Source organism: Alysiella filiformis (genome assembly GCF_014054525.1).
In the GTDB taxonomy this organism is placed as follows: domain Bacteria; phylum Pseudomonadota; class Gammaproteobacteria; order Burkholderiales; family Neisseriaceae; genus Simonsiella; species Simonsiella filiformis.
The window spans coordinates 1,672,477-1,728,618 of sequence record NZ_CP059564.1 but is presented as its reverse complement, the minus strand read 5'-3'; the positions used below and the strand labels follow the sequence as shown (position 1 = coordinate 1,728,618).

63 protein-coding genes (2 of these 63 cut by a window edge) are annotated in these 56,142 nt (G+C 46.6%); 25 read left to right on the top strand and 38 right to left on the bottom strand.

What is annotated here, in order from left to right; genetic code table 11:
* Positions 1-354 carry the 5' end (the start) of a PilT/PilU family type 4a pilus ATPase gene (locus H3L97_RS08590; protein ID WP_097113156.1) on the bottom strand. The gene continues 828 nt to the left of window position 1, outside the view, so 354 of the gene's 1,182 nt are visible here — the first part of the coding sequence; the start codon lies at positions 352-354; its stop codon lies beyond the left edge, outside the window.
* A 146-nt stretch (positions 355-500) separates the two neighbouring features.
* Positions 501-2,021 carry a succinyl-CoA:acetate CoA-transferase ScpC gene (locus H3L97_RS08585; protein ID WP_097113155.1) on the bottom strand — a complete coding sequence of 507 codons (1,521 nt, stop codon included), beginning with the start codon at positions 2,019-2,021 and terminating at the stop codon, positions 501-503.
* A gap of 70 nt (positions 2,022-2,091) precedes the next feature.
* Here H3L97_RS08585 and H3L97_RS08580 point away from each other — a divergent pair, with 70 nt between their 5' ends.
* The gene (locus H3L97_RS08580) at positions 2,092-2,265 is read left to right on the top strand and encodes a hypothetical protein (protein ID WP_179655751.1); all 174 of its coding nucleotides are present in this window, start codon (positions 2,092-2,094) and stop codon (positions 2,263-2,265) included.
* Positions 2,266-2,283: 18 nt separating this feature from the next.
* Positions 2,284-3,468, top strand: a complete 1,185-nt coding sequence (locus H3L97_RS08575; RefSeq protein WP_097113154.1) for an acetylornithine/succinyldiaminopimelate transaminase — start codon at positions 2,284-2,286, stop codon at positions 3,466-3,468.
* A gap of 59 nt (positions 3,469-3,527) precedes the next feature.
* Here the strand turns inward: H3L97_RS08575 and yczE are convergent, their stop codons facing one another.
* From yczE to ubiB, 6 genes are all read right to left on the bottom strand, one after another.
* The gene (gene yczE / locus H3L97_RS08570) at positions 3,528-4,178 is read right to left on the bottom strand and encodes a membrane protein YczE (protein ID WP_097113153.1); all 651 of its coding nucleotides are present in this window, start codon (positions 4,176-4,178) and stop codon (positions 3,528-3,530) included.
* A gap of 198 nt (positions 4,179-4,376) precedes the next feature.
* Positions 4,377-4,619 (bottom strand): hypothetical protein, encoded by a 243-nt coding sequence (locus H3L97_RS08565; RefSeq protein ID WP_034290658.1) that lies wholly within the window; start codon positions 4,617-4,619, stop codon positions 4,377-4,379.
* Positions 4,620-4,686: 67 nt separating this feature from the next.
* A complete protein-coding gene (locus H3L97_RS08560; protein ID WP_143269078.1) occupies positions 4,687-4,959 on the bottom strand; it encodes a hypothetical protein in 273 nt (90 codons plus the stop codon).
* A 185-nt stretch (positions 4,960-5,144) separates the two neighbouring features.
* Complete coding sequence (locus tag H3L97_RS08555) at positions 5,145-5,567, bottom strand: hypothetical protein (RefSeq protein ID WP_097113152.1); 423 nt, start codon at positions 5,565-5,567, stop codon at positions 5,145-5,147.
* 72 nt (positions 5,568-5,639) lie between these two features.
* Entirely contained in the window at positions 5,640-7,115 is a 1,476-nt protein-coding gene (trpE, locus tag H3L97_RS08550) for an anthranilate synthase component I (RefSeq protein ID WP_097113151.1), read from the bottom strand.
* A gap of 32 nt (positions 7,116-7,147) precedes the next feature.
* Positions 7,148-8,659: a ubiquinone biosynthesis regulatory protein kinase UbiB gene (gene ubiB / locus H3L97_RS08545; RefSeq protein WP_097113150.1), complete on the bottom strand. Its 1,512-nt coding sequence runs from the start codon at positions 8,657-8,659 to the stop codon at positions 7,148-7,150.
* Between the two features lie 170 nt (positions 8,660-8,829).
* Between ubiB and H3L97_RS08540 the strand changes: the two genes are divergently transcribed.
* From H3L97_RS08540 to H3L97_RS08530, 3 genes are all read left to right on the top strand, one after another.
* Positions 8,830-9,348: a GbsR/MarR family transcriptional regulator gene (locus H3L97_RS08540; protein WP_097113149.1), complete on the top strand. Its 519-nt coding sequence runs from the start codon at positions 8,830-8,832 to the stop codon at positions 9,346-9,348.
* A 137-nt stretch (positions 9,349-9,485) separates the two neighbouring features.
* On the top strand, positions 9,486-9,857 hold the full coding sequence (locus H3L97_RS08535; RefSeq protein ID WP_097113148.1) for a DoxX-like family protein: 372 nt from the start codon (positions 9,486-9,488) through the stop codon (positions 9,855-9,857).
* Entirely contained in the window at positions 9,854-10,336 is a 483-nt protein-coding gene (locus tag H3L97_RS08530) for a DUF2269 family protein (protein ID WP_097113147.1), read from the top strand. The genes H3L97_RS08535 and H3L97_RS08530 overlap by 4 nt, the downstream gene beginning before the upstream one ends.
* 52 nt (positions 10,337-10,388) lie before the next feature.
* Here the strand turns inward: H3L97_RS08530 and H3L97_RS08525 are convergent, their stop codons facing one another.
* Entirely contained in the window at positions 10,389-11,168 is a 780-nt protein-coding gene (locus tag H3L97_RS08525) for a substrate-binding periplasmic protein (protein ID WP_097113146.1), read from the bottom strand.
* Between the two features lie 146 nt (positions 11,169-11,314).
* On the opposite strand from H3L97_RS08525, the gene H3L97_RS08520 reads away from it, so the two are divergent.
* From H3L97_RS08520 to H3L97_RS08500, 5 genes are all read left to right on the top strand, one after another.
* Entirely contained in the window at positions 11,315-11,701 is a 387-nt protein-coding gene (locus H3L97_RS08520; RefSeq protein WP_224446367.1) for a thiol-disulfide oxidoreductase DCC family protein, read from the top strand.
* Between the two features lie 78 nt (positions 11,702-11,779).
* Complete coding sequence (locus H3L97_RS08515; RefSeq protein ID WP_097113144.1) at positions 11,780-12,187, top strand: thiol-disulfide oxidoreductase DCC family protein; 408 nt, start codon at positions 11,780-11,782, stop codon at positions 12,185-12,187.
* A 21-nt stretch (positions 12,188-12,208) separates the two neighbouring features.
* Entirely contained in the window at positions 12,209-12,799 is a 591-nt protein-coding gene (locus H3L97_RS08510; RefSeq protein ID WP_097113143.1) for a hypothetical protein, read from the top strand.
* Between the two features lie 27 nt (positions 12,800-12,826).
* Positions 12,827-13,243 (top strand): hypothetical protein, encoded by a 417-nt coding sequence (locus H3L97_RS08505; protein WP_097113142.1) that lies wholly within the window; start codon positions 12,827-12,829, stop codon positions 13,241-13,243.
* Positions 13,240-14,076: an NAD-dependent epimerase/dehydratase family protein gene (locus H3L97_RS08500; protein WP_097113141.1), complete on the top strand. Its 837-nt coding sequence runs from the start codon at positions 13,240-13,242 to the stop codon at positions 14,074-14,076. Before H3L97_RS08505 ends, H3L97_RS08500 begins: the two co-directional genes overlap by 4 nt.
* A gap of 68 nt (positions 14,077-14,144) precedes the next feature.
* Here H3L97_RS08500 and rlmB read toward each other — a convergent pair whose 3' ends face one another.
* From rlmB to H3L97_RS08475, 5 genes are all read right to left on the bottom strand, one after another.
* Positions 14,145-14,888 carry a 23S rRNA (guanosine(2251)-2'-O)-methyltransferase RlmB gene (rlmB, locus tag H3L97_RS08495; protein WP_097113278.1) on the bottom strand — a complete coding sequence of 248 codons (744 nt, stop codon included), beginning with the start codon at positions 14,886-14,888 and terminating at the stop codon, positions 14,145-14,147.
* 49 nt (positions 14,889-14,937) lie between these two features.
* Complete coding sequence (locus H3L97_RS08490) at positions 14,938-15,288, bottom strand: tetratricopeptide repeat protein (protein WP_179655750.1); 351 nt, start codon at positions 15,286-15,288, stop codon at positions 14,938-14,940.
* Positions 15,254-15,664, bottom strand: coding sequence for a hypothetical protein (locus tag H3L97_RS08485; RefSeq protein WP_143269076.1), 411 nt, complete (start codon positions 15,662-15,664; stop codon positions 15,254-15,256). Before H3L97_RS08485 ends, H3L97_RS08490 begins: the two co-directional genes overlap by 35 nt.
* Positions 15,582-16,685 (bottom strand): chorismate synthase, encoded by a 1,104-nt coding sequence (gene aroC, locus H3L97_RS08480; protein WP_097113138.1) that lies wholly within the window; start codon positions 16,683-16,685, stop codon positions 15,582-15,584. The genes H3L97_RS08485 and aroC overlap by 83 nt, the downstream gene beginning before the upstream one ends.
* A 70-nt stretch (positions 16,686-16,755) precedes the next feature.
* The gene (locus H3L97_RS08475; RefSeq protein ID WP_143269075.1) at positions 16,756-17,745 is read right to left on the bottom strand and encodes a hypothetical protein; all 990 of its coding nucleotides are present in this window, start codon (positions 17,743-17,745) and stop codon (positions 16,756-16,758) included.
* 88 nt (positions 17,746-17,833) lie between these two features.
* On the opposite strand from H3L97_RS08475, the gene H3L97_RS08470 reads away from it, so the two are divergent.
* The 3 genes from H3L97_RS08470 (at position 17,834) to H3L97_RS08460 (ending at position 19,594) form a co-directional block, all read left to right on the top strand.
* Complete coding sequence (locus tag H3L97_RS08470) at positions 17,834-18,085, top strand: NGO1151 family protein (protein ID WP_097113136.1); 252 nt, start codon at positions 17,834-17,836, stop codon at positions 18,083-18,085.
* 122 nt (positions 18,086-18,207) lie between these two features.
* Positions 18,208-18,651 (top strand): ribonuclease HI, encoded by a 444-nt coding sequence (gene rnhA / locus H3L97_RS08465; protein WP_097113135.1) that lies wholly within the window; start codon positions 18,208-18,210, stop codon positions 18,649-18,651.
* A complete protein-coding gene (locus H3L97_RS08460) occupies positions 18,605-19,594 on the top strand; it encodes a J domain-containing protein (RefSeq protein WP_220457430.1) in 990 nt (329 codons plus the stop codon). The genes rnhA and H3L97_RS08460 overlap by 47 nt, the downstream gene beginning before the upstream one ends.
* 22 nt (positions 19,595-19,616) lie before the next feature.
* Here the strand turns inward: H3L97_RS08460 and H3L97_RS08455 are convergent, their stop codons facing one another.
* The 10 genes from H3L97_RS08455 to H3L97_RS08410 form a co-directional block, all read right to left on the bottom strand.
* Positions 19,617-19,958, bottom strand: coding sequence for an L-rhamnose mutarotase (locus tag H3L97_RS08455; RefSeq protein ID WP_097113134.1), 342 nt, complete (start codon positions 19,956-19,958; stop codon positions 19,617-19,619).
* An 81-nt stretch (positions 19,959-20,039) separates the two neighbouring features.
* A complete protein-coding gene (locus H3L97_RS08450) occupies positions 20,040-21,008 on the bottom strand; it encodes an alpha/beta hydrolase family protein (protein WP_097113133.1) in 969 nt (322 codons plus the stop codon).
* A 180-nt stretch (positions 21,009-21,188) separates the two neighbouring features.
* Entirely contained in the window at positions 21,189-22,205 is a 1,017-nt protein-coding gene (locus tag H3L97_RS08445; RefSeq protein ID WP_051968600.1) for an ABC transporter permease, read from the bottom strand.
* 52 nt (positions 22,206-22,257) lie between these two features.
* Complete coding sequence (locus tag H3L97_RS08440; protein WP_097113132.1) at positions 22,258-23,766, bottom strand: sugar ABC transporter ATP-binding protein; 1,509 nt, start codon at positions 23,764-23,766, stop codon at positions 22,258-22,260.
* A gap of 245 nt (positions 23,767-24,011) precedes the next feature.
* The gene (locus H3L97_RS08435; RefSeq protein WP_034295017.1) at positions 24,012-25,124 is read right to left on the bottom strand and encodes a sugar ABC transporter substrate-binding protein; all 1,113 of its coding nucleotides are present in this window, start codon (positions 25,122-25,124) and stop codon (positions 24,012-24,014) included.
* A 116-nt stretch (positions 25,125-25,240) separates the two neighbouring features.
* Positions 25,241-26,017 carry an L-fucose dehydrogenase gene (locus H3L97_RS08430; protein WP_097113276.1) on the bottom strand — a complete coding sequence of 259 codons (777 nt, stop codon included), beginning with the start codon at positions 26,015-26,017 and terminating at the stop codon, positions 25,241-25,243.
* A 5-nt stretch (positions 26,018-26,022) separates the two neighbouring features.
* Complete coding sequence (locus tag H3L97_RS08425) at positions 26,023-26,856, bottom strand: amidohydrolase family protein (RefSeq protein ID WP_097113131.1); 834 nt, start codon at positions 26,854-26,856, stop codon at positions 26,023-26,025.
* Between the two features lie 89 nt (positions 26,857-26,945).
* Entirely contained in the window at positions 26,946-28,226 is a 1,281-nt protein-coding gene (locus tag H3L97_RS08420; RefSeq protein ID WP_097113130.1) for an L-fuconate dehydratase, read from the bottom strand.
* A gap of 117 nt (positions 28,227-28,343) precedes the next feature.
* Positions 28,344-29,183: a fumarylacetoacetate hydrolase family protein gene (locus tag H3L97_RS08415; protein ID WP_097113129.1), complete on the bottom strand. Its 840-nt coding sequence runs from the start codon at positions 29,181-29,183 to the stop codon at positions 28,344-28,346.
* 54 nt (positions 29,184-29,237) lie between these two features.
* The gene (locus H3L97_RS08410) at positions 29,238-29,990 is read right to left on the bottom strand and encodes an SDR family oxidoreductase (protein WP_097113128.1); all 753 of its coding nucleotides are present in this window, start codon (positions 29,988-29,990) and stop codon (positions 29,238-29,240) included.
* Between the two features lie 209 nt (positions 29,991-30,199).
* On the opposite strand from H3L97_RS08410, the gene H3L97_RS08405 reads away from it, so the two are divergent.
* Positions 30,200-30,907 (top strand): FadR/GntR family transcriptional regulator, encoded by a 708-nt coding sequence (locus H3L97_RS08405; RefSeq protein WP_097113127.1) that lies wholly within the window; start codon positions 30,200-30,202, stop codon positions 30,905-30,907.
* 205 nt (positions 30,908-31,112) lie between these two features.
* Positions 31,113-32,582, top strand: a complete 1,470-nt coding sequence (gene der, locus H3L97_RS08400; protein WP_097113126.1) for a ribosome biogenesis GTPase Der — start codon at positions 31,113-31,115, stop codon at positions 32,580-32,582.
* A 73-nt stretch (positions 32,583-32,655) separates the two neighbouring features.
* On the opposite strand, the gene H3L97_RS08395 is transcribed toward der, so the two are convergent.
* Together H3L97_RS08395 and H3L97_RS08390 are read right to left on the bottom strand one after the other, a co-directional pair.
* A complete protein-coding gene (locus tag H3L97_RS08395; RefSeq protein WP_182073068.1) occupies positions 32,656-33,135 on the bottom strand; it encodes a hypothetical protein in 480 nt (159 codons plus the stop codon).
* Positions 33,083-33,319 carry a hypothetical protein gene (locus H3L97_RS08390; RefSeq protein ID WP_097113124.1) on the bottom strand — a complete coding sequence of 79 codons (237 nt, stop codon included), beginning with the start codon at positions 33,317-33,319 and terminating at the stop codon, positions 33,083-33,085. The genes H3L97_RS08395 and H3L97_RS08390 overlap by 53 nt, the downstream gene beginning before the upstream one ends.
* Positions 33,320-33,466: 147 nt before the next feature.
* Between H3L97_RS08390 and H3L97_RS08385 the strand changes: the two genes are divergently transcribed.
* From H3L97_RS08385 to H3L97_RS08370, 4 genes are all read left to right on the top strand, one after another.
* On the top strand, positions 33,467-33,856 hold the full coding sequence (locus H3L97_RS08385; RefSeq protein WP_097113123.1) for a helix-turn-helix domain-containing protein: 390 nt from the start codon (positions 33,467-33,469) through the stop codon (positions 33,854-33,856).
* 431 nt (positions 33,857-34,287) lie between these two features.
* The gene (locus H3L97_RS08380; protein ID WP_097113122.1) at positions 34,288-34,671 is read left to right on the top strand and encodes an MAPEG family protein; all 384 of its coding nucleotides are present in this window, start codon (positions 34,288-34,290) and stop codon (positions 34,669-34,671) included.
* Positions 34,672-34,713: 42 nt separating this feature from the next.
* Complete coding sequence (locus H3L97_RS08375) at positions 34,714-35,193, top strand: S-ribosylhomocysteine lyase (protein ID WP_097113121.1); 480 nt, start codon at positions 34,714-34,716, stop codon at positions 35,191-35,193.
* 93 nt (positions 35,194-35,286) lie between these two features.
* Complete coding sequence (locus H3L97_RS08370; RefSeq protein WP_097113120.1) at positions 35,287-36,006, top strand: 5'-methylthioadenosine/adenosylhomocysteine nucleosidase; 720 nt, start codon at positions 35,287-35,289, stop codon at positions 36,004-36,006.
* A 55-nt stretch (positions 36,007-36,061) separates the two neighbouring features.
* Here the strand turns inward: H3L97_RS08370 and H3L97_RS08365 are convergent, their stop codons facing one another.
* The 6 genes from H3L97_RS08365 to H3L97_RS08340 form a co-directional block, all read right to left on the bottom strand.
* The gene (locus H3L97_RS08365; RefSeq protein WP_097113119.1) at positions 36,062-37,309 is read right to left on the bottom strand and encodes a hypothetical protein; all 1,248 of its coding nucleotides are present in this window, start codon (positions 37,307-37,309) and stop codon (positions 36,062-36,064) included.
* A gap of 189 nt (positions 37,310-37,498) precedes the next feature.
* Positions 37,499-38,962, bottom strand: a complete 1,464-nt coding sequence (locus H3L97_RS08360) for a S41 family peptidase (protein ID WP_097113275.1) — start codon at positions 38,960-38,962, stop codon at positions 37,499-37,501.
* Between the two features lie 145 nt (positions 38,963-39,107).
* A complete protein-coding gene (locus H3L97_RS08355; RefSeq protein WP_097113118.1) occupies positions 39,108-39,944 on the bottom strand; it encodes a YwqG family protein in 837 nt (278 codons plus the stop codon).
* Between the two features lie 177 nt (positions 39,945-40,121).
* Positions 40,122-40,634: a hypothetical protein gene (locus tag H3L97_RS08350; RefSeq protein ID WP_143269074.1), complete on the bottom strand. Its 513-nt coding sequence runs from the start codon at positions 40,632-40,634 to the stop codon at positions 40,122-40,124.
* 108 nt (positions 40,635-40,742) lie between these two features.
* On the bottom strand, positions 40,743-42,959 hold the full coding sequence (locus tag H3L97_RS08345) for an NADP-dependent isocitrate dehydrogenase (protein WP_097113116.1): 2,217 nt from the start codon (positions 42,957-42,959) through the stop codon (positions 40,743-40,745).
* Positions 42,960-43,136: 177 nt separating this feature from the next.
* A complete protein-coding gene (locus H3L97_RS08340) occupies positions 43,137-43,946 on the bottom strand; it encodes a substrate-binding periplasmic protein (protein ID WP_097113115.1) in 810 nt (269 codons plus the stop codon).
* Between the two features lie 313 nt (positions 43,947-44,259).
* On the opposite strand from H3L97_RS08340, the gene H3L97_RS08335 reads away from it, so the two are divergent.
* The 3 genes from H3L97_RS08335 to recO all read left to right on the top strand — a co-directional run bounded on the left by H3L97_RS08335 (position 44,260) and on the right by recO (position 46,849).
* Positions 44,260-44,457 (top strand): DUF5363 family protein, encoded by a 198-nt coding sequence (locus H3L97_RS08335; protein WP_097113114.1) that lies wholly within the window; start codon positions 44,260-44,262, stop codon positions 44,455-44,457.
* Positions 44,458-44,469: 12 nt separating this feature from the next.
* A complete protein-coding gene (locus tag H3L97_RS08330; RefSeq protein WP_097113113.1) occupies positions 44,470-45,972 on the top strand; it encodes a carbon starvation CstA family protein in 1,503 nt (500 codons plus the stop codon).
* A 148-nt stretch (positions 45,973-46,120) separates the two neighbouring features.
* Positions 46,121-46,849, top strand: a complete 729-nt coding sequence (gene recO, locus H3L97_RS08325; RefSeq protein WP_097113112.1) for a DNA repair protein RecO — start codon at positions 46,121-46,123, stop codon at positions 46,847-46,849.
* Here recO and H3L97_RS08320 read toward each other — a convergent pair.
* Positions 46,834-47,034, bottom strand: coding sequence for a hypothetical protein (locus H3L97_RS08320; protein ID WP_143269073.1), 201 nt, complete (start codon positions 47,032-47,034; stop codon positions 46,834-46,836). The two genes, recO and H3L97_RS08320, sit on opposite strands and share 16 nt — an antisense overlap.
* On the opposite strand from H3L97_RS08320, the gene recB reads away from it, so the two are divergent.
* On the top strand, positions 47,026-50,634 hold the full coding sequence (gene recB / locus H3L97_RS08315) for an exodeoxyribonuclease V subunit beta (RefSeq protein ID WP_097113111.1): 3,609 nt from the start codon (positions 47,026-47,028) through the stop codon (positions 50,632-50,634). The two genes, H3L97_RS08320 and recB, sit on opposite strands and share 9 nt — an antisense overlap.
* 295 nt (positions 50,635-50,929) lie before the next feature.
* Here recB and secF read toward each other — a convergent pair whose 3' ends face one another.
* From secF to mscL, 4 genes are all read right to left on the bottom strand, one after another.
* Complete coding sequence (gene secF, locus H3L97_RS08310) at positions 50,930-51,868, bottom strand: protein translocase subunit SecF (protein WP_097113110.1); 939 nt, start codon at positions 51,866-51,868, stop codon at positions 50,930-50,932.
* A 4-nt stretch (positions 51,869-51,872) separates the two neighbouring features.
* Entirely contained in the window at positions 51,873-53,741 is a 1,869-nt protein-coding gene (gene secD / locus H3L97_RS08305; protein ID WP_097113109.1) for a protein translocase subunit SecD, read from the bottom strand.
* A 72-nt stretch (positions 53,742-53,813) separates the two neighbouring features.
* Complete coding sequence (gene yajC / locus H3L97_RS08300) at positions 53,814-54,143, bottom strand: preprotein translocase subunit YajC (protein ID WP_097113108.1); 330 nt, start codon at positions 54,141-54,143, stop codon at positions 53,814-53,816.
* Between the two features lie 115 nt (positions 54,144-54,258).
* Positions 54,259-54,729 (bottom strand): large conductance mechanosensitive channel protein MscL, encoded by a 471-nt coding sequence (mscL, locus tag H3L97_RS08295; protein ID WP_097113107.1) that lies wholly within the window; start codon positions 54,727-54,729, stop codon positions 54,259-54,261.
* A gap of 325 nt (positions 54,730-55,054) precedes the next feature.
* On the opposite strand from mscL, the gene H3L97_RS08290 reads away from it, so the two are divergent.
* Positions 55,055-55,603, top strand: a complete 549-nt coding sequence (locus H3L97_RS08290) for a carboxymuconolactone decarboxylase family protein (protein WP_097113106.1) — start codon at positions 55,055-55,057, stop codon at positions 55,601-55,603.
* On the opposite strand, the gene H3L97_RS08285 is transcribed toward H3L97_RS08290, so the two are convergent.
* Positions 55,575-55,763 (bottom strand): hypothetical protein, encoded by a 189-nt coding sequence (locus tag H3L97_RS08285; RefSeq protein WP_143269072.1) that lies wholly within the window; start codon positions 55,761-55,763, stop codon positions 55,575-55,577. The two genes, H3L97_RS08290 and H3L97_RS08285, sit on opposite strands and share 29 nt — an antisense overlap.
* 78 nt (positions 55,764-55,841) lie before the next feature.
* Between H3L97_RS08285 and H3L97_RS08280 the strand changes: the two genes are divergently transcribed.
* Positions 55,842-56,142, top strand: the start of a protein-coding gene (locus H3L97_RS08280) for an acyl-CoA dehydrogenase family protein (RefSeq protein ID WP_097113105.1). Its footprint extends 803 nt past the window's final position; only the first 301 of its 1,104 coding nucleotides appear in the window; its start codon is at positions 55,842-55,844; its stop codon lies off the right edge, out of view.

Below are 56,142 nucleotides of genomic sequence, written 5' to 3'. Positions count from 1 at the left end.
GGGAATGTCGCTGGTAATCACGCGGCAAACGAGTGCGGTTGCGCCACGCTGTACCATCGCATTAATGCGGAAACGCGATACGCCTGCCAAACTAATCGCAAAATTGCATTCATTGGTGCTGAAAAATTCTTCCGCTTGTTTGTCGTCCATAATGGAACGGGCGATTTGCTGGGTGTGTTCGGCGGTAAGCGGTTTGTCGGTAATTTTGGTCAGTTTGCCGTCCAATTTCATGGCGGGCGGATAGCCTGCGGTAATGAACAAGTCCGAACCCTTGTTTTTCACCATGTGCGTGAGCAAGCCATGAATGAATTTTTTCATTTCTTCGTTAATCGGTGGAATGTTTACTGCGGACATGTGGCTTCCCTGCTGTTTTGCAAATTAAAGTCAAAATGCGATTGTAGCGTGTTGTGGTGGATTTGTCTTTATTGTCTTGACACAAAATCAGGCTGCCTGAAAGCCATTTTGCGACTTTCAGGCAGCCTGAACATTTTTCACATCAATTATTTAATGCGCATATCGCCTGTTTCCACAAAGCGTTGGTGCCAAGACAAGGCTTCCATCAACAAATGTGGCGTGTGCAAACCGCCTGCTTTTTCCGCGCGGTCGTAGTAATCGCGCAACATATCGCGGTAGTCGGGGTGGGCGCAGTTGTTGATAATCAACTGGGCGCGTTGGCGTGGCGATTTGCCGCGCAAGTCTGCCATACCCTGTTCGGTAACGATGAACATCACATCGTGTTCGGTGTGGTCGTGGTGCGAAACCATAGGCACAATGCAAGAAATCGCGCCGTCTTTTGCCACCGATGGCGACACAAAGAACGAGAAGAAGGCATTGCGCGTAAAGTCGCCCGAACCGCCAATGCCGTTCATCATTTTCGTACCCATGATGTGTGTGGAGTTCACATTGCCGTAAATATCGGCTTCAATCATGGCATTCATGCCAATCACACCCAAGCGGCGAATCACTTCGGGGCTGTTGGTGTATTCCATGGGGCGCAAAATCAATTTGTCGCGCAAGAAGTCAATGTTTTCATTGAAACGTTGCAAAGCGTCTGGGCTGAACGACAAGGCGGTGGCAGAAGCGTGTTTCATTTTGCCTGCCAAAATCAAATCCAACATACCGTCTTGCAACACTTCGGTGTAGCCTGTCAAATCGTCAAATGGCGCGTCCAGCAAACCTGCCATAACCGCATTTGCCACATTGCCCACGCCTGATTGCAAAGGCAACAGGTTTTTCGGCAAGCGACCTGCTTTCACTTCATGGTTAAAGAAATCAATGATTTGTGCGGCAATGGCTTTGGAATTGTCGTCTGGGTCGGCAAATTTGCTGTTGCGGTCGCCTGCGTCTGTCAGCACGATTGCCACGATTTTGTCCAAATCGCATTCCAAATAGGGTGCGCCCACGCGGTCAAACGGTGCGGTAATGGCAATGGGTTTGCGGTGTGGTGGCACGCCAATGTCAAACACCGCATCGTGCATGCCTTCCAATTTGATGTTTTGACCTGAATTGACTTCAATAATCACTTTTTTGGCGGCTTTCAGGGCTTCGTTGGCATGACCAATGCCCATGGCTGGAATGAGTTTGCCTTCGGCATTGATGCTGGATACTTCAATAATCGCCAAATCAAATTCGCCATAAAAACCTTGACGCATTTGTTGTTCAACGTGCGATAAGTGCATGTCTTGATAGGCGATGTTGCCTGCGTTGATGTTGTTGCGTAAGGTGGGGTCGGATTGGAATGGATTGCGGAAATGAATGGCGTTTGCGGCTGCCAATACGCCATCACATTCAGGCGCGGTGGAAGCACCTGTTACCATGCCAATGGAAAATGGGCGACCTGCTGCGTGTTCGGCTTTGGCTTTTTCGGCAATGGCGGTGGGCAAGGCTTTGGGATAACCTGCACCTGTAAAGCCCGTAACGGCAACGTTCATGCCGTTTTGCACAAATTCGGCGGCTTGTTCTGCCGTCATGATTTTGCTGCGTAAACCTTCGTGTTTGATGCGTTCTGCGACTTGTGTCATAACTTCATGCTCCTGATGTTTTGGGTTGCAAACGTGTAAACATGGTGTAATATAGCGTAAAGAAACATCATTGTACACGATTTTTGTTTCAAGCGATTACATTTCAGGCTGCCTGAAAAGTGCTTTGCCAGCAAGCGATTGTGGAATATTTTTTAAAAATCAAAATCCTGTTACATCATCATCTTTTTTGATTGATGTGATTATTTTTGGTATTTTGGGCAGCCCTTATGCCACTTTGTTTTAATCAAAAGGAAAAGCAAGCATGAATCATTATCTTACCCCCAATTTTGCCTTTGCACCGATTTTGCCAGTACACGGCTCAGGCAGCCGCGTTTGGGACGAAAACAACAAAGAATACATTGACTTGGCTGGTGGTATTGCGGTCAATGCTTTGGGGCATTGCCACCCCGATTTGGTGCAAGCCCTTACCGAACAGGCGCAAAAATTGTGGCACATTTCCAATCTCTACACCACCGAGCCAGCACAAACATTGGCGCGCAAATTGACCGAAAACAGTTTTTCCGACAAGGTTTTTTACGCCAATTCGGGCGCGGAAGCCAACGAAGCTGCCTTAAAATTGGCACGCAAACACGCGCGAGACCATTTTGGCGAACACAAAACCGAAATCATTGCGTGTGTGAATGCCTTTCATGGGCGCACTTTGTTTACCGTATCGGTGGGCGGTCAGCCCAAATACAGCGCGGATTTTGCGCCTTTGCCAGCCGACATCACGCACATTCCTTTCAACGATGTGGACGCGCTCCAAGCCGCCATTTCCGACAAAACTTGCGCGGTCATCATTGAGCCGATTCAGGGCGAAAGTGGCGTGTTGCCTGCCACACGCGCATTTTTGCAAACCGCACGCGAATTGTGTACACGCTTTCAGGCTGCCTTGATTTTGGACGAGGTGCAAACGGGCATGGGGCGCACAGGCAAATTGTTTGCCCATCAGCATTTTGATGTGCAGCCTGATATTGTGAGTTGCGCCAAAGCCTTGGGTGGCGGTTTTCCGATTGGGGCAATGCTGACCACCGATGAATTTGCGCCCAGTTTGTCGCTGGGTTCGCACGGCAGCACCTTTGGCGGCAACCCTTTGGCTTGCGCGGTGGCAAGCAAAGCCTTTGATTTGATTCACAATGAAAGCACCTACGCCAACATCGCCAACCAAAGCCAAAATTTACAGGCAGCCTTAAAACACATCGCCACTGAAACAGGCATTTTCAGCGAAATTCGCGGCATGGGTTTGCTGATTGGGGCGGTGCTGTCGCCACAATATGAAAACAAGGCGGGCGATTTGGTCAAATTGGCTTTGCAATATGGCGTGATGATTTTGCAAGCAGGAGGCAATGTGATTCGTTTTGCACCGTCTTTGTTGCTCAACGATGGGGATTTGCGCGAAGGCATGGCGCGTTTTCAGGCAGCTTGCACTGAATTTGTTAAGCAATAAAATCGCATCGTCAAAAACATTTCAGGCAGCCTGACAATCCATTCAGGCTGCCTGAAACATCATTTTGCGAACCAGCGTTCTAAAAATAACAAACAAAATTGCACCACCCAACCCACGCCAAACGCAAACAACAAAGTACCCAAGCCCACTGTACCACCAAACAACCAGCCCACACCGCAAACCGTGCTTTCCAACAAAGTCCGCACCACGCCCACGCGCCAACCTGTTTTGTGGCACAAACCGACCATCAAGCCGTCTCGAGGGCCCGCTCCCATGTGGCAAGTTAAATACAAAGTCGCCGCTACGCCAATCACAACGACGCCACCCACGCACAAAATCCCACGCAAAAACCAACTTTCCGCGCTCGGTGCAGGCACAAATTTCACCACCAAACCAAATACCAGCGCAATCACCACCATATTCGCCAGCGTCCCCAAACCCACGCGCAAATGTAAAGGCATCCACAGCAACATGACGCCCACACTAATCAAAAACGTGGTAACACCAATATTCACATCAAACTGTTGTGCTAAACCTTGCGCGAACACCGCCCAAGGCGTTGCGCCCAAATTTGCCAGCACCAACATCGCTTCGCCCACCCAAAACCACGCTAAACCAAACAACAACATAATCAAAGATTTGCGTTCTAGCGACCACACAGATTGTGCTTTCCATGGTGTGTCGGGCAAAATCCGATTGGTTTTACTCATTGTTTATTCCTTTCAGATTGAAACCTTTGCAAAACCTACTTTTAAACTGACGTAGGGGCGGATTTCATATCCGCCCTTTTTTCAATTTATTGATAAGAATGAAAATTTCTTCGAACCTAAACGGGGCAGATATGAAATCTGCCCCTACAAACCGAGTTTTGCAAAGGTTTCAGACTGCCTGAAAAAATATTTCGCAAACTAATCAAACAATTTAATCAAAAAATTCCACAAACCATTCAGCCACCAAAACACCAATCCCACCCAAAAAATCGCTTGCACCAACACCGTCAGCGCGAATTTTAGCGGTTGATTTTGGCGTGAATATTGGGCGATGGGTGTGCGTGCCACACCCGTTTTGAACGCGCCCGCCAACGCCAAAGTCAGCCCATACACCCACCAAAACCACAAAATAGACAACAGTAAAAACAGGATAATTCGCATGGTTTAATCCTTTTCAGGCTGCCTGAAATGTAGGTGCGCTGTGCGCACCGATTTTTACATAAAACGCTTACATCTGACGGACGGCAATATGACTTTTCGGCAAAATCCAGCGCAACACCACCGCCGCATAAATTGCCGCGACCAAGCCGCTACCTATCGCCATACTGAACGGCACTTCATGCCAAATGGTTATATCTCGCCAAGCCATCAAAACCAAAGCGTAAACAAACACAATCCCAAACATGATTGCCGCCATTTTTTGCCAAACCATAGGCGTGTCGCGCCAAAAATTCGCCAAACAACACACCATTGCCAGTAAAAAAGTGGGTACGGTTGCCAAGATTGCTGCGTAAACATTGATAAAAAAATGATATGAATATCATTGAGTTGCTGGCGAGACACACCTGCAAAAAAGATGAATAAGCTCAATGCCCCCAATAATTGCGTTAGCAAAGGAAACCCAATTAAAACGCGCCAATAAGGGTATTTTTCCATGATTTTAACCTTTCAGACTGCCTGAAAGTCCTAGCGGACGGCAATATGACTTGTCGGCAAAATCCAACGCAACACCACCGCTGCATAAATTGCCGCCACCATACCACAGAACATTGCCGCGCTCACAGGCATGGGGTGCAAAATCGTTGTGCCACGCAAACCCACCAAAATCAAAGCGTAAACAAACACAATCCCAAACATGATTGCTGCCATTTTTTGCCAAACTTTGGGCGTATCACACCGAAAATCCGCCCAACAACACACCATTGCCAATAAAAAAGTGGGTACGGTTGCCAAGATTGCTGCGTAAACATTGATGAAAAAAATGATATGAATATCATTGATTTGCTGGCGAGACAAATCTGTAAAAAAGATGAACAATAATAATGCCACCAACAATTGCGTTAAAAAAGGAAAACCAATCAAAACACGCCAATAAGGATATTTTTCCATGATTTTTTAAGCTTTCAGGCTGCCTGAAAGTCCTAGCGGACGGCAATGCCATTCACAAATATCACAAAAACATTAACTGTCCAAACCTTCCTGCACCATTTGCGCGGCGCGTAAAACGGCTCGGGCTTTGTTTTGTGTTTCCTGCCACTCGCTTTCTTCCACGCTATCCGCAACAATGCCAGCACCGCTTTTCACATACAAAACATCATCTTGAATGATTGCCGTGCGAATCGCAATCGCCAAATCCATGTCCTGATTAAAGCCCCACACGCCCACCGCGCCACCGAAAATATTGCGTTTTTCCGTTTCCAGCTCTTCAATAATTTCCAAAGCGCGCACTTTGGGCGCACCCGACAGCGTGCCAGCAGGAAAAGTTGCCGCCAAAATGTCCATATTGCTCACACCCTGTTTCAGGCTGCCTTCCACATTGGACACGATGTGCATGACATGCGAATATTTCTCAATGACCATTTTGTCGGTAACCACCACCGAGCCAATCTCACTAATGCGCCCCACATCGTTGCGCCCCAAATCAATCAACATGGTGTGTTCGGCAATTTCTTTGGGGTCATTGAGCAAATCGCGTGCATTTTCAGCATCTTGTTCGGGCGTTGCGCCGCGCAAACGTGTGCCAGCAATTGGGCGCACCACCACCTTATCGCGTTCACGGCGCACCAAAATTTCAGGCGATGAACCCACAATGTGAAAATCGCCAAAATCATAATAAAACAAATATGGAGACGGATTGAGCGTTCGCAACGCACGATACAAATGCAATGGATTGTCTTTAAAAGGCAATTTCATGCCCTGCGCTGGCACAACCTGCATGCAATCGCCATTCAAAATGTATTCACGAATTTGGCGAACGTACGACTTGAATGCGGTTTCGCCTGTGCTGTGTTCAGGCTGCGTGGTTTCGCTGCCCAAACTCAATGGAATTTCAACGCTTTGACGCAATTTGTCGCGCAAGTTTGCCAATTTTTCTTGTGCCAATTCATAGCCTTGCGGATTGGCAGGGTCGGCATAAACAATCAAATAAATTTTGCCCGACAAATTGTCAATCACCGCCAGTTCTTGCGACAACATCAGCAAAATATCAGGCGTATTCAAAGGGTTATTTTTGGGTGGATTTTTCAGGCGATGTTTGATGTGTTCAAAATAATAAATCGTTTCATAGCCAAAATAGCCCACCAAACCGCCTGTGAAACGCGGCAATTTGGGGATTTCAGGCGTGTTGAATTGCGCGTGAAATTGCTCAATAAAGGGGAGCGGATTGCCTGTGTGCGTTTGGGTAAGCTGATGATTTTGATACACTTCGGTGGCTTCGCCCGACACTTTCAAATAAGTGTGGCACGGCAAACCGATAAATGAATAGCGACCAAAACGCTCGCCACCCACCACCGATTCCAGCAAATAGCTAAATGGTTGATTTGCCAGTTTTAAATAAATGGAAAGTGGCGTATCCAAATCCGCCAGCACTTCTTGCACAAGGGGAATGCGGTTGTAGCCCGCGTGGGCGAGTTCTAAATATTCTTTTTTGGAAATCATGATGTTGTCTTTCTTTCAGGCTGCCTGAAAAATCATTTAAACAAAAAAATCAACAATAAAACCACCGCAATCGCCGACAGCCAAAAATTTTGCTTGCGTTGGCTTTCAATCAAATGAATGTAGGCATCGCGCATTTCTTGCTGTTTGTTTTCATCTACCAAAGCGTTGATTTTTCGTGGTAAGCTGGGCAAAATGTCTGCCCAATCTGGGGCTTCATCTTTCAGATTATTGAGCAAGGCGCGTAAACCGATTTGCGTGTCCATCCACTTAACCAAAAATGGGCGTGCCGTTACCCACAAATCCAAATCGGGGTCAAGTTGTCGCCCCAGTCCTTCAATATTCAGTAACGTTTTTTGCAACAAAACCAACTGCGGTTGAATTTCCACATTAAAACGGCGGCTGGTTTCAAACAGGCGCATCAGCACCAAACCAAAGGAAATTTCCGCCAAAGGTTTGTTGAAAATCGGTTCACACACGGCGCGAACCGCCGCCTCCAAATCTTCGGCGCGGGTATCGGGTGGCACCCAGCCGCTTTCAATGTGGGCGGTGGCAACGCGATGGTAGTCGCGGTTGAAAAACGCCAAAAAGTTAATCGCCAAATAGCGTTTGTCGTAATCGGTCAGGCTGCCAACAATGCCAAAATCCAGCGCGATGTAGCGTCCGTCTGGCGCAACCAAAATGTTACCAGGGTGCATATCGGCGTGAAAAAAACCGTTTTTAAACACTTGGGTAAAGAAAATTTCCACGCCATAACGCGCCAACTGTTTCAGGTCTATGCCGCTTGCTTTCAGCCTGCCTGTATCGGAAATGGGTATGCCGTTCATCCATTGAATGGTCAGCACTTCGCGACTGCAATAGTCAAAATAAACCTGCGGCACAATCAGCATTTTGTGATTGGCAAACTGGCGACCCAACTGGCTGGCATTGGCGGCTTCGCGCATCAAATCCAATTCATCGTGCAAATATTTGTCAAATTCGGCAACCACTTCGCGCGGTTTCAGGCGTTTGCCGTCTGCAAACAGGCGTTCAAGCCATATTGCGCCAAATTTCATCAATGCCAAATCTTGCTCAATCACTTTATCCAAATTGGGGCGCAACACTTTGACCGCCACTTCCTCGCCCGAAAACAGCCGCGCCTTATGCACTTGGGCAATGGACGCGCTGGCAATCGGCTGCGTTTCAAATTCGGCATAAAGCTCATGAATGGGCTTGCCCAAAGCGCGTTCAATTTGCTGGCGCGACAAATCCGCGTCAAAAGGCGGCACTTTGTCTTGCAAATTCGCCAATTCACGCGCGTATTCGGGCGGCAACAAATCGGGGCGCGTGGAAAGCACCTGCCCCAATTTCACAAAAATTGGACCCAAACTTTCCAAAGCCAAACGCAAACGCACAGGCAAAGGTTGCGTCAGCGCGATTTGCGATTTGGGCAATGCCTGCAACACGCGGCGCAACCAAGCAAAATGCACATACGGCACGATGATGTCTGCCAAACCATAGCGGTAAAACGTTTTGCTTATGGTGGTAAAGCGCGAAAACCATTTCATTTTTTTTCAACTCAAATTTGTGGGCGTGCTGCCATTATAAAGGATTTTGCTGCCTGAAATTTCGCTTTCTCAAATTTCAGTCTTGACAGAAATAAAGAAAATGACGTAAACTGCATTCATCAACCGTTTCAGGCTGCCTGAAACGCAATCATCATAATTAAGGACACACCGTGAAACTCAATCCCACTACCGAAAAATTCGTGCTGCATTGGGGCGAAATGGGCACAAAATGGGGCGTAAACCGCACCGTTTCCCAAATTCACGCACTGCTCTACATTTTGGGCAAACCCATGAATGCCGATGAAATTTGCGAAACTTTGGGCGTGGCACGTTCCAATGTTTCCACCAGCCTGAAAGAATTGCAAAATTTGCAACTGGTTCAAATCACACACATTTTGGGCGACAGGCGCGATTATTTTACCACTTATGACGATGTGTGGACAATGTTCCGCATTATCGTGGAACACCGCCAACGCCGTGAAATTGAACCCACTTTGCAATTTCTGCACCAGCTTATGCAAGAACCCGAATTTGCCAACGAAAACGATGCCGTGAAAAAACGCATTTCCCAAACCCATGAATTTATTGCCACTTTAACCAGTTGGACAAACGAAATGCTGAAACTTTCCACCGCAACCATGGCAAAAGTATTGAAATTGGGCGCGAGTATTCAGAAGTTGTTGCGTTGATGATGTGGGGTGCAATTTATTATCTTTCAAAATAAAACAGTAATTTAGGCATACGGTGCAACAAGTTGCACCCCACATCATCGGAAAATTTTTTTGACTTTTAATTTCTGTTTTGACAGAAATTTTGGTAATTTAAAATGAAAACGTATTTGACTTATTCATTGGCTTTTTTGTGGTTGTGGAGCGGCATTCAACCCATTCTTTTTGCACCTGAATGGTCATTGCATTTATTGGCACAAGTGGGCATTCCACCTGATTGGCAAAAAAGCGTGTTTTATTTTTCATCGTGTTTGGACGTGGCTTTGGCAATCGCTTATTTGACCCAATTAAAAAACAAACCTGTGTTTTACTTGTTTCAATTTGCAACCGTGTTGGCGTACAGCGTGATTATTGCGTTCAGGCTGCCTGAAATGTGGTTGCACCCATTTGCACCTTTAATCAAAAATATGCCGATTTTGGCAATTTTATTCTTTCTGTTTCAACAGAAAAAACAGGAGTTAAAAAAATGAATACTTACTTAATCGTCAAAACCTTGCACATCATTTCATCGGTTTTGATGGTGGGAACGGGCTTTGGCACGGCATTTTACCTGTTTTGGGCAAACCGAAGTGGCTCGGTGGCGGCGCAAGCGGTGGTTGCCAAATGGGTGATGAAAGCGGATTGGTGGTTTACCACGCCTGCGGTGATTTTTCAGCCTTTGTCGGGATTGTGGCTTTTAAATCAGTTGGGTATGCCCTTTACTTGGGACGGCGCGTGGCTGTGGGTTAAATGGACTTTGGCTTTGTATGCGCTGGCTGGTGTGTGTTGGTTGCCTGTGGTTTGGCTGCAAATCAAAATGGCGAAAATGGCACAAGCTGCTTATGCGAAAGGGGAAAATGCGCTACCGCCTGAATACAAGCGTTATCAAATGGCTTGGGAATGGCTGGGTTATCCTGCATTTTGTGCGATGTTTGCGGTGTTTTTTCTGATGGTTCTGAAACCCATGTAAACGTTTTCAGGCAGCCTGAAAACGGGCTGCCTGAATCGGAAAATCAGCTTAATTATTGTTTACCAAACCATTTTTGCTGAATTTTATCGTAAGTGCCATCGGCTTTGATTTTCGCCAAACCCTGATTGAGCTGCTCTTTCAATGCCTGATTGCCTTTTTTCAGCGCAAACGCCAAAGGCTCTTTGGCAATGCTTTTATCGGCAACCACGATGAGATTTTCATTGGGATATTGTTTCACATAATATTGCGCCACAGCAGAATCCAACATGGCGGCATCGGTTTCGTTTTTCATCACTTCGTTCACAATCAGCCACGCGGTGTCGCGTTTGATGATGTTGCCATTGCCTTTTTGGAATTGTTCTACCAATTGCTGGTGTGTGGTACCGCTTTGAATGGAAACTTTTTTCCCTGCTATATCAGCAAATGATTGAATTTGTTTGTTTTTGGTTAAAATAACAGGGCTGCTTTCCAAATGTGGGTCGGTAAAATCCATGTCTTTTTTCCGCTCTTCGGTAACGGTCAAACCTGCGCTGATGATGTCCGAATCGTTGCGATTGAGCGAGGCGAACAAATCTTCCCAAACGTGGGCGGTGTATGTGAATTTCACGCCCTGTTTTGCGCCAATGGCTTGCAACAAGTCGTATTCAAAGCCACTGGGTTCTTGTCCCATGGCGTGCATGATGAAGGGAACGTAATTTTGTTCACTGTACACGCGATAAACGGGCTTGTTGTCGCTGGGACTGGACGCGGCGGCGGTGCTTTGCTGCGGTGCGGATTCGCCACAAGCCATTAAAAAACAAGCTGTTAAAATCGCAAACCATGACTTTTTCATGAAACCCTACTCCATTTGTTTGATTGGTTAAAATGCTGATTTTAGAATAATTAACCTTGCCTTCCAAGCCAATTTTTTGATTCAAATCAAAAGATTTCACAATGATGTCTTCAGGCTGCCTGAAAATGCAATTTAAGGATAAACCCATGAAACCCCACCAATTTTTTTACGATGCCGAATGTCCGCTTTGTGTGCGTGCCGTGAATTTGCGTATGCAAGGTGCGAATGCCGACCACGTTCAGCCATTGAGCGTGCAAGGCAATGAAAATTGGCTTTTGCAACATGGCATTACACCACAACAAGCCATGCGCGATTTGTACGCGATTCGCAACGATGGCACGGTATTGAACGGTATGCCAGCTTTGCGTTTGATTTACAGCGAAACTTTGGCGTGGGTACGCTGGTCAAGATTGCCGATTTTGCGTCCATTGTGCGATTGGGCTTATCCCAAGATTGCGCGAAATCGTTACAAAATCCCACGTTGGCTGTTACGCAAACCCCATTGCGAAAGCGGAACGTGTTACAAAAAATGATTTTTTTCAGGCTGCCTGAAGTCCTAGCGGACGGCAATAAAAAATCAAATTTATCATCATAAAACAAGGAATTGAAATATGAAACACCAAATTTTCTACGATGCCCAATGCCCCCTGTGTGCGCGTGAAATGGCGTTGCTCAACGAAAGCCGCCGCGCCCACGAATATTTGACCATTCCCATTCAAGGCAATGAAGATGTGTTGGCAAAACACGGTATTTCTGTTGAAGATTCATTGACTTATTTGCACGCCATTGATGCCGATGGGCAAATTTTGCGCGGTATGCCAGCCGTGCGTTTGGTGCATCGCGGTTTGGACGACTGGACAATCGTCAAAATCACGCATTTGCCGATTGCCAAACAGCTAGCCGATTGGTTTTACCCGATTTTTGCGCGCAACCGCAACCGTTTTCCCACTTGGTTGATTGGCAAACCGAAATGCGAAAATGGCATGTGCAATGTGCCGTATCATCAGCGCAAAAAATAAATCCAATTTTGAAAGCCAATTATGGTGTTTATTTTTTGTATTATTTTGATGTATTTTGGGATTTTTGCTTATAAAACCGCCACACATCGTCTTATTAGCATGAATAAACTGTTGTTACCGATTTTGCTACTGTATTTGGCATCTTTATTTCTGCCCAGCGCAGCATTAGGTAACAGCGAACCCAAAATCGGCATGGAATTTGTTTCTTCAGGGCTGCTGTTCTTTTTTCTGTTGCCATACAGTTTGCCATTTTATGCAAATATTTTCCTATTTATCACATGTTCTGCATTGCATTCTGGGAGAACTGTGCGATTTTATTTCTCGGAAATCACGATTATTTTGATATTGAGCAGTTTGATGTTTTTGGAAATATTTTCTTGGGGTTATTTGGCTTGGCTATTTTCAGGCTGCTTTGCTTGGGCAAATTATCATGTTGTACAAAAAGAAAAAAATCCCAGTTTATTTATCAAAACCAGTTTGTTTTGCGTCTTGCTCACGTTGTCTGCATGGCAGCTTGGTGAATATCAGCGCAGGCAGCCTGAAATGCAAAAAGCTGATTATTTTCAACATCAATCAGCGGTTTTTGTTTCACCTTTATTTTTTAAATTTTAATTTTTTTAAATAGTTAGGAGTTTAATCATGGAAGTTTTTGAATTATTTGTGATGATGACCATTGCTTTGACAATCAGCTTGGTCTGCTGGGGATTATTGAGCGTGCCTTTGAAAAAAACGCTGGGTTTCCTGTGCGATGACGAGCGCGATGGCGTGAAAGAAGTCGCGGCGATGTTCTGGCAACGGCTGTATTTGGGGCTGACGCTGTTTTTGCCTTTGCTGTGCGTGCTGTTGTTTGTGCCAAGTTTTGCGGAGGATTTGGGGCAAACGGTTTTGTATTCCTTGCGTTGGGCGATTTTTGGTGGAGTGAGTCTGCTGTTGGTGCTGGCGTATTTGGTACGCAAACAAATTCATGCCTTGCAAAAAGAAAAAATGACTTTCAGGCAGCCTGAAACGAAAAAAGACCGCCTTTCTGAACAAACTGAACGGAGTGTAACACCATGAATATTTTGATTTTTGGCGGACGCGGTTTCATCGGAAAACAAATCGCACGCATTTTGCGCGAACGCGGTCATCAAGTTCACATTGCCACGCGGCAGGAAGTGGATTTTGTGAATCTGAATGAAACGTCAGCGAAAAAAGTCTTGCAAAATCAAGATGTGATTGTGAATGCGGTGGGCGTGATGTCGCGCCACGCTGATGTTTTGGAAACCGTTCATCATCACACGCCTGTGAAATTGGCGGCTTGGGCGCGTGAAGTGGGCGTGAAACATTGGGTGCAGCTTTCCGCTTTGGGCGCGGACGCGGCGCATGAAGTGCCGTTTGTGGGCAGCAAAGGGCGTGGCGATGTGGCTTTATTATCAAGCGGTTTGACTGTGAATGTGGGGCGTCCGTCCATTGTGTTTGGGCGTGGTGGCGAAAGTTGCGAGGCTTTTTTGAAAATGGCGAATATGCCGATTTGGGCATTGCCCAATGGCGGTCAATTTGATTTTCAGCCTGTGCATGTGTTTGATGTGGCGGAAGGTTTGGCAAATATGGCTGAACACCCTCTTCCACACGGCACCATTGTGAACATGACGGGGGCAACACAACACACTTTGGCGGATTATTTGCAAATTCTGCGCCAAGTGGTTCATGGTAAACCCAATCATTTGAAAATCATCCCCATTCCCATGGCTTTGATTGCGCCCACTTTGCCGATGATGAATGTGTTGAGCAATGGTTTTGTGAGTGCAGGCAGCATGAAATTGTTGCAACAGGGTTCGTGTGCGGATTGTGGCGATTTTGCTGCTTTGCTGGGACGCGAACCGCTTGGGGTACGGGATTTTGTCTATTGAATGCCAATGTGGTGCGCCACCCACCCAAAGCGTGGGTGTGGCGGCGCAACGCCACGTTTGGCAACGTTTCAGGCAGCTTGAATGCGTTGGCGGCGCGTTTCTGCCAACACCATGCCTGCCGACACGGATATGTTCATGCTTTCCACCGTGCCAAACATGGGAATGGACACCAGCGCATCGCAATGTTCGCGCGTGAGACGGCGCATGCCTTCGCCCTCGTTGCCCATGACCCATGCCACCGATTGGGGAATGGTATAGTGGAACAAATCGGCATCGCCACCCATGTCGGTGCCGACCACCCAAATGCCGTATTCTTTTAATTCGCGCAAAGTCCGCGCCAAGTTGGTTACGGTAATGTATGGGACGGTTTCGGCTGCGCCACATGCCACTTTGCTGACGGTCGCGTTCAAACCCGCGCTTTTGTCTTTCGGCGCAATCACAGCATGCACGCCCATGGCATCTGCTGTCCGCAAACATGCGCCCAAATTGTGGGGGTCGGTAATGCCGTCCAACACCAGCAAAAATGGGGGTTCTTGTAGGTTTTCAAGCACATCTTCTAAATGAACGTGGTTTTTGGACGCATCGATGAATCCGACCACGCCTTGATGTCGTGCGCCTTTTGCCATGGCGTTCAGGCGGTCGGTGTCGGCAAAATGCACGCGTACGTTTTCGTTGGCGGCTTTTTCCAGCACTTCTCGGGTACGCGCATCGTTTTTGTTTTCCAAAACATACAGTTCGGTAATGGATTGGGGATTTTGCCACAAGCGGGCATTGATGGCGTGAAAGCCGTAAATCAATCTTTGGTTGGACATTTTGTTTTCCATTTCAATTTAAGAAATTTTCAGGCTGCCTGAAATGAATTTACTGTTTTGTCAATTTTTTTTGTTCCGCCATATCTTTTAGCATGGATTGGTGGGCATTTTTCGCGTTTTCATGATTTTGTAAAATGGCTTTTCGATACCAAAAATCTGCCAATTCAAAATCTTGTTCCACATATTCGCCATGATGATACATGTACGCCAAATTATGTTGCGCTGCTGCCAAACCTTTTTGTGCCGCTTGGCTCAATAAAGTGAATTTTTTGGCTTGATTTTTTGGCAAAATGCCCTCTAAACCCACACCATACCACAACGCCAAATCGTTTTGTGCAATCGGATGACCATTGGCTGCGGCTTTTTCATACCAAATAAACGGCTTTGGCGAGATAAACATTTTTATCGGTATTTTTATCTTGCGGATGAACACCGTAATACCAATCATCGTAAATTGTCGCCAAGCGAAATTGCGCCTCTGCAAACCCCTTTTCCGATAAAGTGGTGTAAATCGGCAAGACTTCGGGCAATTTTTGGTGCTGGCGCAAAAATATGTTGTCTGCTTTATTAAACAAAATCACATCATCGCGTAAGGGATACTGTGCTGCCACACAAGCGGTTAAAAACATCATCATCAACCAAATGATTTTTCTCATGGTTTTATTCTCCACATCAATCAGGCAGCCTGAAATTTTATTTTCCACCCAAACGCGCAATATCGGGCGTTGCCACACGCACATCGGCATTTTGGGCGCGGTGGCGCAAAGCGTGGTCAATCAGCACCAAAGCCAACATCGCTTCGGCAATCGGTGCGGCGCGCAAACCCACGCAAGGGTCGTGGCGACCGTGGGTGGCAATTTCCACCGAATTGCCGTAAATGTCTATGCTTTCGCGTGGCGTGGCGATGGAGCTGGTTGGCTTAATCGCGAAATTGGCGGTAATCGTTTGCCCCGTGGAAATGCCGCCCAAAATGCCACCTGCACGGTTGGATTTAAACCCTGTGGGCGTGAGTTCATCGCCATGAAAACTGCCGCGTTGCGCCACCACATCAAAACCATCGCCAATTTCCACCGCTTTCACGGCATTGATGGACATCAGCGCGTGGGCAATGTCTGCGTCCAAACGGTCAAAAACGGGTTCGCCCAAGCCCACTGGCACGTTTCGCGCTTCAATGTGCAATTTTGCGCCCACGCTGTCCAACGATTTGCGGACGCTGTCCATGTAGTCTTCCAATTCGGTAATTTGCGATTGGTTGGCGGCAAAAAAGGGATTTTGCGAAATCAAATCTTCATGTTCAAACGCAATGGCTTTTTCGCCCACTTGCGTTACCCAGCAAATGATTTCTGTGCCAAACTGTTCGCGCAACCATTTTTTTGCCACCGCACCAGCCGCCACACGCGCTGCGGTTTCTCGCGCGGAACTTCTGCCGCCACCGCGATAATCGCGTGTACCGAATTTGTGCCAATAGGTGTAATCGGCATGGGCTGGGCGGAATTGTTCGGCAATTTTGCCGTAATCTTTGCTGCGCTGGTCGGTGTTGCGAATGAGCAAGGCGATGGGCGTGCCTGTGGTTTTGCCTTCAAACACGCCCGATAAAATTTCCACTTGGTCTGGCTCGCGGCGTTGGGTAACGTGGCGGCTGGTGCCAGGTTTGCGGCGGTCTAGGTCGGCTTGAATGTCGGCTTCGGTAAGCGGTAAATTGGGCGGGCAACCGTCAATGATGCAGCCCAAGCCTGCGCCATGGCTTTCGCCAAAAGTGGTTACGGTGAAAATTTGTCCGAAGGTGTTGCCAGCCATGATGTTTTTCCTTGTGAATGCGTTTTCAGGCAGCCAAATTGTGTTTCAGGCTGCCTGAAAAGGTGTTTTTTTAAGACAATTTATTTTTGATTTCGCGCATGATGTGGGTCAGATTGTGTTCCAACACATCTTCTACCATTTGTGGCGTTTCTTCGTTGAGCATGGTTTGCAAATCGTAAGACAACATCGCCATTTTCTTTTGCAAAACTTGGCGCACCATGCCCGACACCGCATTGGTTAAATGCGGACGCAAACGCGCCTGAATTTCAGCCAGCAATTCTTTTTCTGAAAACACTTTGATTTTGCGCGTGGAAGGCAGTTGCGGCAAATCGTAAACGTGAACTGTGATTTCAGGCACATTGGGTACGCTGCGTTGTTCTTGCACCACAAATTCGCCATTGTCGTCCACTTCGCCGATGATTTCATCGGTGCTGGGTGCGTTTTCGTTCAATTTTTCAGTGCGAATGGGCATTTGGTGTTTGCGATTGCGTTCGCTTTGCAAAGCCTGTTGCGCGGTAAGCCAATCTTCTTGAATCAACACGCCAATATCGTCATCGGGGGCTGCCTGAATGTGGGCGTTGTGGTCTTGTTCGCGTTTTTTCAAATATTCGCGATAGGCATAATCCAGCTCTTCATCGCCAAAACTTTTCGTGGGCGTGATGGGTGCGGTGGAAGTGTGTTTGGGCTTGGGCAAGTCAATCAAACGCGACCAATCGCCCGCTTTTTCGGCAGATTCGCCATCGGTGTCTTTTTCAAAAGGGGTGGGTGGCGGCAGGTGGTGTTTTTTGTTCATGCGCAAATCGGCAAAGGCGTTCAATTCTTCCGCATAAGGGTTTTTTTGTGCCGACAAGCGTGGAATTTCCGCCCGATTGGATTTGCCACTGGCAATGAAATCGCTCAATTCATGAGCTGGGCTGCTGGCTTGACGATTGCGACTGTTGCGCATTTCATTGAGGGTTTGTTCCCAACTGTTGGATTTGCTGTCATACACGGGGGCGGAAGCGTTGTCGTCTTCCAAAGTAAAAATCATTGATGATGTGGATTTGTCCGTTTGATTCATGTTGCGCGTCCGTTGGGGGGATTGAAAGGTTAAGCAATACGGTTTTAAAATACACATTTTAACATAATTTTCCAAAGGATTAAGCATTATGGATATGGACACCGAAGAACGTTTAACGGATTTGGAATACCACAACGACCATTTGCGTATGCAAAACCGTGTGTTGGCGGTGGCGTTTAAAGCCCTGTTGCAAAGTTTGCCGCACGACATTCGCACCGATGCCATTGACAACATCAACGCTGCTTGGCAAGAAGAAGGCGAAATTTTGGAATACGAACAAGCCCATGCCGCCGATTTGTTTCACGATACGGTTAATGCGTTTTTTCAAGATAAACGTTGATGTTGCCATGTTTCAAGCTGCCTGAAAAAACGCACCAATGTGGTGTTTAAGATGATTTTTCAGGCAGCCTGCTGGTCAAATTGTGTTATGATACGCCACTCTAAAATCAAGAAGGAAACGTCTTGAAAACCGTTTATCTTTACACAGACGGCGCGTGCAAAGGCAACCCTGGTGCTGGTGGCTGGGGCGCATTGTTGCGCTACAAACAACACGAAAAAGAGCTGTTTGGCGGCGAAGCCCAAACCACCAACAACCGCATGGAACTTACCGCCGTGGTACAAGGCTTACAAGCCCTGCATGAGCCTTGCGAAGTGGTCATACACACCGATTCACAATACGTCAAAAACGGCATGGAAAGCTGGATACACAACTGGAAAAAAAACGGCTGGCGCACCGCCGCCAAACAAGCCGTTAAAAATGCCGACTTGTGGCAAAGCCTAGACCACGAAGTTCAACGCCACCAAGTACGCTGGACTTGGGTCAAAGGACACGCAGGACACACCGAAAACGAACGCGCCGATGAACTTGCCAATCGCGGCGCAGCACCTTATTTATCGTCAAACTGAATTTTCAGGCTGCCTGAAAAATTATTTTTTGCTGAAAATATCTGAAATGCACATTCATACCCATTACGATAATTTGCAAGTTCCCTACACCGCCACCGATGCGGAAATTCGCCAAGCCTATCGCCGCTTGTCGCGCAAATACCACCCCGATTTAAACCCCGACCCAGACGCACATCGCATTATGCAGCTCATCAATCGCGCCTACGATGTGCTGTCCGACCCACGCAAACGTGCCGAACACGATTTTTGGATTGAAGCCCAACGCCGCCGCCGTATGCAAGAAGAATTGGGCATTCCCACCACCCTGCCCCACGCCAAACGCCGCAATCCACCAGCCCATTATTCATCATCACAACATTATGCTGCCGATGGTTCAGCCAGCAATCCGCAAAAATTGGTGTTGATTGGCTTAATCATCATTTCATTGATTTTGCTGGGATTGGTGGCGTGGCAAGGCACAAGCTGGTTCACCAAAAGCAAAGAACCCCAACTGGTTAGCACCCAAGTCATCATCAACCCTGACGACAAACAGCCTGTTGATGTGCACGCCATGAATGCGGAAACCGCCAACACCCCACCAGCCACCAGCTATGTGCGCCCCACTCATGCGCCCAACGGTTCGCCTTTGCCCACCGAATCGGGCTATGTGAGCAATTACGCGCAAATCACAGGTTCAGGCAACAGCGCCATCAACGTGGAAAACATTCGCAACACATCAGACGTGTTCGCCCAATTATATGAAAAACAAAGCGGACAATTAATGCGCACCTTTTTCATTGAAGAACGCAACGAATTTTTGTTGAAAGATTTGGATTCGGGCGAATATTTTGTGCGCTATCATCAGTTGGATACGGGCGAATATTTTGACAGCGAAAGCGTTACCGTTTCCCCCACCCACACCGCCACGATTTATTTGCAACGCAGCAATGCACCGCAGCCTTAAAAAAAGCTTTCAGACAGCCTTTTCAGGCAGCCTGAAAGCGATAAATCTCGTCCATCAGCACCCATTTTTCGCCTGCTGGGGTAAAGGGCGTGGCTTGTTGATAATCCCACATCCATTTTTCCCAGCGTTGCACGGTTTCATTTTGGGCGGAGAGTTGCGCCATGCGTTCAAAACTGAACGTGTCATCGGTGTCCATCAACATCACCAAGCGCGTTCCCAAACGGTAAATCGCCATTTGGGTAATGCCACAATCAGCAATGTGCTGTTCCACTTCCGCCCACACGGCGCGGTGGTGTTGTTCGTATTCGGCGATTTTGTCGGGATTGTCTTGCAAATCCAGCATTAAAACATAAGTATTTTTCATAAAAATGTCCTTTCAGGCTGCCTGAAAACAAAAAATACCATTCTAAATAAAATTAAAATGGTATTTTTGCATCAAATCAAATTAGCCCATGTATTTCGCCAAGAAATCCAAAACCATTTTCGGTTCACGTCCAAACCAGTTGTAACCATCGCGGAAACGCTTGGTGCTGTCCAACCAGAAAATTTCTTTTTCAGGCGCGTTCACGAGTGCGTTAAAGGTTTTCATGCCGTCATCGGGTTGGCGTGTCCATTCGTCATTTTTCACTTGCATGATGAAAGTCGGCACTTTCACGGCATGCGCCCAATTTGCGGCTTGGCATTCTTCGGCGGTAAAGCCACCCAATTTAATCAGTTCCAAATCAATCAGTTCCTGATATTGATTGATGCCGTACAATTCCGAAAACGCGTCAAAAATAAACGGCATATTTACCACAAGCGGATTGACCATACATTGCACATTTTCAAACAATTCAGGGCGTTCCAACATCGCACGATATTGGCTGTCCGCGCCCAAACATTGGCTGTACAACGCCACTTTCATTTTGGACAACTCGGGGTGCGCGTCCACCCATTTTTTCACGCCCACGCAATCGCGCCATTCAAAATTGCCAATGCCCGCAATGCCGCCGTTTGCCGAAGCACTGTTGCCGTGATTGCGGAAATCGTAAGTCAAAACATTGTAGCCAGCGTCTGTTAAATGTTTGTATTGAATGATGAAATCAATTTCTACCGCGTCAAAACCCGCCCATGGCATACCAAAATGACCGGGGAAACCCGCACGACACATCGGCAAAGCGTGGTTAAAAATCACGAGTTTATCGCTTTTTTCTTTGGCGGGAATGTACCACGCTTCCAAAGCCGTGCCGTCATCGGACTGGATAGATAGGCTTTCGTAAGTCATGCCTTCTTCGTCAGGCGTTTTGAAAATAAAGCTGCGAATGGGTTTTGCCATGCTTTCGGCTAAACCTTTCACTTTTGCCAAATCTTCGGCGGAAATGGTTTTTTCTTGTTCGCGGGCTTTTGCCAAGCGTTCTGCGGTCATGCGAGCCATGATATTGCTTCCTTTAAAATTTAATTAAAAATAAATGTGTGTGTCAAAAAAAGATTATAAAGTAGTTTTACTTAAAAGAAAATTCCGAATTTTGGAAAATATTATTCGTGTTTTCGGAATAATGTTTTTCAGGCAGCCTGAAAATGGATTTTACCCCACTTTTTCAGGCTGCCTGAAAACTCAATCCTGCGGTTTACCAGACGCAATGCGCGAAATAATCAACGCCACCAAAATAAACGTCCCCGTAATCAACTCAATCACCGTGCCAGACACTTGCATGGAACGCAATAATTGGTCAATGAATTTCAACAGCAAAATCCCCGTCAGCGCACCAAACACCGAACCGCGTCCGCCATTCAAAGAAATCCCCCCAATCACACACGCCGCAAACACCGTGAAAATGTAGCCTGAACCCTGTGTTTGTCCCACCGAAGCGTATTGCACCGTGTACAAAATCCCTGCAATCGCCGCCAACACGCTGGCGAAAATCAGCGTTCCCATCACGATTCTGTCCACGCGAATGCCTGCTGCGCGTGCTGCGTCCGCATTGCCGCCAATCGCGTACAAACTGCGCCCCAAACGCGTGTATTTCATCACAAACATCAATACACCAGCCGTTACCACAAACACCCAAAAACTCAATGACATACCCAAAAATCCCATACCTGCAAGGGCTTGAAATTGTTTGGGTAATTGATACAAACTCGCGCCACCTGTCAAAAAAGTTTGCAAGCCACGCAATGCCGTTAGCATACCCAGCGTTACGATAAAGCCGTTGAGACGGAATTTCACAATCATTAAAGCATTGGTAATCCCAATCAATACGCCCAAACCCACGCCTGCCAACAGCGCAAATTGCCCATTCAAGAAACCGCCCGTTCCCGTCATGCTCGCACCCACCACCGCCCACACCGCCACCGCAGGCGCAAGCCCAAACGTGGATTCCAGCGACAAATCCATGCGCCCAATAATCAAAATCAAGGCTTGCGCCAAAACCAACAAACCAATTTGCGTGGATTGCTCAATCGGAATTTTCAAAATGTCCCAACTTAAAAAATTGCCCGTTGCCATATGCCCAATAATCAAAATCAAAATAATGGGTGGAATCAAAACCCAATCCCGAAAATTTGCCCATTGAATTTTGGGGCGATGATTTGGCGCAACAACATTTTGAATTTCTTGCGTATTCGTGGTCATGATGTTTGTCCCTCTTGATTGATGAATGAGAAAATAAATTGAATGGCTATTTTCAGGCAGCCTGAAATGGATTTTGCGGTTCGCTCAAACCTTCCATTGCCGCAATTAACTCTTGGTCTTGCCAACCAATTGGAAATTCATGGGTTAATTTGCCGTGATACATCACCAGCACACGGTCGCAAGCACGCAAATCGTCCAATTCGTCCGACACAATCAGCACAGATGTGCCTTTTTCGCTGCTTTTGGCGACATAATCCAGCAAAGTTTCCTTACTTTTGATGTCCACGCCTGCGGTGGGCGACATCATGACCAACAAATCAGGGTTATTCGCCATTGCGCGTGCTTGCACCACTTTTTGCTGATTGCCACCCGACAAACCGCTTACAGGCTGCTCAATGCCATAGGCTTTGATGTCCAATTCTTTAAACCATTGTTGTGCCAACGTATTTTGTTTACTTCGCTTGATTAAACCCCATTTGCCCAATTTTTCCATAATGCTTAAAGTCGCATTTTCGGCAATGCTCAAATCGGGGATAAATCCTTCATGATGACGGTCTTGTGGCACAAAACCAATGCCTGCATTCAAAGCCGCTTTCACATTACCAGCAGGATAAGTCTTGTTTTTTAACAAAATTTCGCCACTTTCACATTCACGCAAACCCACCAAAGTTTCCGCCAATTCGGTTTTGCCACAACCGCCACCACCCGCCAAACCAACCATTTCGCCTTTTTTGATGTGAAAACTGATGTTTTCGTAAGCATTGGCTTGATTTAATTGATGAATATTTAAGGTGATTTCGGGACTTAATTCGCGTGATGAATAATGTTTTTCGGTGTATTTTTCGCCCGTCATGGCTTCAATCAATTGATTTTTGGGGAGTTCTGCCACAGAAGTGGTTAAAATGTGTTTCGCGTCTCGATACACGGTAACATCTTGACAAATATCGTAAACTTCCGACAAATGATGTGAAATGAATAAAAACGTAACCCCTTGATTGTGCAGTTTTTCCATACGCGCAAACAGGCGTTTGATGGCGCGACCGTCCAACATGGCAGTGGGTTCGTCCAAAATAATGAACCGTGCGCCATAACTCAAAGACCGCGCAATTTCCATCAACTGACGGTTTTCCACGTTCAGGCTGCCTGCTTCGGCGCGAACATCCACAGGAATATCCCATTCGTCCAAAATATTTTGTGCGTTTTGGTAAACATTTTTCCAAGAAATCAGTTTTTTATCCAAATTTTGCCGATTGATGAGCAGGTTTTCCGCCACACTCAAATGCGGAATGATGGTGGATTTTTGATACACGCAAGCAACGTGTTTGCGCCATTCGTGCAAATCGCCTGCGGCTGGCGCGTCCACGCCATTGAACTGGATTGTGCCAGAATCGGCTTTGTTCAAGCCCGTAATCAGCGACACCAGCGTGGATTTGCCTGCACCATTGCGCCCCACCAAAGCGTGCGTGCGCCCTGCGTGGACGGTTAAATTCACATTATTCAACGCCACATTATTGCCATAGCGTTTCATCAGGTTTTTGGCTTCTAATAAGGGGGCGGTCATGTTTGGATACTCCGAGATTGTTATTTTTATTGAGAAAATAATTTTAGGCTGCCTGAAAATCTTTGTGTTACCACAAATCTGTCCCCTCCCCCGTCCCAAACGGGGGAGGGCTAGAGTGGGGGCAAAATCGCTGGGGAAACATCAATTTGCTTTGCACCACGAACCACCCCCACCCTAACCCTCCCCCGCCAGACGGGGAGGGGACAAGTTTCAGGCAGCCTGAAAGTTTTGTTTTTCAAATCAAATTATTTATTCCCCCACAAATCAGGCGAATCCGCTTTCACGGTTTGCAAATCGCCCAATTTTGCGCCATCAACCGTAACCACAGGCGCAACAATTTGGTCTTCCAACAAACCATCACGCGGTTGAACGATGTTGGAGCCGTGTTCGGTTTTGCCCACTTGGAACGTTTTGCCTTCGGCAGCCGCTTTGGCGTAGAACAAAGCCCAATGCGCGTAACCATCGGCAGGTTGCGAAACGGTCGCATCAATATCGCCGCGTTTAATCGCTTCCAATTCCGATTTAATGCCGTCATTGGACACAATCACAATGTGTTCCGCATCGCCAGCAGGTTTGAGCAGATTTTTTTGTTTCAAAAACGCCAAAGTCGGTTCAAGGTACACGCCACCAGCCTGCATATAAATGCCATTCACTTTGCCGCCTGCCAAAGCCGTTTGCAAGCCCGCAATGGCAGGTTCTTTTTTCCAATCAGTTGGAATTTCAATGACTTTGATATTGGGATACTTGGTTTTCATGCACTCGGCAAAGGCTTCCGAACGGTCGCGCCCGTTAATGGAATTGAGCGCACCTTGAAATTCCACCACACGCCCTTCGCCTTTCAATTTTTCGCCAATCACCACGCAAGCATTTGAACCATAAGCCTGATTATCCGCACGCACCACCATATACACATCGCCAGCGTCAGGGCGCGTGTCCACCGTAACCACAGGAATATTTTGGGCTTTGGCGGCTGCCAACGCACTGGTGGCGGCTGCCGTGTCTTGTGGCGCAAGCACAATCGCTTTCACATCAGATTGCAACATTTGTTGTACATTGGCAATCATTTTTTGCGCGTCATTATTGGACGAAGTTTGATACAAATTCGCGCCCAATTCTTGCCCTTTTGTGGGCACATAATTGGCAAAAGCCGTCCAAAAATCCGTGTCAATGCGTGGTTGGTCAATGCCGATTTTGGCACCATTGCTGCCTGTGCCATCAGGAGCAGGAGCGGAAGTTGTGGCTGGGGGCGTTTGTGCTTGTTTTTGTTGGACTTGACTCTCGTTACCACCGCCAGAACACGCTGCCAAAACGCAAGCCGTGATTGCCAACAAATTGAATTGATTGATGATGTGTTTCATGATATGTGCTCCGTGAGTTGAGAAAATGGTGTGAGAAAAGTCGGTTTTTGATTGACAAAATTTTCAGGCTGCCTGAAAACCCAACTTGGGGTACAACAAAAATATTTTCAATAAAATCAAGTTAATGCACGGTCAAGATGCGTGTAGCCGCCATCAACAAAAACACATTGCCCCGTTGTGTGAGACGAACGTGGCGACAACAGAAAGACCACCGTATCCGCAATTTCTTCGGCAGTGGTCATGCGTTTGCCAAGCGGAATTTTGGACGTGATTTGTGCCAATTTTTCTTCTGGATTATCAAAACTTTGAATCCAACGCGCATACAATGGCGTCATCACTTCGGCAGGAATCACCGCGTTCACGCGCACCCCATCTGCCAACAAAGCCGCCGCCCATTCGCGCGTGAGTGCCATGCGACCACCATTGGCTGCGGCATACGCGCTGGTCTGACCTTGCCCTGTAACAGCCGTTTTGGAGCCGATGTTCACCACCGCGCCCAAAGTTTCGCGCAAATGGGGCAAGACTTCGCGCATCAACACAAAATAATGCACCAAATTTTTTTCCAAAGATTGGCGAAATAAATCCGTAGAACTGGTCAGACCAATATTGTCATTCACACCCGCATTATTGACCAAACCGTCTAAACGCTTGAATTGTTCAACTGTTTTTTGTACAGCAGAAACACAGGCTTGCTCATCGGTTAATTCGGTTTGAATAAAAAAACTTTGCGATTGAATGGCTTGCAATTTTGCCCAAAAATCCACATCGGGTTGCGAACGCCCCAAAATCACGGGAATCGCCCCTTCTTGCGCCAAACCCAAAGAAATTGCCGCACCAATGCCAGCCCCACCACCGCTAATCAAGAAGACTTTGTTTTTTAAATGTAAATCCATGATATTCAATCCGTCCATTCAATGCTGTAAATTTTTTTGGCGTTTTCGGTAAATGGGTTTTCAGGTTGCCTGAAATGGTGTGTAGTCGCACAGAATAAATTAAAAACCTTTTGATAATCATGCGTTAATGTGCAAACCGACCAATCCGAACCAAACAACACGCGCCCATCGCCAAACAAATCCAAAGCCGTTGCCACATAAGGGCGAATATCGTCCACCGAACAATGCGCTCCACATTCCGTTACCAAACCCGAAATTTTCACCGCCACATGAGGCAATTTAGCCAGTTGATTTAAATGGCTTTTCCAATCATCAAATGCGCCAGTTGCGCCAAATTTGGGTTTACCCAAATGGTCTAAAATCAACCAGTTATCGTCAATGGCTCGTGCAAAATCCACCACCGCACCCAAATCTTTTTGATGACACAACAAATCATAAACAAAACCTTGTTTTTGAATGAATTTGACGCCATCTCTAAATAATTGGTCAGACCAATAAGCCGCAGGATTGGGTTCATCTTGCACAATATGGCGAAAGCCTTTCATCAAAGGTTCGTGTTCAAATTGCGCCAAATCATCTTTCAGGCTGCCTGAACGCAAATCCAACCACCCAACAATTCCTTTAATCCATTGATTTTCTTTGGCTAAATTCAACAAAAACGCATTTTCCGCCACATCACAACGCGCTTGTACCGCCATTCCAGCCACCACGCCCAAATCTTGCGCCAAAGGCACAATGTGTTCAGGCAGCCTGTCTTGTTTCAACATCGGCATTTCATCAGAAATCCAAGCATAATCAATATCTTGATAACGCCAAAAATGAATGTGGGTGTCAATCATGGTTTGCTCCGCAAGGATTTTGTAGGGTGCGTACCACGCACCAATTTATTTGCAATTTTGGTGCGTGGTACGCACCCTACATTGGAAACTTAATTTTTAAATTGATATTCTTTTAATGAACTGTCTTTCATTTCAATAGAAAAACCCGCTTCTTTGGGTGGCATATATGCCGCGTTTTCAATCACGCAAGGGTGGATAAAATGCTCGTGTAAATGGTCAACGTATTCGGTTACGCGCCCCGATTTGTCGCCTGAAAAACACAAATAATCAATCATGGACAAGTGTTGCACATACTCGCAAAGCCCCACACCACCAGCATGTGGGCACACTTTCAAGCCATATTTTGCCGCCATCAACAACACCGCTAAAACCTCATTCACGCCCCCCATGCGACACGCATCAATTTGCACCACGTCAATCGCCTCGCGCATGATAAACTGTTTAAACATCATGCGGTTTTGGCACATTTCGCCAGTTGCCACCTGAATCGGCGCAATCGCTTCACGAATGGCGCGGTGCGCTTCCACATCGTCTGGGCTGGTTGGCTCTTCAATAAACCAAGGTTTGGCAAAAGCCAATTCCTTAACCCAATCAATCGCTTGCTGACGCTCCCAAACTTGATTTGCGTCTATCATCAAATGGCGTTCATCGCCAATGATTTCACGCGCAATGCGAACACGGCGTTTGTCGTCTTCCAAATTTTGTCCGACTTTCAATTTAACATATTGAAAACCTTCATCAATTGCTTCTTGGCACAAACGCGCCAATTTTTCATCGCTGTAACCCAGCCAGCCTGCCGAAGTGGTGTAGCATGGGTAGCCTTCACGCAATAAAATTTCGGTGCGTTCTGCTTTGCCTTGTTCGGCTTTCGTTAATAAATCAAGGGCTTCTTCGGGCGCGATGCAATCGGTTAAGTATCTGAAATCAATGCAATTTACCAATTCTTCGGGCGACATATCCGCCACCAAACGCCACACGGGTTTGTTTTCCGCTTTCGCCCACAAATCCCACACCGCATTGACCACCGCCCCTACCGCCAAGTGCATGGCACCTTTGTCTGGACCAATCCAACGCAGTTGGCTGTCGCCTGTGAGTTTGCGCCAAAATTGTGCAGGTGCTTGTTTGACTTCATCTAAATTCAAGCCCACCACCAAATGCCGCACGGCTTCAATTGCCGCACAACAAATTTCATTACCACGCCCAATCGTGAATGTTAATCCATGACCATTTAATTCTGAATAATTGGTCTTTAAAATCACATAGGCGGCGGAATAATCGGGGTCGGGGTTCATCGCGTCCGAACCGTCCAATTGTTGTGAAGTGGGGAAGCGAATGTCCAACACTTCCATATCGGTGATGGTGATTGACATATTTTTTTACTTTCTATTCAATGATTTATTTTTTAAAAGGCTGAATTTTAGGTAAAATTTTTTTCAGGCTGCCTGAAACGCCTGTACCCAACAAGCAGCCTGAAAAAATCAAATTGTTTAAGCCTGAACGACTTTTTGCGTTTGCTCGCCCAAGCCCTCAATGCCCAAACGCATGGTCTGACCCGCTTGCAAATACACGGGCGGTTTTTGTCCCAAACCCACCCCTGGTGGCGTACCTGTGGAAATCACATCGCCTGCTTGCAAACTCATAAAACGGCTCAAATAGCTGATTAAAAATGGAATTTGGAAAATCATCGTATTCGTGTTGCCATTTTGATAACGCTTGCCGTCCACTTCCAACCACATTTGTAAATTGTGCGGGTCGGCGATTTCGTCTTTGGTTACCAAATAGGGACCCATTGGACCAAAGGTGTCGTTGCCCTTGCCTTTGTCCCAAGTGCCACCGCGTTCCAACTGATATTCACGCTCGGAAACATCGTTAATCACGCAGTAGCCAGCCACATAATCCATCGCGTCTTTTTCGTCAATGTAGCGACCGCTTTTGCCAATGACCACGCCCAATTCCACTTCCCAATCCGTTTTTTGCGAACCGCGTGGGATTTCTACATCGTCATTTGCGCCCACGATTGCGCTTGTCCATTTGTTGAAAATAATCGGTTCTTTGGGAATGGGCGAGTTGGTTTCGGCGGCGTGGTCGGAATAGTTCAAGCCAATGCAGATGAATTTGCCCACATTGCCCACACACGCGCCAATGCGAACGTCATTTGGCACAATCGGTAAAGTCTCCAAATTGGTCTGACCAATTTTGGCTAATTCGTGTTCCAATACAAAGCCGTTGATGTCCGCCACCACAGACGATAAATCGCGGATATTGCCTTGCGCGTCCAAAATAGCGGGTTTTTCTGCGCCTTTTGCGCCAAAACGAAGTAATTTCATAAGTTGATTCCTTTTCATTTAAATGGGTGATTTGTTTTCAGGCTGCCTGAAAATTCAATTTGACCAACCACCGTCAATCACTTGGCAAGTGCCTGTTGTGAAAGCCGATTCATCGCTTGCCAAATAAACGGCTAATGCGGCAATTTCGCTGTCCCGACCAATGCGTCCCATGGGTTGTCGCGCCACAAATGCGGCAAACACTTCTTCAATGGTCTTATTTTGTGCTTTGGCTTGCTCGGCTATGCGTTCATGTAAAGATGGCGATTCCACCGTACCAGGGCAAATCGCGTTGCAACGAATGCCTTGGGTAACATAGTCGGCAGCAACCGATTTGGTCAGACCAATAACAGCCGCTTTGCTCACGCTGTATGCAAAACGATTGGGAACGCCTTTCACGCTGGACGCGGCGGACGACATATTGATGATAGAGCCACCACCTTGCGCCAACATTTTTGGTAAGACCGCTTGAATGGCGTGAAACATGGTCATCACGTTTAAATCCCATGATTTTTGCATGTCTTGTGCGCTGCTTGCCAACACATCGCCAGCCGCCACCCAGCCTGCACAGTTAAACAAAACATCAATTTTATCTAATTTTTCAAAGAATTGGCTGAACTTTTCCGTTTCCAATAAATTGATGGCGTGAATGTGAATGTTCTCATGTTCGGCTTTCAGCGATTGCAAGGCGGCTTCGTTGATGTCCAACGCCCAAACTTGTGCGCCTTCTTGCGCGTAGGCAAGTGTGGAAGCACGCCCAATGCCTTGCCCTGCGGCGGTTACGACACAAATTTTGTCTTTTAAACGCATGATGTTATCCCTTGTTTATTGATGTAATGAAATGTAGTCTAAATGAAAAATTTTAACTGTTCAACTGGTCTAACCACTTATTCATCAAAATTGATGAAGGTCATTAAAAATTCTGAATGTCAAGTGATGAAATGATGTTATAATTTTGATATTTAAAAAATTTATTTTTCAAATGAACCACATTTATCATCGCGATAAAGGTTAGACCAATGCAAGCAGAATCCCTTATTCCATCAGATGCGCCCCCGCGCTTATATCAAAAAATCGCCAATTTATTGCGGGAAAAAATCACACAAGGCGAATGGCAAGCAGGCGACACTTTGCCAAGTGAGCGGGATTTGGCAAAATGGCTCAATGTGAGCCGCACTTCTGTGCGTGAAGCGATTATTGCGCTGGAAGTATCGGGGTGGCTTGAAGTTAAAGTGGGAAAGGGGGTTTATGTTTGCCAACAAAAGGAAAATCAAAATATTGATTTAAATGGCATTTCGCCATTTTCGCTCTTGCAAGCGCGTTTGTTGATTGAACCTGAAACGGCTGCGTTGGCGGCTGAAAACATGACTGAAAAGTCTTTGTTTTTGATTAAACAGGCTTATTTGATGAATGTTTCGGATAACATCATGGGTTCTACGACCCATGATGGCGACCGCTTGTTCCACATTCGCATTGCAGAGAGTTGCGGCAATGATGTTTACCCTTTGATTTTGAAAAAATTATTGAATGAACAATCCAGCAAATTGTTCAGTGCGTTGCGCCGACTTTACACGCCCAGCGATATGCCTTTGCGTTCGCAACAGGAACATTATGCGATTTTGATGGCTTTGGAACAGCGCGATGTAAACGCTGCGCGGGAAAACATGCGTGTGCATTTGCAAAATGTGATTGACATTTTTATGCGTGGCAAAGAGCAAAATTTGTGAATATTCAAGGTTTTCAGGCTGCCTGAAACGCGAATTTCTGTTAAAATGCCCCCAAATTGATTTTCAGGCAGCCAACGCATTTTCAGGCTGCCTGAAAAATTTTGATTAACCCGTGTATGGCAAAATACACCTGCTTGCTGCCTGAAAAATATTTTCGCTGGACGCGCAGTCCTTTCAGGCAGCCTGAAACAGAGAAAGCAAAAACATGAAACCAACCATCGCCCTAGTTGGCAGACCCAATGTCGGCAAATCCACCTTATTCAACCGCTTAACGCGCACCAAAGACGCACTCGTGCACGACCTGCCAGGTTTGACACGCGACCGCCATTATGGACACGGACGCGTTGGCACGAAACCCTATCTCGTTGTGGACACAGGCGGTTTTGAGCCAGTGGTGGACAGTGGCATTTTGCACGAAATGGCAAAACAAACCCTGCAAGCCATTGACGAAGCCGATGCCGTGATTTTTCTGGTGGACGCACGTACTGGCTTGACCCCACAAGACAAAATCATCGCCGACCGCTTGCGCCAAAGTCCGCGCCCCGTGTTTTTGGCGGTCAATAAAGGCGAAGGCGGCAACCGCCCCGTTTTGGCAGCCGAATTTTACGAATTGGCTTTGGGCGAACCCCATGTGATTTCAGGGGCGCATGGCGATGGCGTTTACCATTTGATTGAAGATGTGTTGGAAAAATTCCCCGAAGCGGAAGACGAGCAGCCTGAAAACCATCACCCCACTTTCGCCATTATCGGTCGCCCGAATGTGGGTAAATCCACCTTGGTTAACGCGATTTTGGGCGAAGAGCGCGTGATTGCCTTTGACATGGCAGGCACGACCCGCGACAGCATACACATTGATTTTGAACGCGAAAACAAGCCCTTTACCATTATTGATACGGCTGGCGTACGCAGACGCGGCAAAGTAGATGAAGCGGTGGAAAAATTCTCCGTGATTAAAGCCATGCAAGCGATTGAAGCCGCCAATGTGGCGGTTTTGGTGCTGGACGCGCAACAGGACATTGCCGACCAAGACGCAACCATCGCAGGTTTCGCGCTGGAAGCAGGACGCGCATTGGTGGTTGCCGTGAACAAATGGGACGGCATTTCCGAAGAACGCCGCAACGACATCAAGCGCGACATTGCGCGTAAACTGTATTTCCTTGATTTTGCGAAATTTCATTACATTTCCGCACTCAAAGAAAAAGGCATTGACGGCTTGTTTGAAAGCATTCAGGCTGCCTACGATGCCGCGTTCATCAAAATGCCCACGCCCAAAATCACGCGCGTTTTGCAAACGGCTGTGGAACGCCAGCAACCGCCACGCGCAGGTTTGGTGCGCCCGAAAATGCGCTATGCCCACCAAGGCGGCAGCAATCCGCCTGTGATTGTGATACACGGCAATTCTTTGCACGCGATTGGCGACAGCTACACGCGCTATCTCACGCAGACTTTCCGTAAGGCATTCAATTTACAGGGAACGCCATTGCGGATTCAGTATAATGTGAGCGAAAATCCGTATGAAGAAACGGCAAAAGAAACGAAAAACAAACCCTTGCGCCGTGTGAGTTTGAGTAACCGCATTGCCAAACGCGAAGGGCGCAAAGACGAAAAAGCGCGCAATAGTGGCGGCAAAAGCAAGAAAAAGCAGGTTTCCAGTAAGAAACAGTATCAGAAATAAGTGAAATTCAGGCAGCCTGAAAGGTTGTCAGGCTGCCTGAAATCTTTAATTCACACCATTTTTAATAAAAATCTTAATAATTAAGAGTAAAACTTTGACCTGTTTTCAGATTTTGAAAATTGAAGAACGAAATATTGCGCCCATAATTAGGATATTCACGCTTCATTAATACAGATAAATCATATACATTATTAATGGCATCTTCCTGATTAAAGGCATATAAATTTGCACTCCAAAGTGGCATCCCCATTTCATCACATGCAGAAATATCGTAAATATTAACAGGATTATTGCTTAACAATTTTTCCATTTCTTGTCCCAACATATATTTCATATCAGAAAAATGAGGGGTAGCCATATATTCCTGTTGAATACGCTGAATTTTGTCTATTTCACCTTTTGCATGTAATGTGAAGTAATGCTCACCATCTTTTACGATGCCATAACCTGAACCATTTGATTTTAATGATGTTCTGAGTCTAATTGCCATAATATTTCCCCTACTCCCATTCACATTCCAAAATACTAGGGCAGGCTGAAGTAAAGCCATCATAAATTTTTGTATTAGCAACAAAAATTTTTACGTGATCTTCTTCAATAATTAAACTAGCTGCACCCGATGAATCTGTTTTTACATCGTTTGGCATGTGATTGGTGCTTACTTTAACACCTTCTTTGCCTACCATTTTGCCTTTATTATCTTCTTGAAAGACATAAACTTTAACTCTTGTTGCCATAATGATTTCCTTTGTAAAAATAAAAGAGATTACTTCCACACCATTTTTGATTTACAATCATGAGATGTTTCAGTAATTTCATTATTACTGAATTCATTTTAATACACCAGCTACTAAAAAGATTTATTCTGTACAGAAAGGACAAAAATGGAAACCCACGAAAAAATCCGCACCATGCGTGAATTAAATCAATGGTCGCAAGAAGAAATGGCAGAAAAATTGGATATGACCGCAGGGGGATATGCGAAAATTGAACGCGGAGAAAATTCAATCAATATAGAAAGATTACAACAAATTGCCAATATATTTAAAATTGATGTGTGTGAATTATTGAGAACGGATAAAGGTTTAATTATTCAATTAGATGAAATCAATGGCGATAACAACAATCACATCGCCATTTACTCATCAGCAAACGATTCACAATACGAAATTGAAAAACTCAAATTGATTATCCAACACAAAAACGAACTGCTCGCCCAAAAAGACCGCGAACTTGCCGCCAAAGATGAAATCATCGCTTTATTGAAAAAATGATTTTCAGGCAGCCTGAAACTTTTGCAAAACTCGGTTTGTAGGGGCAGATTTCATATCTGCCCTGTTTAGAATTGCAGAAATTTTTATTTTTATCAATAACATGAACTCGGGATAAGTCACTGTCAATTTGCCAACAAACCTGCCCTCTCTCCCTATGGGAGAGAGTTGGAGAGAGGGCTTGTTGAGCAGCATACCCTCTCCCCAGCCCTCTCCCACAGGGAGAGGGAGCAAAGTGACTTAAATTGATTAATCACTTTTATCCCGAAATCGCGTTATCAATAAATTGAAAAAAGGCGGATATGAAATCTGCCCCTACGAATTGAGTTTTGCAAAAGTTTCAGCCTTTCAGTACACAACAATTTTTGTCGTGTATGGCAAGACTGACAACATTTTCCGATAAGAAACCGAACCATCAAACAAAGGACTCAATCATGACTTTTGCCTATTTCAGCATACTCATCATCTTGTTTTTGAATTTATTTTGTGCGGCATACGCCAAAAAATTGGGCGGCTTTCAAATTGCCGACAACAAAAATCCACGCGATTTTCTGGCGCAAACCACAGGCAAAGCCGCTCGCGCCCACGCTGCCCAGCAAAATGGACATGAAATGCTTGCGCCTTATGCGGCGGCGGTCATCATTGCCCATGCCACAGGCGAGGCTTCGCAGTTTGCCATCAATTTTTGGGCGGTGGTGTTTGTGTTGTCGCGTGTGGCGTTTATTTGGGCTTATTTGCAAAATCAATCGCTTGTTCGCTCAACTGTGTGGTTTGTGGGCTTTTTGGCGATTGTGGCTTTGTTTGTGGTGGCTGCCTGAAACTGGTATAATCGCGCCTTTATTTTGTGAAAATTCATCATCATGAACACCATTCAAACCGAAAAACGCATGAATGTGGAAAGTTTTAATCTTGACCACACCAAAGTGAAAGCCCCCTATGTGCGCTTGGCGTGCGTAACCGATGGCGACCACGGCGACAAAATCTACAAGTACGATTTGCGCGTGTGCCAACCCAATCAAGACCACATGGAAATGCCCGCTTTACACAGCTTGGAACATTTGATGGCGGAATTGTCGCGCAATCATTCTGATAAAGTGATTGACATCAGCCCCATGGGTTGCCAAACGGGTTTTTATGTGGCGTTGCTCAATTTGCCCGAATACAACGATGCACTTGATTTGATTGAAAAAACCCTGAAAGATGTGGTGGTGGCAACCGAAGTGCCTGCCTGCAATGAAGTGCAATGCGGTTGGGCTGCCAGCCACAGTTTGGAAGGCGCACAAAAAATCGCCCAATATCTGCTGGATAAACGCAGCGAATGGACGGAAATTTTTGCCTAATGCCAAAGGCGGGTTGTTGAACCCGCCTTATTTTTTGAATGTTGAATCTATGTTTCAGGCTGCCTGAACATACCTTACAGAAAGTCTTTTGAAATGCCACACACCACCCCATTCCACCCCGAAACTTTTGGTATCATTGGCGCAATGGAGCAGGAAATTGCGCTGCTCAAACAGGCAATGAGCCAAGTGCAAGCCCAAACCATTGGCGCAACCACCGTTTACACAGGCGTGTTGGACGATAAAAACGTTGCTTTGTGTTTGAGCGGCATTGGCAAAGTGAACGCCGCCATTGCCACCACCATTTTGATTGAACATTTTTCATGCGATTGCGTCATCAACACAGGCAGCGCGGGGGGGTTGACTTCACGTTTGCGCGTTGGCGACCTTGTGATTGGCGCGGAAGTGGCACATCATGATGTGGACGTTACCGCCTTTGGCTATGCCCACGGACAAGTCCCCAAGCTGCCTGAACGCTACAAAAGCCACAAAACCCTGATTTTTGCCGCAGAAATGGCAGCAGGACAATTACCCGATATTCAAAATCATTTGGGCTTGATTGTGAGTGGCGACCAATTTATCAGCAGCAACAAGATGTTGGATACCATTCGTGGGCATTTCCCCGATGCGCTTGCTACCGAAATGGAAGCCGCCGCCATTGCCCAAACTTGCCATCAACTGAACAAGCCTTTTGTGATTATCCGCGCCATTTCCGACAATGGCGACAGCGATGCCGCGATGAGTTTTGACGCATTTTTGGAAATTGCTGCCGTGCATTCTGCCAAATTGGTACGCAGCCTGTTGCGTCAAATGTAAAAAACCATTTAAGCTGCCTGAACGTGGGTTTCAGGCAGCTTATTTTTTAAAAGCCTTATTCTGCTTGAATGGTTTTATCCATCAATTCTTTGAATTTTGGCGAAATTTTTTCCAAATCCACCGTATTGCTTTCATTGGCTTGAATCACAAACACAGGTTTGCTGCTGTATTGCATTTCTGTTTCGTAAATCAAGCGCACATGTTTGCCATAAAACAATTTACCAAACAGCTCATCGGGCATATCGGCAGCCTGAACCAATGCCAAAATGCGACCTTTGCTGTCCAAATAAAGCTCGGTTTCCACTTCAATTTTGTTGAGCAGCGATTCCACCTCGGCGATTTCAGATTCGCCATTTTCGCCCACCGCTTTCACATTTTTGCGTGCGTCTTCCATGCTTTGCTTAATGGTTTTCAGCATTTCAATGAATTTGGCATGATTTTCGGGGGAAACATCGCTTTGAGCCGTGCCATTTTTTTGATTATCTTCAAGCTGTTGCACAATGCTGTTGAACAATGCCGTGCTGTAAATCTCGCCTTGTTCGCTGTTTTGTTTGTGGCTGATGCGGTATGTTGCGCCCAAACGTTTGGCGCGTTCGTCCAAAGGCAACATGGCGAATTGTGTTTTGTCCATTTGGGCAATGCCATCGTCAAATGCTTTGGGCAGACTTTTGAACAGGTCTTTTAAAGGAATGTTTTTGCGCAGCGATTCAGGCAGGGTAATGCGTACATAGCGATTGTTGATGGGTTCAACCGCCAAATCATTGCGTACCGTGTAAACATCAGAAAAAGCCGACACGCCAGCAAGGTCAATCAATGCGCTGCTTTGTTTGGCATCAATTTGAATGGGCAATTTAAAATAAGCACCCGAAGCGCGTGTTTCATAACGGATTTCTGGCACAATTTCCAATTTGCCATTGGGCAAATCCCAAGCACCCGAAACGGGTACGCTCACGTTTTTGGCGAAGTGTTCAGCCAACAATTCGCTGCTTGCCAATTTTTTTTCGGCACGTTGGCGAATTTGGGTTTTGCTGCGCATTTTGGGATTGTCTCGGTATTTCCATTTTGCGATATCGGTTTCGCGTTCAATGAAGGTATTCAGGGCTTGTTCGCGCGTTTTGGCGTTGGCATTGGGCGAAGTTTGCACAAACACTTTACCCGTAAAATTGTATTGCGAATCCTGTTTAAATTGACGCTGCATACTGGTGCGGTACATTTGGTCGGGCGTTTGATTGGCAATGCTGCTGCACGCGGTTAAGCCCAAAAAAGACAGCGCAAGCGCACACAATTTCAGATGTGATTTCATAAATTGTTTCCATTTTGTGAGTGAATTAAAACAGACATTCTAACGGTTTTCAGGCTGCCTGAAAAGCAAATTGTGGCTTAATTGCTTACATATTCAATTATCTATATTCAAATTCAGACAGCCCCCAAAAATCATTGGTCGCAAAAAAACCTTTCAGGCAGCCTGAAAGGTTTCTTGAATCAAAAACGATTATTTTTCTTCTTTTTTGGCAGGAGCAGGTTTTTTCGCTGCCAAGCCCAAAGATTTGTGCCATTCGGCTGGGTTTTTAATCAAATCCAAAGCCTTACGCAGTTGGTCATCTTTTTCAGGATTGGGTTTGCGGCGGCTGGACAAATCTTCATCTTTGTCTTTGGGTTCGCTGGCGGCGGCAGGTTTGGGGCTTTCTGCATTGTTCAACACGCCGCCTTTCACATCTTCTTCGCCCAATGGGTTGCCGATGTGTCCGCCCAAATCTGCCTCACGGCTTTCAAAGGTGCGGGTTTTGTCTTGCACTTCCACATCTGGCACAATGCCCACTGCTTGAATGGAGCGGTCGTTGGGCGTGTAATACAAGGCGGTGGTGATTTTCACTGCGCCACCATTGTTCAAAGGAATAACCGATTGCACCGAACCTTTACCAAAACTGCGCGTACCCACAATCACGGCACGTTTGTGGTCTTGCAATGCACCCGCCACAATTTCGGAAGCCGAAGCCGAACCCGAGTTAATCAGTACCGTCATGGGTATGTCTTTAATTTCAGCAGGCAAATTTGCCAAAGGGTCAACACCAGCCGCCATGATGTAGTCTTCGGGAACGGCTTTGAGCGACATGGCAGGTTTGTTATCGCGCCCTTTGGTGCTGACCACAGGGCTGCCATTTTTCAAAAATGCCGCCGACACGCCCACCGCACCATTGAGCAAACCACCTGGGTCATCGCGCAAATCCAACACCAAGCCTTTCAAAGGCTGTTTGTTTTCGGTTGTTAAAGCGGAAATGGATTCAGCCAGCGCAGGCACGGTGCGTTCTTGGAATTGGCTGATGCGCACATAGCCATAATTGGGTTCAAGCAAATGGTGGCGCACACTTTTCACTTTAATCATGGCACGGGTTAAATTGACCACAATCGGTTTGGGGCTGTCTTTGCGCGTTAAAGTGAGCGTGATTTTGGTATTGGGTTTGCCACGCATTTTTTTCACGGCATCGGTGGTACTCATGCCGCGTGTGGATTCGTTTTCAATTTTGATGATGAAATCGCCGCTTTTCACACCAGCGCGTTCGGCAGGGGTGTCTTCAATGGGTGCAATGACTTTAATCCAGCCATCTTCTGCGCCAATTTCCATGCCCAAGCCACCAAATTCGCCAGAAGTGCTTTCTTTCATTTCAGAATAGCCTTTTTGGTTCATGTATTCTGAATGTGGGTCTAGGCTGGAAACCATGCCTTTTACGGCACCTTCTAGCAATTTTTCATCGGTTTCTTCGGTAACATAATTGGCTTTAATTTGGCTGTACACTTCCGCCATATTACGCAACGATTGAATGGGTAAGCCATTGTCTTTATTATTGGTAGTGGCTGTTTTATCGGCAGCAAAACTTTGCACGCCCACGCTCAACGCAATGCCGCTCAACGCGCCTGCAACGTAAAGACTGATTTTTTTCCAAGTGTGTTGTGCCATTGTGAACATTCTCTTTCTGTGTTCAAAAATACAAAAACCGTAAGATTAGGCGATTTTGCTTGAATATGAAAGGGGTTGATGTGAAATTTTATGCAAAAACAATTTGATTATGGGCGTTCATTGTTTCAGGCAGCCTGAAAACCCATCAACAACAATCCATCGTAAAAAACGCTTTATCAAACGCCAGATTTTTCAAATCTTCGGGGCGGATAAAGAAATTGCCCACACCGCAATCGCCCCACATGATATTCACGTCATCATTGCTATCTCGCCAATCGCTAACCAATTGGAATAACAGCACATAATCTTTCAAATCATACGAGCCATAACCGCGCACATCGTCTTGCGTGAAATACGGATAACCGCCTACGCGATGTTGTTCGCTGTTTGAAAATTCATCGTATTTGTCGTGTAAATCCCATTCGTAATCATCGTCTTCGGATTTTTCGTCCAAAAAATCAAATAATTCAGGCACGACTTCGCCAAAAGCAAAATCGTGTTGCGTAATCGGCTGTGGCGTGGCAGCCTGAAAATAAATTTGGTAACTGTGATTAGGCGGAAACGGTACGCCAGAATCAGTTTCATCAAATTGAACAAAATCAAAATCTTGTTGCAATTCATCTGCGTTTTCAACCACATCGGCATGGTAAATCAATTTGTAGTGCGAATTGTCTTGGTAGTTATCAAAATTGATGCCGTAACAATCGTCTTTGCCGTCAATGAAAAACTGCAAAATGCCCTTACTCGGAAAATCAGGCAAGGCGGACATTTGCGCGAAATTGATTTGCGCCAAAAAGAACAAAGGTTCGCCATCAGGATTGTTTGGATAAGCAAAATCGCGTGGCAAATAAGGCTTGCCGCCCACTTTGCTGTCCCAAAGTTGCGTAGGGGCAACGGTCAGCGTGAATGGCACGCTCGGTTTGCAACTGGCGATGATTTCATCGGCAAAATCTTGAAATTCAACAGGAATATTTAATGACATAATCTGCTTTCCCTTTTTAAAGTTAATTTAACGCGAGTTTGGGATAAAAGTCATTGATTTGTTAAGTAACCCAGTTCCCTCTCCTGTGGGAGAGGGTTAGGGAGAGGGTAAAATGGGCAATGCTCAACAGTTTTTCCCTCTCCCAAAGGAGAGGGAGCAAGTTTCAGGCAGCCTGCATTATTTAGGCAAAACTTTCAAATCAGGATAAGCCTTTTGAATCACAGACTTAAATATCGGCTGATATTGCAGATAATACCATTTCCCATCATCTTCTTTAATCGCAATCAAATTTCCTTTAATTTCAAGACCATTGAGACGTGTGGTGGTCGGAAGCAACACATAATCGCGCCCCGTTTTGGATTTCAAAACCCTTTGTTTTTTCCAATGGATAACATAATCCAAGCTGGCATTTAATTCTTTGGCATCTCTGGCGGTTTCTTCGCCTTGTTTCAGCATTTCTTGTTTGATTTTTGAAATGGGCGTGTTGGTTTCTTTTGACAAAGTATCAAAAAAAGCCTGTGGCATCATTGGCATAATGGATTTAACATCGTGTTTGAGCGTGGCGGCTTTCATTTTAGCAACATCAGCGCGAATGGTTTTCTCGTCTTGTTCGTCATAAGCAAATGAAAGGGCAGGACTTGCCAAGAATGCCACCAAAACCATTGAAGGTAAAAACGATTTCGTTTTCATAAAAATTTCCCCAATCAGAAAAATTTGCATTTCAGGCAGCCTGAAAAGCTGTACAAAACTTTTCAGGCTGCCTGAATTTCATTTTAAATCAAATACAAATCATTGAAATCACAACGCATCAATCACCGCATTCAATTTCGCGCTTGGGCGCATGGCTTGGGCAACTTTGTCGGCATCAACAAAATAATAGCCGTTCAAATCCACCGCTTTGCCTGCGCCGCTTGCCAATTCCGCCAAAATTTCGCTTTCTTGGCTGGCTAATTTTTCGGCTACGGGCGCGAAAGTCGCTTTCAAATCCGCGTCTTTGTCTTGCGCTGCCAGAGCTTGTGCCCAATACAAGGCGATGTAGAAATGGCTGCCGCGATTGTCCAATTCGCCCGCTTTGCGTTTGGGCGATTTGTCGTTCAACAACAATTGCTCGGTTGCCGCGTCCAAAGTGTCCGCCAAAACCTGCGCTTTGGCATTGCCTTCACGCTGTGCCAAATGCTCCAACGACACCGCCAACGCCAAAAATTCGCCCAAAGAATCCCAACGCAAATGGTTTTCTTCGTTGAATTGTTGAACGTGTTTGGGGGCAGAACCGCCTGCGCCCGTTTCAAACATGCCACCGCCGTTCATCAAAGGCACGATGGACAACATTTTGGCAGACGTACCCAATTCCAAAATTGGGAACAAATCCGTGTTGTAATCGCGCAAAACATTGCCCGTTACGGAAATGGTGTCCAAGCCGTCTTTCATGCGTTTCAGGCTGGCTGAACACGCTTGCTCTGGTGCCAAAATGCTGATTTCCAAACCATTTGTATCCAAATCTGCCAAATAGGTTTTCACTTTTTGAATCAATTCGGCATCGTGGGCGCGGTTTTCGTCCAACCAGAAAATCGCTGGCGTGTTGCTCAAACGCGCACGGTTTACCGCCAACTGAACCCAGTCTTTGATAGGCGCGTCTTTGGTTTGGCAAGCGCGCCAAATGTCGCCTGCTTCCACTTCATGTGAAGTCAAAACGGTGCCGTTTTCGGTAACAATTTCCACTTTGCCATCGGCTTGAATTTCAAAGGTTTTGTCATGCGAACCGTATTCTTCGGCTTTTTGCGCCATCAAGCCCACGTTTGGTACAGAACCCATGGTTGTGGGGTCAAACGCGCCATTTTCTTTACAGAAATTGATGGTGGCGGTGTAAATGCCCGCGTAAGAGCTATCAGGAATAACCGCTTTGGTATCAATGGCTTTGCCGTTTTTGTCCCACATGCGACCGCTATTGCGAATCATGGCAGGCATGGACGCGTCCACAATCACATCGCTGGGAACGTGCAAATTGGTGATGCCTTTGTCGGAATCCACCATCGCCAAATCGGGGTTTTGGGCATACACTTCGGCAATTTTGGCTTCAATGGCTTGACGGGTTTCAGCATCCAATTTTTCCAATCCAGCCAACAAGTTACCAAAGCCATTGTTCACATTCACGCCAATTTCAGACAGCTTGTCGCCAAATTGTTCAAACACAGGCGCAAAAAACACTTTAACCGCATGACCGAAAATAATCGGGTCGGACACTTTCATCATGGTCGCTTTCATGTGCAATGAAAACAGCACACCTTGATTTTTCGCGTCTTTCACTTGCTCTTGCAAGAAAGCAATCAGGGCTTTTTTGCTCATATAAGTTGCGTCAATAATCTCGCCAGCCAATAATTTCAAAGGCTTACGCAATTCGCTTTGTTTGCCCGATTTGTCGGTAAACACAAATTTAACGGTGGTAGGCTCTTGAACGGTAACGGATTTTTCATTGTGGAAGAAATCGCCCGATGACATGGTGGCAACGTGGGATTTGCTGTCGGCAGACCATGCACCCATGCTGTGTGGGTATTTTTTGGCGAAATTTTTCACGGCTTTGGGGGCGCGGCGGTCGGAGTTGCCTTCGCGCAAAACGGGGTTCACGGCTGAACCTTTAATGCGGTCGTAGCGTGCTTGAATGTCTTTTTCTGCGTCCGTTTGTGGATTGCTGGGGTAATTGGGAACGGCATAACCTTTTGATTGCAATTCAGAAATGGCTGCATTCAACTGGGGCATGGACGCGGAAATATTGGGCAATTTAATCACATTGGCTTCGGGTTGCAAAACGTATTCGCCCAACTGTGCCAATGCGTCAGGAATGCGTTGATTCTCTTGTAAAAATTCAGGAAACACCGCCAAAATGCGACCTGCCAGCGAAATGTCTGCCAATTCAAATTGCACATCGGCGTGTTTGCCAAAGGCGCGGATAATCGGCAAAAACGATTGGGTTGCCAACGCTGGGGCTTCATCGGTGTGGGTGTAGATGATGGTACTCATGGTGTAAACTCCTGTGGGTTGAATTTTTCTTTTTCAGGCTGCCTGAAACAAGCCGCCTTGCGAATTATGGCACAAATTAACACAATTTTGCACATTAAATTTGTGTCTGTTTCAAAAACTTTTCAGGCAGCCAAAAAAGCGTTTTTCGGCTGCCTGAAAAGCAATATTGCAATGCGATTATTGGGGGGTTTTGCCCAACCATTTTTCTTTGATTTTGTCGTAAGTGCCGTCTGATTTGATGGCAGCCAAACCTTTGTTCAGTTTGTCCACCAATTCGGTGTTGCCTTTTTTAACGGCAAAAGCATTGGTTTCTTTGGGTAAATTGGGGTTGTAGATGACTTTCAAACCTGTGTCGGCATATTGTTTGGCATAGTATTCCAATGGGCTGGAATCGCCAATGGTGGCATCTACTTTGGATGCATCATTTGCCAAAACACGCTTAACGGTTTCCCATGCACTGTTGCTGCCCAAATCTTTTGCCAATTCGCCTGAACCTTGCAATTTTTGCAATGTGGCTTCGGCAGAAGTGTTTAATTGATAAGCCACTTTTTTGCCACGCATTTGTTCAAATGTATCAATATGGGAATCTTTACCCACCAACAATACGGTTGAAATTTCATTGTAGCTGTCTGAAAAATCCATATTTGGTTTGCGGCTTTCAGAAACGGTAATGCCACCTGCCACAATGTCCACTTCGCCCGTGTTCAAGCGTTCAAACAAGCCTTCCCAAGGGTAAGGGTCAAACGACATTTGCAAGCCTGATTTGTCGGCAATCGCTTGCAATACGTCCACATCAAAGCCTTCCAAACCTTTTGGCGTTTGCTGCACAAATGGGGGGTATAAGGGGTCAAGTGCCACTTTAATCACTTTACCCGATGTGCTGGCTGGGGCTGCTGGGCTGGGCTGGGTGTTTTCTTGGGCTTTTTCGCCACCGCAGGCTGCCAAGCATAATGCCAAAATAGATGATAAGAAAATATTTTTGGTCATAATCCATCTTTCATGAATGATTTGAGTTTAAACGTTTTAATCAACTAAACCCCCAATTTAACTGGGGTTTTAAATTTTAACATTTTTTTGTTTCAATAAAAGTAAAAATTGCTTGGATTCAACGTGCTGTTGGCAATGATGTGGCTGTTCAGGCAGCCTGAAAAAGCATTTTTGATTTATTTTTAATGAGATGATGTGCTGGTGTTTTGTGGTTTTTACACAATAAATCGCGTTAAGGGTTTGCGTGATTGTTTTAATTTTTGTAAAATCTTTGACAATTTATCCCTTCAACTCAAAGCGCAAGGAGAATACCGTGTCCGAACCCGAACCCGAAAAAATCGGCTTTTGGCGCAAATTGCTCAACAGCTACGACCAGCTTTGTAAAGACATGGGCGTGGAACAGGGCGGTTGTCGCAGTTGCGTGCCGAAAATTCAATTTGACGAAAACGGCAAACGCATTGACCGCAGGCTGCCTGAAACGCAAGCCCATTCCCCAGAAAACAAAAATTAAAGGATTTTCAAAATGATGTGGTTTCTCATTTGTGTGGCTTTGCTGTTGTTGGGCTACTTTTTTTACAGCAAAGTCATTGAAAAAATTTTCGTGATTCGCCCCGAGCGTCAAACACCAGCCTATTCCATGACCGATGGCGTGGACTATGTGCCGATGTCCAAAAAGCGCGTGTGGCTGATTCAGTTGCTGAACATTGCGGGAACAGGTCCCATTTTCGGTCCCATTTTGGGTGCATTGTATGGGCCTGTGGCGATGTTGTGGATTGTGTTTGCGTGCATTTTTGCAGGCGCGGTACAAGATTATTTAACAGGCATGTTGAGCATACGCAATGGTGGCGCAAACGTGCCCTATTTGGCAGGCAAGTATTTGGGCAATTCATTTAAACATTTTATGAATGTGTTGTCGGTGGTGTTGCTGGTGTTGGTGGGCGTGGTGTTTGTGGCAAGCCCAGCGTCTTTGCTGACCAACATCACGTCCGATTTGATGACGGCAGGTTCGGTGGGCGCGGCAGCAGTAAACGATGAGGCAGGCGTTTCAGCCAGCAAAGCCAATATTTTGGTGATTTGGACGGTCATCATTTTCGTGTACTACATCATTGCCACACTTGTGCCGATTGACAAAATCATCGGTCGCATTTACCCCATTTTTGGCGGTTTGCTGCTGTTTATGACGTGCGGCATGTTCTACGGCTTGGTGGTAAACGACATTCCCTTTTTCCGCACTTTGAATTTGTCGGAAGTGGGCATTGTTGAATTTTTCAAAAATCTGCACCCCAAAGACGCACCCATTTTCCCCTTATTGTTTGTAACCATTACCTGTGGCGCGATTTCAGGTTTCCACGCCACGCAAACGCCTTTGATGGCACGTTGCTCTGAAAACGAAAAAGAAGGGCGTTTCATTTTTTATGGCGCAATGATTGCCGAAGGGATTATCGCCTTGATTTGGTGTATGGTGGGATTGAGTTTCTACGACAGCACCGCCAGTTTCCAAGAGGCTTTGTTGGGTACGCCTTCCAAAGTGGTTTACGATTCGGCTGTGGGCATGTTGGGCTTGTTTGGTGGCATTTTGGCGGTTTTGGGTGTGGTGATTTTGCCGATTACTTCGGGCGACACCGCTTTCCGTGCCGCGCGTTTGATGATTGCCGAATGGCTGAACATGGAACAAAAAAGTTTGGACAAACGTTTGATGATTTCTGTGCCTTTGTTTGTGGTGGGTTTCATCATTTCCAAAATTGATTTTCAGATTTTGTGGCGTTATTTCAGTTGGGCAAACCAAACCACGGCAATGATTACGCTGTGGGTGGTGGCGGCTTATTTGTACAGCACGCGCAAAAATCATTGGGTGGCAACCATTCCTGCCGTGTTCATGACGATGGTGTGCAACGCCTTTATTTTGAACGCGAAAATCGGTTTCAACCTGCCTTATGATTTATCGGTGTGGGTGGGTGTGATAAGCGGTTTTGTGTCTTTGGTGTTGTTTTTGAAATTCATCAAACCGCGTGAAGATGATGTGTAAATAAACCAACCCTCTCTCCCTGCGGGAAAGCGTTGGAAGGCACAGTTACTTAAACTTTTATCCCAAATTTGCTTATGTTGAGGGCGGATTTTTATCCGCCCTTTTTGTTGTAGCCGTTATAATTGTCATTTTGATTGATTTTTGGATTATGTCGCAAACGCATCGCATTAACCATCAACCTGCTTTTGTGTTGAGCAGCCACCCTTGGCGCGAAAACAGCTTGCGCGTGGAATTGTTTAGCCGCGACTATGGGCGCGTGGGGGTGTTGGCGCGCAGTGCCAGAACGCGCGGTTCGGAATTGCGTGGGGTGCTGGTGCCGTTTGTGCCGATTAGCGTGTCGTGGTTTGGCAAGGAAGATTGGAAAACGCTGCATAAAGCGGAATGGTTGGGTGGCTGGCAGTTGGCGCAAGACAAATCTTTATTTAGTGCATTGTATTTGAATGAATTGTTGCTCAAACTCACGGCTCGGGAAGACCCCCACCCCGATATTTATCATGCTTTGCACCAAACCATGCGCGAAGTTTGCACCCAGCCTGAACACAGCTTGGCATTGCGTCAATTTGAATATACGGCTTTAAAATCATTGGGTTGGCTGCCTGATTTTGAGCGCGATGAATGGGGCGATGCGGTGCTGCCTGAAAAATGGTATCGCGTTTTACCCGAACACGGCTTGGAATGCTTGCCCAATCCGATTGCCCAAGACAATGTGGTTCAAGGCGAATTGCTGCTGCATTTGGCGCAACAGAATTTGTCTGCCACGCACGTTCAGGCAGCGTCTCGTTTGATGCGCAAGCTGATTGCGTTTCGTGTGCCTGAATTGCAAAGCCGCTTGATTTTGCAACAATTACAGCAGTTTAAAAATCAATTTTCATTGTGAATGCGTTTGTGGTGTGCCACAGTCTCACTCCCTCTCCTTTGGGAGAGGGCTGGGGAGAGGGAAAAATCGCGGACGCATCGCCAGTTTTGCCCTCTCCCTAACCCTCTCCCACAGGAGAGGGAACAGGTTTCAGGCAGCCTGAAAACAAATTTCACATATTTATTGAAAAAATCATCATGGCACAAACGCTTAATCCCCTAACTTTGCCTTTGGCGCACACCAATTTGATTGAGGCATCGGCTGGCACGGGCAAAACTTGGAACATTGCCGCGCTGTTTTTGCGACTGGTGCTGTTGCCCCTGCCCCAACACAGCCAGCCTTTGAGCGTGGACAAAATTTTGGTGGTTACGTTTACCAAAGCCGCCACCGCCGAGCTGAAAACGCGACTTCGCGCCCGTTTGGACGAAGCCTTGTCTGCATTGCACCGCACCGAAAATGCGTTCAGGCAGCCTGAAAATTTGCGCGAACATTGTGGCGATGATTTTCTGTTTCAGCTTTTGCAACAGGCACTTGCTGCCGAATCCGACCCCAACACCGCCCAAGCGCGGGTCATGTTGCGCCTGAAAGCGGCGATTGGCGATTTTGACAATGCGGCGGTTTACACCATACACAGCTTTTGCCAGCGCGTGTTGCAAGATTTCGCCTTTTTGTGTGGCGTGCCGTTTGACATTGAATTGGACGAGCAATCGGGCAAAGACGAATTGCTCATTGCCGCACAAGATTTTTGGCGCACGCAAATTGCCCAAGATATTGATTTTGCTGAATTGCTTTATCATCGCACTTCGCCCAAAAAGCAAGTTGATGCCTTGCACAATTTTGTGGCGCGACCCTATTTGACTTTGCGCGAAAGCGATGTGGGCAAGGATTTGTCTGCCGCCAAACGCGATTTTCAGGCAGCGTGGCAACGTGTCAGCACACAAATTGCCCAAATTGGCGAAACATTTTGGCAAATCCACCCCAATTTAAATGGGGTCAGTTTCAATGAAAAAACCTTTCGCAAAAAATTTGATTTTTTGAATGAAGTGGCAGGCAGCCGCGTTACCGCACAAACTTTGTGGGAAAATTTGCAAAACAGCAAAGGCGAAAGCCCCTTTTCTGCCGATTTTATTGCCAGCAAAATCAAAAAAGGCAAAGAAATCGCCACCGATAAAATTCACGAAATCGCACAATTAGACGATTTGGCAAATGCCTGTATCCGATTGATTGAAAAAGAAGAAAGTACACTGGTGTGGCTCAATCATCAATTACTGCAACATTTGCGCCAACACCAGCAACGCCACAAACAACGCAGCCCCATTCGCCATTTTGATGATTTGTTGCTTGATGTGTACCACGCTTTGCACCACAATCCGCAACACGCTGCCGCGCTGTCTGAAAACATGGCGCACAACTGGCAGGTGGCGTTGATTGACGAATTTCAAGACACCGACCCTTTGCAATATGCGATTTTTCGCAGCGCGTTTGCCCACAATCGCATTCCGCTTTTTTTGGTGGGCGACCCCAAACAGGCAATTTACAGCTTTCGCGGTGCCGATATTTTCGCCTATTTGCAGGCAGCCGAAGACGCATCGGCAAACAACATCTACACATTAAGCACCAATCGCCGCAGCCACGCCAAATTGATTAACAGCATCAGTGCCTTGTTTTCGCGTGAAAATCCATTTGTGCTGCCTGAAATTGCCTATCAAACTGTGGACGCATCACGCGAACACAGCCATTTGTTGCCACAGGGCAATGCGCTGACGGTACGTTGGCTCAATCGCCAGCAAAATCAAGATGATGATAAAGACAATGCCGCCAAATTGGAAAAACGCGCCGCCTCTTATTGCGCCAGCGAAATCGCGCAAATGCTCAACCAAAGCGCGGCAGGCAGCCTGAAACTGAAAGGCGAACCGCTCCGAGCCGACCAAATTGCGGTGTTGGTTCGGGCGCGTAAAGATGGCGTGTTGGTGCAGCGCGAATTGAAAAAACGCCACATTCAAAGCGTGTTGTTGAGCCGCGACAGCATTTTTGCCGAACCCGAGGCGGAGGCTTTGGCGGCTTTGTTGGATTTTTTCATTCAACCGCAGCGCACGGCAATGTTGCGATTTTTGCTTGCAGGCTGCCTGTTTGAATACACCGCCGAAGAAATCTTACAATTAAATCAACACGAAACCGAATTGCTCAAATGGATAGACAGCGCACAAAGCTGCCTGAATGTGTGGCTGGAACACGGCATTTACGCGGCAATTCAACAATTTGTGTCGCGGCATGGCGTGGAAACGCGCTTGCTCACACAGGGCAATGAGCGCACGCTCACCAATTTGCATCAGCTTATGGAATTGTTGGCGCAAGAAGATGAACAAAGCCATTCGCCCACATCGTTGCGACAATGGTTGGGGCAACACATCGCCGCCACGCGCGACAAAGAAAGCGCAGGCGAACACATTTTGCGTTTGGAAAGCGATGAGAATTTGGTCAAAATCGTTACCATGCACGCGTCCAAAGGTTTGCAATATCCGATTGTGTTTTGCCCTTTTGCGTGGAAGGCGAGCGGCAGCCGCAATGTCCCCGAATGGCAGATTGTCCACCATGCCCATCAAGCGGCGTTAATCCACAAAAATCAACTCAATCAAGATGATAAAGAAATGGGCGAACGCGAACGCTTGTCGGAAGACTTGCGTTTGATGTATGTGGCTTGCACCCGTGCCGAAGAGCAACTTCATCTTTACATGGCAAGCTACGACAGCAGCGACCGCAGCGCATTTGCCTATTTGCTGGGCGCGCAAGATGTGGCAAAGCAGCCTGAAAACTATTGGGCAGCGTGGCAGCAATTTGTGCAAGAAAAACAATCGTCTCAAACCGATATGCTGTTGATTGACCACAACCAAAATCGCGTGGAACACCATTTTGAGCCACCGCCACATCGCAGCGATTTTCAGGCAGCCGTGTTTCAACCGCGCCGCTATCAATTTGTTCGCCACACCAGTTTTACGGGTTTGAGCAAGCAAAATCAACGCCTTGCCGAACAAGCCGAAGCCGCCCGTGCCGAACTTTTGCCCACGCTGGACAATGTAGAACAAATCGCCCATCAGCCCAGCGAACAGGGCAACAGTATTCATCATTTTCCGCAAGGCACAAGCACAGGTTTGTGTTGGCACAGCATTTTGGAACAGGGCGATTTCAGCCAGCCAGCCAGCCAGCAAATCGCCTTGATTGATGAAAAATTGGCGCATTATGGTTTTGACCCCGAAACATGGCGCGAGTCGGTGGCGCAGATGTTTGACCGCGTTCGCCAAATGCCGCTTTTCGCGCAACACAATTTGGCGCAAAGCCTGCCTGAAAATCACATTATGGAATGGGGATTTTTGTTGCACACCGATGATTTTAAAGTGCAAGCCGTGCGCGATTGGTTCAGCCAGCCGCATTTGGGTTTATCGCCCGAAATCGCGCAGGCGGCGCAGGGTTTGAATTTTTATGATGTACAGGGTTTCATCAATGGTTTTGTGGATTTGTTTTACCACAGCAATGAGATGACGGCGGTGGTGGACTACAAATCGCATTATTTGGGCGACACGGCACAAGCCTATCACAAACACGCTTTGAATCACGCCATTGCCGAACACCATTATTACTTGCAAGCCCTGATTTATGCGATTGCGGCGGCGCGTTATTTGCAATCGCGCCACGCGCTGCCTGAAACCATAGCGGTGCGATTTGTGTTTTTGCGCGGTTTGGACGGCACATCAATGCACAGCGTGTGGCAATGGGACATTGCCACGCAAGATTTGGCGCAATGGTTGTGATGATTCAGATTGATAAAAAATCATGGTTAATTGATTGAAAAATGGGATAAATGTAGGGTGCAACTTGTTGCACCAAACCCATGTTTTGAAACCTTTGCAAAACTCGGTTTGTAGGGGCAGATTTCATATCTGCCCCGTTTAGGTTCGCAGAAATTTTCATTCTTATCAATAAATTGAAAAAAGGGCGGATATGAAATCCGCCCCTACGTCAGTTTAAAAGTAGGTTTTGCAAAGGTTTTAAGCTGCCTGAAACCCTTATCTTGGTTTTCAGGCAGCTTTTGCTTGTTTTGCTGGGTTAGACAACCACTTCCTCTTTCTCTTGTGCCACCTTACCCACATTGCTTCTGTCCATACCAAACATAATCAGCAAGGGGCTGGCAACCAGCACCGAAGAATAAATACCAAACACAATGCCAATGGTCAAAGCCAAAGCAAAGCCATTCAATGCCGCACCACCAAAAATCAGCATAGACAGCACCATCGCCTCGGTAGAACCATGCGTGATAACCGTACGCCCCATCGTAGAGGTAATCGCATTGTCAATCACTTCATTCACGGTTTTATTGCGCATTGAGCCTTTGCGGAAATTTTCACGAATGCGGTCAAACACCACCACCGATTCGTTTACCGAATAACCCAATACCGCCAACACACCCGCCAGCACCGTCAGCGAAAACTCCCATTGGAAAAAGGCAAAACAGCCCAAAATAATCACAATGTCGTGCATATTGGCAATGATTGCCGATACCGCAAATCGCCACTCAAAGCGCATGGACAAATACACAATAATGCCCACCACCACCATGCCCAATGCAATCAAACCATTGCTCACCAGCTCTTCGCCCACCGAAGGGCCAATGAACTCCACTTGGCGCAGGCTCACATCAGATGCGTCTTTTTTCAGCACTTCCATCACTTTGTTGGAAAGTTGTGCCGATGATTCGTCTGATTTATTGGGCAAACGAATCATGATGTGTTTATTCGTTCCCAAGGCTTGCACTTGCACTTCGCCAATATTGAGTGTTTCTACGCTGTGGCGCACTTGGTTTAAATCGGCACTGGTTTGGGCGTATTCCACTTCCATCAGCGTACCGCCCGTAAATTCCACCGAAAAATTCAAGCCGCGCGTGAACAAAAACACCACCGCCAACACAAACGTAACCAAAGAAATAAATGTGGTCAGTTTGCCATAACTCATAAAGGGAATGTCGCGTTTAAAACGGAATAATTCCATGATTTTAATCCTTTGTTTCTGTTGCCCAATCTGCATCGCGGTCAATCACGGCAGGATAGGACACACCTATGGAAATGTGTTTCAGTTTGCGCTGTCTGCCATACCACAGGTTCACCAAGGCGCGAGACACCACCACCGATGAATAAATGGACGTGGCAATGCCAATCACATGCACAATCGCAAAACCGCGCACAGGCCCTGAACCAAAAATCAACAACGCCACGCCCGCAATCAGCGAGGTTAAGTTGGAATCCAAAATGGTATCCCATGCGTGGTCGTAACCTTCTTTGATGGCGACTTGGGGCTTTTTGCCTTCGCGCAATTCATCGCGTATGCGCTCGTTAATCAATACGTTGGAGTCAATCGCCATGCCCAAGGTCAAAGCCAAAGCAGCAATACCTGGTAGCGTCATGGTGGCTTGCAAGAACGACAATATCGCTATCAAAAACAAAATATTCGCCACCAAGGCAATGGTGGAAAACAAACCAATCAGGCGATAATAAAGTATCATGAACACCGCCACCGCCGCAAAGCCCCACAAGGTGGAGTTCACGCCTTTGCTGATGTTTTCTGCACCCAAAGAGGGCCCGATGGTGCGTTCTTCCACAATGGTCATGGGGGCTGCTAGCGAACCTGCACGGAGCAACAATGCCACGTCATTGGCTTCGGCTGCGCTGCCCATGCCTGTGATTTGTACGCGACCGCCTGTAATCGGCTCGTTGATGCGTGGGGCGGTTACGACTTCGGCTTTGCCTTGGTCAATCAACACCATTGCCATGACTTTGCCTTTGTTGGCGGTGGTCAAATCGGCAAAAATGCTGCTGCCTGAACTGTCCAAACTCAAATTAACCGATGGGCGATTGGTTTGGTGTTCAAAACCTGCTTGGGCGGAATTGATGTTGTCGCCTGTCAATTCCACTTGTTTGCTCACCAGCATGGGATAGGGGTGGTCGCCACTGGTGTAGAGCAACTCAAAGCCATCTGGCACGTTGCCCGCTTGGGCTTGGGCAAGCAGGCTGCTGTCCATGTCCACCATGCGCACTTCCAAGGTGGCGGTGCGTCCGATGATGTCTTTGGCTTTGGCGGTGTCGGTCATACCGGGTAATTGCACCACAATGCGGTCTGCGCCTGCCTGTTGAATCACGGGTTCGGCTGTACCCAATTCATTGACGCGATTGTGTAGGGTATTGATGTTTTGTTTTACCGCATCATTGCGAATTTGCAGCAACAGGTTTTCAGGCAGCGTTAAAGTCAAATCGTTGCCATTGGCGGTCAGTTGCACGCCTTCCATGTGTTTTTGCAATTCGGGAAAGGCTTTTTGCAAATCGGCTGCGTCTTGAAAAGGAATGGTCAGGCTGTTTTCGGTTTTGCGGACATTGCCTGTGCGGATTTTCATTTTACGCAATTCGCGGCGCACATCGCCTGCGTAGCGGTCTAGGGTTTTATCCAGAGCCGCTTTCATGTCCACCTGCATGGTAAAGTGAACACCGCCGCGCAAGTCCAAGCCCAAAAACAGGGGATTGGCGTTGATTTTAGACAGCCATTCGGGGCTGTTGGCGATTTGGTTTTGGGCAACGATGTAGCCTTCGCCCAAAGCGTTGTCAATCGCATCACGCGCGGAAATTTTGGTGGCATCGGTAACGCGCACTTTCAGGCTGCCACCTGCAATAAACATACCGTCATGGGCAATATTGGCTTTTTGCAATGCTTCGGCAACGCGCTTTTCGGTTTCTTCGTTGATTGCCAGCGATTGACGGTTGGTGGAAATTTGAATGGCTGGGGTTACGCCGTAAAAGTTGGGCAAGGTGTAAATGCCCGCCAACACCAGCGTAAACAAAATCAGCAAATATTTCCAAAGGGGATAACGGTTCATGATTGAAACCTTTGAAATCATTTAAAAAAACGGTTTTCAGGCAGCCTGAAACATTTCGGCTGCCTGAAAAGATTATTCAGATTTGTGTTCTTCGCTGCTGGCGGTTGAATCGGCAAGTGAGGCAATGGCATTGCGTTCCACTTCCACTTGCAAACCTTTGCCCAATTCAATGGTAAAAATGTGTTCGCCAGCTTTAATCACTTTGCCGTAAAAACCCGACATCAGCAACACGCGGTCGCCTTTTTTCAGTTGGCTAATCATGGCTTGGCGTTGTTTTTCGCGTTTTTGCTGTGGGCGTATCATCATGAACCACATAATCGCAAAAATCGCCACCCAAGGAATGATGCCCATCCAAGGGTTGGCTGCGGCAGCAGCATCGGCAGCATGAGCGTATTCAATCATCGGTTTTTCCTTATTAAAATGTGTGAAATTGTGAAACGTGCTATTGTAACAAAATTCAGGCTGCCTGAACAATTCAGGCAGCCTGAAAAACCGTTTTCAATTAAATTGAAAAAAATCAGCCACGTTTTGCCAAAGCATCGCGGATTTCACGTAACAACACGATGTCTTCTGGGGTAGGAGCAGGTTCGGCTGCTTTTGCATCGGCATCGTCTTTTTCTTTTTTCAATGCGGCAGATTGCAATTTATTGACCACTTTAACCACACCAAAAATGGCGGTTGCCACAATCAAAAAGCTCAATACGCTGTTCAAAAACACGCCAATGTTCATCGTTACCGCGCCTGCGGCTTTGGCGGCAGCCAGTGTGGCATAGCCATTTTCAGGTGCACCAGCCGCGCCATCTTTGAGCGTCAAGAAGATATTGGAAAAATCCACGCCACCCAACAACAAACCAATGGGGGGCATCAACACATCATCCACCAATGATTTCACGATGTTGCCGAAAGACGCGCCAACCACCACGCCCACCGCCAAATCAATCACATTACCGCGCAAAATAAACGCCTTAAATTCGTCTTTTAATGACATTGTTCTTTCCTTAAAATAAAAAGGGTTAATCAAAACAAAACCGCGCATAATACGCGGTTTGGCAGATTTTTCAACTGTTAAAATCAAAACGTGCGGTCAAATTCAATAGTTTTACCCTATGATTTTGTGAAAACAAGGACTTAAATTCATTTCAGGCAGCCTGAAACGGCAAAATGCGACAAAATCACCAAAAAATGCGACAAAAAATCATAGAATCAAAACTTATAAAACACATGATAAGACAATCTTTTTCAGGCAGCGATGAATTTGCTATGATTCGCCCACTTCAAATCTCAACCCATTTTATTTCATAAGGAAACACCACATGGCACGTTTAACCATTCACACCGCAGAAACCGCCCCCGAAGCCGCCAAAGAGCGCGTAGAAGCCGTACAAAAGAACAATGGCTTTATCCCCAACTTGATTGGCGCATTGGCAAACTCGCCACAGGCTTTGACGTTTTATCAAGAAGTGGGCAAATTGAACAACAGCAACAGCTTAACCCCTACCGAAGTGGAAGTGGTGCAAATCATCGCCGCTCGCCAAAACCAATGCGGCTTTTGCGTGGCAGGACACACCAAAATCGCCACTTTGAAAAATTTGTTTTCCGATAATGATTTGGCAGCCATTCGCGCGGTCAATCCACAAGGTTTGGAAGACGCAAAATTGGCGGCTTTGGCGGTGTTTACCCTTGCTGTTATGGCAGAAAAAGGCGCGGTCAGCGATGCGCAATTACAAGCCTTTGTTGATGCAGGCTACCGCAAAGAGCAAGCCGTTGATGTGGTCATGGGCGTGGCTTTGGCAACTTTGTGCAACTACACCAATAACTTGGCGCAAAACGAAATCAATCCTGAATTGCAACCATTTGCGTGATGTTCAGGCTGCCTGAAAAGCAATCGCCATGCTGGATAAACTGGCGTGGCGGTTTTTTTTCATTGATTTGATTGAAAATGATTTGTTCAGGCTGCCTTTTTTTAATGTGCCACAAACCTTGTCCCCTCTCCCTATGGGAGAGGGAGTAAGATACTGGCACGATAACGATTTCTATCAATGATGTTCTGTCGTATCACGTTCAGGCTGCCTGAAAAAATATCCCAAAAAAGGAAAAATCATGTCGCAAGAAAATTTATTGTCCCAAGTTGCCCAACTGGTGCAAAGCGAACTCGCTCCCATGGTGCAAGACATTGACCAAAAAGGCGTTTACCCCGAAACCTTCATGCGAAAATTGGGCGAAATCGGTGGCTACCAATCGCTCGGCACACGCGAAGAAGGCGGCAACGATTTGGGTTTGAGCAGCCAAATCAAAGTCATCGCCGAAGTGGGCAAAGTGTGTGGCTCAACCGCGTTTTCGGTGTGGTGTCAATCGGCTTGCGCGTGGTATTTGCACAAAACGCCCAACGCGGCGGTGCGCG

Excerpts from the sequence above, each read along its gene's own strand:
- H3L97_RS08440 (WP_097113132.1), bottom strand. The coding sequence starts at position 23,766 with ATGACCGCCCCCTTATTAGAAGCCAAAAACCTGATGAAACGCTATGGC.
- H3L97_RS08355 (WP_097113118.1), bottom strand. The coding sequence starts at position 39,944 with ATGTCATTAAATATTCCTGTTGAATTTCAAGATTTTGCCGATGAAATC.
- H3L97_RS08460 (WP_220457430.1), top strand. The coding sequence starts at position 18,605 with ATGAACTTGCCAATCGCGGCGCAGCACCTTATTTATCGTCAAACTGAA.
- trpE (WP_097113151.1), bottom strand. The coding sequence starts at position 7,115 with ATGATTTCCAAAAAAGAATATTTAGAACTCGCCCACGCGGGCTACAAC.
- H3L97_RS08365 (WP_097113119.1), bottom strand. The coding sequence starts at position 37,309 with ATGAAATCACATCTGAAATTGTGTGCGCTTGCGCTGTCTTTTTTGGGC.
- H3L97_RS08375 (WP_097113121.1), top strand. The coding sequence starts at position 34,714 with ATGAACACCATTCAAACCGAAAAACGCATGAATGTGGAAAGTTTTAAT.
- H3L97_RS08555 (WP_097113152.1), bottom strand. The coding sequence starts at position 5,567 with ATGGAAAAATATCCTTATTGGCGTGTTTTGATTGGTTTTCCTTTTTTA.
- rlmB (WP_097113278.1), bottom strand. The coding sequence starts at position 14,888 with ATGTCCAACCAAAGATTGATTTACGGCTTTCACGCCATCAATGCCCGC.
- H3L97_RS08390 (WP_097113124.1), bottom strand. The coding sequence starts at position 33,319 with ATGGCAACAAGAGTTAAAGTTTATGTCTTTCAAGAAGATAATAAAGGC.
- H3L97_RS08515 (WP_097113144.1), top strand. The coding sequence starts at position 11,780 with ATGAAACACCAAATTTTCTACGATGCCCAATGCCCCCTGTGTGCGCGT.
- H3L97_RS08500 (WP_097113141.1), top strand. The coding sequence starts at position 13,240 with ATGAATATTTTGATTTTTGGCGGACGCGGTTTCATCGGAAAACAAATC.
- H3L97_RS08505 (WP_097113142.1), top strand. The coding sequence starts at position 12,827 with ATGGAAGTTTTTGAATTATTTGTGATGATGACCATTGCTTTGACAATC.
- H3L97_RS08530 (WP_097113147.1), top strand. The coding sequence starts at position 9,854 with ATGAATACTTACTTAATCGTCAAAACCTTGCACATCATTTCATCGGTT.
- H3L97_RS08450 (WP_097113133.1), bottom strand. The coding sequence starts at position 21,008 with ATGGCTCGCATGACCGCAGAACGCTTGGCAAAAGCCCGCGAACAAGAA.
- H3L97_RS08290 (WP_097113106.1), top strand. The coding sequence starts at position 55,055 with ATGGCACGTTTAACCATTCACACCGCAGAAACCGCCCCCGAAGCCGCC.
- yczE (WP_097113153.1), bottom strand. The coding sequence starts at position 4,178 with ATGAGTAAAACCAATCGGATTTTGCCCGACACACCATGGAAAGCACAA.
- H3L97_RS08445 (WP_051968600.1), bottom strand. The coding sequence starts at position 22,205 with ATGACCACGAATACGCAAGAAATTCAAAATGTTGTTGCGCCAAATCAT.
- mscL (WP_097113107.1), bottom strand. The coding sequence starts at position 54,729 with ATGTCATTAAAAGACGAATTTAAGGCGTTTATTTTGCGCGGTAATGTG.
- der (WP_097113126.1), top strand. The coding sequence starts at position 31,113 with ATGAAACCAACCATCGCCCTAGTTGGCAGACCCAATGTCGGCAAATCC.
- H3L97_RS08525 (WP_097113146.1), bottom strand. The coding sequence starts at position 11,168 with ATGAAAAAGTCATGGTTTGCGATTTTAACAGCTTGTTTTTTAATGGCT.
- H3L97_RS08405 (WP_097113127.1), top strand. The coding sequence starts at position 30,200 with ATGCAAGCAGAATCCCTTATTCCATCAGATGCGCCCCCGCGCTTATAT.
- recB (WP_097113111.1), top strand. The coding sequence starts at position 47,026 with ATGGCACAAACGCTTAATCCCCTAACTTTGCCTTTGGCGCACACCAAT.
- H3L97_RS08510 (WP_097113143.1), top strand. The coding sequence starts at position 12,209 with ATGGTGTTTATTTTTTGTATTATTTTGATGTATTTTGGGATTTTTGCT.
- secF (WP_097113110.1), bottom strand. The coding sequence starts at position 51,868 with ATGGAATTATTCCGTTTTAAACGCGACATTCCCTTTATGAGTTATGGC.
- ubiB (WP_097113150.1), bottom strand. The coding sequence starts at position 8,659 with ATGAAATGGTTTTCGCGCTTTACCACCATAAGCAAAACGTTTTACCGC.
- H3L97_RS08490 (WP_179655750.1), bottom strand. The coding sequence starts at position 15,288 with ATGTTTATCTCGCCAAAGCCGTTTATTTGGTATGAAAAAGCCGCAGCC.
- H3L97_RS08350 (WP_143269074.1), bottom strand. The coding sequence starts at position 40,634 with ATGAAAACGAAATCGTTTTTACCTTCAATGGTTTTGGTGGCATTCTTG.
- H3L97_RS08430 (WP_097113276.1), bottom strand. The coding sequence starts at position 26,017 with ATGGATTTACATTTAAAAAACAAAGTCTTCTTGATTAGCGGTGGTGGG.
- H3L97_RS08575 (WP_097113154.1), top strand. The coding sequence starts at position 2,284 with ATGAATCATTATCTTACCCCCAATTTTGCCTTTGCACCGATTTTGCCA.
- H3L97_RS08370 (WP_097113120.1), top strand. The coding sequence starts at position 35,287 with ATGCCACACACCACCCCATTCCACCCCGAAACTTTTGGTATCATTGGC.
- H3L97_RS08470 (WP_097113136.1), top strand. The coding sequence starts at position 17,834 with ATGGATATGGACACCGAAGAACGTTTAACGGATTTGGAATACCACAAC.
- H3L97_RS08520 (WP_224446367.1), top strand. The coding sequence starts at position 11,315 with ATGAAACCCCACCAATTTTTTTACGATGCCGAATGTCCGCTTTGTGTG.
- aroC (WP_097113138.1), bottom strand. The coding sequence starts at position 16,685 with ATGGCTGGCAACACCTTCGGACAAATTTTCACCGTAACCACTTTTGGC.
- secD (WP_097113109.1), bottom strand. The coding sequence starts at position 53,741 with ATGAACCGTTATCCCCTTTGGAAATATTTGCTGATTTTGTTTACGCTG.
- H3L97_RS08360 (WP_097113275.1), bottom strand. The coding sequence starts at position 38,962 with ATGGCACAACACACTTGGAAAAAAATCAGTCTTTACGTTGCAGGCGCG.
- recO (WP_097113112.1), top strand. The coding sequence starts at position 46,121 with ATGTCGCAAACGCATCGCATTAACCATCAACCTGCTTTTGTGTTGAGC.
- H3L97_RS08380 (WP_097113122.1), top strand. The coding sequence starts at position 34,288 with ATGACTTTTGCCTATTTCAGCATACTCATCATCTTGTTTTTGAATTTA.
- H3L97_RS08340 (WP_097113115.1), bottom strand. The coding sequence starts at position 43,946 with ATGACCAAAAATATTTTCTTATCATCTATTTTGGCATTATGCTTGGCA.
- H3L97_RS08345 (WP_097113116.1), bottom strand. The coding sequence starts at position 42,959 with ATGAGTACCATCATCTACACCCACACCGATGAAGCCCCAGCGTTGGCA.
- H3L97_RS08395 (WP_182073068.1), bottom strand. The coding sequence starts at position 33,135 with ATGATGGCTTTACTTCAGCCTGCCCTAGTATTTTGGAATGTGAATGGG.
- yajC (WP_097113108.1), bottom strand. The coding sequence starts at position 54,143 with ATGATTGAATACGCTCATGCTGCCGATGCTGCTGCCGCAGCCAACCCT.
- H3L97_RS08415 (WP_097113129.1), bottom strand. The coding sequence starts at position 29,183 with ATGAAATTACTTCGTTTTGGCGCAAAAGGCGCAGAAAAACCCGCTATT.
- H3L97_RS08565 (WP_034290658.1), bottom strand. The coding sequence starts at position 4,619 with ATGCGAATTATCCTGTTTTTACTGTTGTCTATTTTGTGGTTTTGGTGG.
- H3L97_RS08410 (WP_097113128.1), bottom strand. The coding sequence starts at position 29,990 with ATGCGTTTAAAAGACAAAATTTGTGTCGTAACCGCCGCAGGGCAAGGC.
- H3L97_RS08455 (WP_097113134.1), bottom strand. The coding sequence starts at position 19,958 with ATGAAAAATACTTATGTTTTAATGCTGGATTTGCAAGACAATCCCGAC.
- H3L97_RS08435 (WP_034295017.1), bottom strand. The coding sequence starts at position 25,124 with ATGAAACACATCATCAATCAATTCAATTTGTTGGCAATCACGGCTTGC.
- H3L97_RS08330 (WP_097113113.1), top strand. The coding sequence starts at position 44,470 with ATGATGTGGTTTCTCATTTGTGTGGCTTTGCTGTTGTTGGGCTACTTT.
- H3L97_RS08535 (WP_097113148.1), top strand. The coding sequence starts at position 9,486 with ATGAAAACGTATTTGACTTATTCATTGGCTTTTTTGTGGTTGTGGAGC.
- H3L97_RS08420 (WP_097113130.1), bottom strand. The coding sequence starts at position 28,226 with ATGTCAATCACCATCACCGATATGGAAGTGTTGGACATTCGCTTCCCC.
- H3L97_RS08385 (WP_097113123.1), top strand. The coding sequence starts at position 33,467 with ATGGAAACCCACGAAAAAATCCGCACCATGCGTGAATTAAATCAATGG.
- H3L97_RS08475 (WP_143269075.1), bottom strand. The coding sequence starts at position 17,745 with ATGAATCAAACGGACAAATCCACATCATCAATGATTTTTACTTTGGAA.
- H3L97_RS08425 (WP_097113131.1), bottom strand. The coding sequence starts at position 26,856 with ATGATTGACACCCACATTCATTTTTGGCGTTATCAAGATATTGATTAT.
- H3L97_RS08585 (WP_097113155.1), bottom strand. The coding sequence starts at position 2,021 with ATGACACAAGTCGCAGAACGCATCAAACACGAAGGTTTACGCAGCAAA.